The organism is Aminobacter sp. DSM 101952 (assembly GCF_001424795.1).
In the GTDB taxonomy this organism is placed as follows: Bacteria; Pseudomonadota; Alphaproteobacteria; order Rhizobiales; family Rhizobiaceae; genus Aminobacter; species Aminobacter aganoensis.
Map to the genome: position 1 here is coordinate 1 of NZ_LMCL01000009.1, position 55960 is coordinate 55960.

At 63.7% G+C, this 55960-nt stretch carries 56 protein-coding genes, 1 tRNA gene and 1 pseudogene (1 of these 58 cut by a window edge); 25 read left to right on the forward strand and 33 right to left on the reverse strand.

The window, feature by feature from the left end; translation table 11 throughout:
• The 4 genes from ASC75_RS09055 to ASC75_RS09070 form a co-directional block, all read left to right on the forward strand.
• The coding region (locus tag ASC75_RS09055; protein WP_280137939.1) for a UDP binding domain-containing protein at window positions 1-310 on the forward strand (310 nt) is incomplete at its 5' end.
• Window positions 307-1386 (forward strand): glycosyltransferase, encoded by a 1080-nt coding sequence (locus ASC75_RS09060; protein ID WP_055973439.1) that lies wholly within the window; start codon window positions 307-309, stop codon window positions 1384-1386. The genes ASC75_RS09055 and ASC75_RS09060, both read left to right, overlap by 4 nt.
• Window positions 1387-1425: 39 nt before the next feature.
• Window positions 1426-2607 carry a glycosyltransferase gene (locus ASC75_RS09065; protein ID WP_055973441.1) on the forward strand — a complete coding sequence of 394 codons (1182 nt, stop codon included), beginning with the start codon at window positions 1426-1428 and terminating at the stop codon, window positions 2605-2607.
• Complete coding sequence (locus ASC75_RS09070) at window positions 2604-4064, forward strand: lipopolysaccharide biosynthesis protein (protein ID WP_055973444.1); 1461 nt, start codon at window positions 2604-2606, stop codon at window positions 4062-4064. Before ASC75_RS09065 ends, ASC75_RS09070 begins: the two co-directional genes overlap by 4 nt.
• Here ASC75_RS09070 and ASC75_RS09075 read toward each other — a convergent pair.
• Window positions 3966-5351 (reverse strand): polysaccharide pyruvyl transferase family protein, encoded by a 1386-nt coding sequence (locus tag ASC75_RS09075; RefSeq protein WP_082496486.1) that lies wholly within the window; start codon window positions 5349-5351, stop codon window positions 3966-3968. The two genes, ASC75_RS09070 and ASC75_RS09075, sit on opposite strands and share 99 nt — an antisense overlap.
• Before the next feature lie 167 nt (window positions 5352-5518).
• Between ASC75_RS09075 and ASC75_RS09080 the strand changes: the two genes are divergently transcribed.
• From ASC75_RS09080 to ASC75_RS09105, 6 genes are all read left to right on the forward strand, one after another.
• Window positions 5519-6682, forward strand: a complete 1164-nt coding sequence (locus ASC75_RS09080; protein WP_055973447.1) for a hypothetical protein — start codon at window positions 5519-5521, stop codon at window positions 6680-6682.
• A gap of 29 nt (window positions 6683-6711) precedes the next feature.
• A complete protein-coding gene (locus ASC75_RS09085; protein ID WP_055973450.1) occupies window positions 6712-7698 on the forward strand; it encodes a glycosyltransferase family 2 protein in 987 nt (328 codons plus the stop codon).
• On the forward strand, window positions 7695-8624 hold the full coding sequence (locus ASC75_RS09090) for a glycosyltransferase family 2 protein (protein WP_055973453.1): 930 nt from the start codon (window positions 7695-7697) through the stop codon (window positions 8622-8624). Before ASC75_RS09085 ends, ASC75_RS09090 begins: the two co-directional genes overlap by 4 nt.
• Window positions 8614-9564 carry a glycosyltransferase family 2 protein gene (locus tag ASC75_RS09095; protein WP_055973456.1) on the forward strand — a complete coding sequence of 317 codons (951 nt, stop codon included), beginning with the start codon at window positions 8614-8616 and terminating at the stop codon, window positions 9562-9564. The genes ASC75_RS09090 and ASC75_RS09095 overlap by 11 nt, the downstream gene beginning before the upstream one ends.
• Before the next feature lie 63 nt (window positions 9565-9627).
• Window positions 9628-10521 (forward strand): UTP--glucose-1-phosphate uridylyltransferase, encoded by an 894-nt coding sequence (locus ASC75_RS09100; RefSeq protein ID WP_055973458.1) that lies wholly within the window; start codon window positions 9628-9630, stop codon window positions 10519-10521.
• 152 nt (window positions 10522-10673) lie between these two features.
• Window positions 10674-13067 (forward strand): polysaccharide biosynthesis tyrosine autokinase, encoded by a 2394-nt coding sequence (locus tag ASC75_RS09105; protein WP_055973461.1) that lies wholly within the window; start codon window positions 10674-10676, stop codon window positions 13065-13067.
• Between the two features lie 46 nt (window positions 13068-13113).
• Here the strand turns inward: ASC75_RS09105 and ASC75_RS09110 are convergent, their stop codons facing one another.
• Both ASC75_RS09110 and ASC75_RS26715 read right to left on the reverse strand, forming a co-directional pair.
• Entirely contained in the window at window positions 13114-13878 is a 765-nt protein-coding gene (locus tag ASC75_RS09110) for a metallophosphoesterase family protein (protein ID WP_244487797.1), read from the reverse strand.
• 366 nt (window positions 13879-14244) lie between these two features.
• Window positions 14245-14439, reverse strand: a pseudogene (locus ASC75_RS26715) (site-specific integrase); the annotation flags it as partial.
• Window positions 14440-14860: 421 nt separating this feature from the next.
• Between ASC75_RS26715 and ASC75_RS09115 the strand changes: the two are divergent.
• Both ASC75_RS09115 and ASC75_RS09120 read left to right on the forward strand, forming a co-directional pair.
• Window positions 14861-15205 (forward strand): hypothetical protein, encoded by a 345-nt coding sequence (locus tag ASC75_RS09115; protein ID WP_156381169.1) that lies wholly within the window; start codon window positions 14861-14863, stop codon window positions 15203-15205.
• A 304-nt stretch (window positions 15206-15509) separates the two neighbouring features.
• Complete coding sequence (locus ASC75_RS09120; RefSeq protein WP_055973466.1) at window positions 15510-15812, forward strand: hypothetical protein; 303 nt, start codon at window positions 15510-15512, stop codon at window positions 15810-15812.
• Window positions 15813-16145: 333 nt separating this feature from the next.
• Here ASC75_RS09120 and ASC75_RS09125 read toward each other — a convergent pair whose 3' ends face one another.
• Window positions 16146-17306 carry a glycosyltransferase 61 family protein gene (locus tag ASC75_RS09125; protein ID WP_082496488.1) on the reverse strand — a complete coding sequence of 387 codons (1161 nt, stop codon included), beginning with the start codon at window positions 17304-17306 and terminating at the stop codon, window positions 16146-16148.
• Between ASC75_RS09125 and ASC75_RS09130 the strand changes: the two genes are divergently transcribed.
• Window positions 17305-18021 carry a class I SAM-dependent methyltransferase gene (locus ASC75_RS09130; RefSeq protein ID WP_055973473.1) on the forward strand — a complete coding sequence of 239 codons (717 nt, stop codon included), beginning with the start codon at window positions 17305-17307 and terminating at the stop codon, window positions 18019-18021. The genes ASC75_RS09125 and ASC75_RS09130 overlap by 2 nt on opposite strands.
• A 275-nt stretch (window positions 18022-18296) precedes the next feature.
• Window positions 18297-19388, forward strand: a complete 1092-nt coding sequence (locus ASC75_RS09135; RefSeq protein WP_055973475.1) for an acyltransferase — start codon at window positions 18297-18299, stop codon at window positions 19386-19388.
• Window positions 19389-19579: 191 nt separating this feature from the next.
• Here ASC75_RS09135 and ASC75_RS09140 read toward each other — a convergent pair whose 3' ends face one another.
• The 3 genes from ASC75_RS09140 to ASC75_RS09150 all read right to left on the reverse strand — a co-directional run bounded on the left by ASC75_RS09140 (window position 19580) and on the right by ASC75_RS09150 (window position 21699).
• On the reverse strand, window positions 19580-20212 hold the full coding sequence (locus tag ASC75_RS09140; protein WP_055973478.1) for a hypothetical protein: 633 nt from the start codon (window positions 20210-20212) through the stop codon (window positions 19580-19582).
• Between the two features lie 1031 nt (window positions 20213-21243).
• Complete coding sequence (locus ASC75_RS25375; protein WP_156381170.1) at window positions 21244-21474, reverse strand: hypothetical protein; 231 nt, start codon at window positions 21472-21474, stop codon at window positions 21244-21246.
• A 148-nt stretch (window positions 21475-21622) separates the two neighbouring features.
• A tRNA-Met gene (locus tag ASC75_RS09150) sits at window positions 21623-21699 on the reverse strand.
• Between the two features lie 242 nt (window positions 21700-21941).
• Here ASC75_RS09150 and ASC75_RS09155 point away from each other — a divergent pair.
• The gene (locus ASC75_RS09155) at window positions 21942-22895 is read left to right on the forward strand and encodes a Gfo/Idh/MocA family oxidoreductase (RefSeq protein ID WP_055973482.1); all 954 of its coding nucleotides are present in this window, start codon (window positions 21942-21944) and stop codon (window positions 22893-22895) included.
• Between the two features lie 104 nt (window positions 22896-22999).
• Here ASC75_RS09155 and ASC75_RS09160 read toward each other — a convergent pair whose 3' ends face one another.
• From ASC75_RS09160 to mnmA, 4 genes are all read right to left on the reverse strand, one after another.
• Window positions 23000-23272: a hypothetical protein gene (locus tag ASC75_RS09160; RefSeq protein WP_055973485.1), complete on the reverse strand. Its 273-nt coding sequence runs from the start codon at window positions 23270-23272 to the stop codon at window positions 23000-23002.
• On the reverse strand, window positions 23269-23514 hold the full coding sequence (locus tag ASC75_RS09165; RefSeq protein WP_156381171.1) for a hypothetical protein: 246 nt from the start codon (window positions 23512-23514) through the stop codon (window positions 23269-23271). Before ASC75_RS09165 ends, ASC75_RS09160 begins: the two co-directional genes overlap by 4 nt.
• Before the next feature lie 92 nt (window positions 23515-23606).
• Complete coding sequence (locus ASC75_RS09170) at window positions 23607-23975, reverse strand: DUF1232 domain-containing protein (protein ID WP_055973494.1); 369 nt, start codon at window positions 23973-23975, stop codon at window positions 23607-23609.
• A 12-nt stretch (window positions 23976-23987) separates the two neighbouring features.
• Window positions 23988-25178 carry a tRNA 2-thiouridine(34) synthase MnmA gene (mnmA, locus tag ASC75_RS09175; RefSeq protein ID WP_055973496.1) on the reverse strand — a complete coding sequence of 397 codons (1191 nt, stop codon included), beginning with the start codon at window positions 25176-25178 and terminating at the stop codon, window positions 23988-23990.
• A gap of 269 nt (window positions 25179-25447) precedes the next feature.
• On the opposite strand from mnmA, the gene ASC75_RS09180 reads away from it, so the two are divergent.
• A complete protein-coding gene (locus ASC75_RS09180) occupies window positions 25448-25723 on the forward strand; it encodes a DUF1153 domain-containing protein (RefSeq protein ID WP_013529904.1) in 276 nt (91 codons plus the stop codon).
• 91 nt (window positions 25724-25814) lie between these two features.
• Here the strand turns inward: ASC75_RS09180 and ASC75_RS09185 are convergent, their stop codons facing one another.
• Window positions 25815-26270 (reverse strand): paraquat-inducible protein A, encoded by a 456-nt coding sequence (locus ASC75_RS09185; RefSeq protein ID WP_055973498.1) that lies wholly within the window; start codon window positions 26268-26270, stop codon window positions 25815-25817.
• A 91-nt stretch (window positions 26271-26361) separates the two neighbouring features.
• Window positions 26362-27288, reverse strand: a complete 927-nt coding sequence (locus ASC75_RS09190; RefSeq protein WP_055973502.1) for an NADP-dependent oxidoreductase — start codon at window positions 27286-27288, stop codon at window positions 26362-26364.
• Between the two features lie 156 nt (window positions 27289-27444).
• On the opposite strand from ASC75_RS09190, the gene ASC75_RS09195 reads away from it, so the two are divergent.
• A complete protein-coding gene (locus tag ASC75_RS09195) occupies window positions 27445-27780 on the forward strand; it encodes a helix-turn-helix domain-containing protein (RefSeq protein ID WP_244487798.1) in 336 nt (111 codons plus the stop codon).
• A 48-nt stretch (window positions 27781-27828) separates the two neighbouring features.
• Here the strand turns inward: ASC75_RS09195 and ASC75_RS09200 are convergent, their stop codons facing one another.
• Window positions 27829-28206: a flagellar export protein FliJ gene (locus ASC75_RS09200; protein WP_055973508.1), complete on the reverse strand. Its 378-nt coding sequence runs from the start codon at window positions 28204-28206 to the stop codon at window positions 27829-27831.
• A 451-nt stretch (window positions 28207-28657) separates the two neighbouring features.
• Between ASC75_RS09200 and ctrA the strand changes: the two genes are divergently transcribed.
• Complete coding sequence (gene ctrA / locus ASC75_RS09205) at window positions 28658-29353, forward strand: cell cycle two-component system response regulator CtrA (RefSeq protein WP_018429116.1); 696 nt, start codon at window positions 28658-28660, stop codon at window positions 29351-29353.
• 84 nt (window positions 29354-29437) lie between these two features.
• On the opposite strand, the gene ASC75_RS09210 is transcribed toward ctrA, so the two are convergent.
• Both ASC75_RS09210 and ASC75_RS09215 read right to left on the reverse strand, forming a co-directional pair.
• Window positions 29438-29806 carry a response regulator gene (locus ASC75_RS09210; RefSeq protein WP_055973611.1) on the reverse strand — a complete coding sequence of 123 codons (369 nt, stop codon included), beginning with the start codon at window positions 29804-29806 and terminating at the stop codon, window positions 29438-29440.
• A 228-nt stretch (window positions 29807-30034) separates the two neighbouring features.
• The gene (locus tag ASC75_RS09215; RefSeq protein ID WP_055973614.1) at window positions 30035-30664 is read right to left on the reverse strand and encodes a histidine phosphotransferase family protein; all 630 of its coding nucleotides are present in this window, start codon (window positions 30662-30664) and stop codon (window positions 30035-30037) included.
• A 382-nt stretch (window positions 30665-31046) separates the two neighbouring features.
• Between ASC75_RS09215 and ASC75_RS09220 the strand changes: the two genes are divergently transcribed.
• Both ASC75_RS09220 and ASC75_RS09225 read left to right on the forward strand, forming a co-directional pair.
• The gene (locus ASC75_RS09220; protein WP_244487800.1) at window positions 31047-31580 is read left to right on the forward strand and encodes an EipA family protein; all 534 of its coding nucleotides are present in this window, start codon (window positions 31047-31049) and stop codon (window positions 31578-31580) included.
• A 105-nt stretch (window positions 31581-31685) separates the two neighbouring features.
• Window positions 31686-32813 (forward strand): hypothetical protein, encoded by a 1128-nt coding sequence (locus ASC75_RS09225; protein WP_055973514.1) that lies wholly within the window; start codon window positions 31686-31688, stop codon window positions 32811-32813.
• A 2-nt stretch (window positions 32814-32815) separates the two neighbouring features.
• Here ASC75_RS09225 and ASC75_RS09230 read toward each other — a convergent pair whose 3' ends face one another.
• The 5 genes from ASC75_RS09230 to ASC75_RS09250 form a co-directional block, all read right to left on the reverse strand.
• Window positions 32816-33619: an RNA methyltransferase gene (locus ASC75_RS09230; protein ID WP_055973618.1), complete on the reverse strand. Its 804-nt coding sequence runs from the start codon at window positions 33617-33619 to the stop codon at window positions 32816-32818.
• Between the two features lie 58 nt (window positions 33620-33677).
• On the reverse strand, window positions 33678-33974 hold the full coding sequence (locus tag ASC75_RS09235; protein ID WP_055973517.1) for a metalloregulator ArsR/SmtB family transcription factor: 297 nt from the start codon (window positions 33972-33974) through the stop codon (window positions 33678-33680).
• Between the two features lie 130 nt (window positions 33975-34104).
• Complete coding sequence (locus ASC75_RS09240) at window positions 34105-34869, reverse strand: DUF2470 domain-containing protein (protein WP_055973520.1); 765 nt, start codon at window positions 34867-34869, stop codon at window positions 34105-34107.
• Window positions 34870-35013: 144 nt separating this feature from the next.
• A complete protein-coding gene (locus ASC75_RS09245; RefSeq protein ID WP_055973523.1) occupies window positions 35014-35775 on the reverse strand; it encodes a 3-hydroxyacyl-CoA dehydrogenase in 762 nt (253 codons plus the stop codon).
• Between the two features lie 96 nt (window positions 35776-35871).
• Window positions 35872-36408, reverse strand: coding sequence for an N-acetyltransferase (locus ASC75_RS09250; protein ID WP_055973526.1), 537 nt, complete (start codon window positions 36406-36408; stop codon window positions 35872-35874).
• A 274-nt stretch (window positions 36409-36682) separates the two neighbouring features.
• Between ASC75_RS09250 and ASC75_RS09255 the strand changes: the two genes are divergently transcribed.
• Window positions 36683-37672, forward strand: a complete 990-nt coding sequence (locus ASC75_RS09255; RefSeq protein ID WP_055973529.1) for a glutathione S-transferase family protein — start codon at window positions 36683-36685, stop codon at window positions 37670-37672.
• Window positions 37673-37696: 24 nt separating this feature from the next.
• Here the strand turns inward: ASC75_RS09255 and ASC75_RS09260 are convergent, their stop codons facing one another.
• A complete protein-coding gene (locus ASC75_RS09260) occupies window positions 37697-38197 on the reverse strand; it encodes an NUDIX domain-containing protein (protein ID WP_055973621.1) in 501 nt (166 codons plus the stop codon).
• 53 nt (window positions 38198-38250) lie between these two features.
• Here ASC75_RS09260 and ASC75_RS09265 point away from each other — a divergent pair, with 53 nt between their 5' ends.
• The gene (locus ASC75_RS09265) at window positions 38251-39186 is read left to right on the forward strand and encodes a metallophosphoesterase (RefSeq protein ID WP_055973531.1); all 936 of its coding nucleotides are present in this window, start codon (window positions 38251-38253) and stop codon (window positions 39184-39186) included.
• Here the strand turns inward: ASC75_RS09265 and ASC75_RS09270 are convergent.
• The 6 genes from ASC75_RS09270 to ASC75_RS09295 form a co-directional block, all read right to left on the reverse strand.
• On the reverse strand, window positions 39176-39784 hold the full coding sequence (locus tag ASC75_RS09270; protein WP_055973535.1) for a hypothetical protein: 609 nt from the start codon (window positions 39782-39784) through the stop codon (window positions 39176-39178). The two genes, ASC75_RS09265 and ASC75_RS09270, sit on opposite strands and share 11 nt — an antisense overlap.
• Before the next feature lie 152 nt (window positions 39785-39936).
• Complete coding sequence (locus tag ASC75_RS09275) at window positions 39937-40734, reverse strand: alpha/beta fold hydrolase (RefSeq protein ID WP_055973539.1); 798 nt, start codon at window positions 40732-40734, stop codon at window positions 39937-39939.
• A 128-nt stretch (window positions 40735-40862) separates the two neighbouring features.
• The gene (locus ASC75_RS09280) at window positions 40863-42620 is read right to left on the reverse strand and encodes a hypothetical protein (RefSeq protein WP_055973542.1); all 1758 of its coding nucleotides are present in this window, start codon (window positions 42618-42620) and stop codon (window positions 40863-40865) included.
• A 135-nt stretch (window positions 42621-42755) separates the two neighbouring features.
• Window positions 42756-44423: a 2-isopropylmalate synthase gene (leuA, locus tag ASC75_RS09285; protein WP_055973544.1), complete on the reverse strand. Its 1668-nt coding sequence runs from the start codon at window positions 44421-44423 to the stop codon at window positions 42756-42758.
• A gap of 380 nt (window positions 44424-44803) precedes the next feature.
• A complete protein-coding gene (locus ASC75_RS09290; protein WP_244487799.1) occupies window positions 44804-45106 on the reverse strand; it encodes a hypothetical protein in 303 nt (100 codons plus the stop codon).
• Window positions 45107-45218: 112 nt separating this feature from the next.
• Entirely contained in the window at window positions 45219-46301 is a 1083-nt protein-coding gene (locus ASC75_RS09295; protein ID WP_055973550.1) for an AbrB family transcriptional regulator, read from the reverse strand.
• A 167-nt stretch (window positions 46302-46468) separates the two neighbouring features.
• Here ASC75_RS09295 and ASC75_RS09300 point away from each other — a divergent pair, with 167 nt between their 5' ends.
• From ASC75_RS09300 to ASC75_RS09310, 3 genes are all read left to right on the forward strand, one after another.
• The gene (locus tag ASC75_RS09300) at window positions 46469-47461 is read left to right on the forward strand and encodes a tripartite tricarboxylate transporter substrate binding protein (RefSeq protein ID WP_156381174.1); all 993 of its coding nucleotides are present in this window, start codon (window positions 46469-46471) and stop codon (window positions 47459-47461) included.
• Between the two features lie 435 nt (window positions 47462-47896).
• A complete protein-coding gene (locus ASC75_RS09305) occupies window positions 47897-49045 on the forward strand; it encodes a multicopper oxidase domain-containing protein (protein ID WP_055973560.1) in 1149 nt (382 codons plus the stop codon).
• The gene (locus ASC75_RS09310) at window positions 49042-50247 is read left to right on the forward strand and encodes a metal transporter (RefSeq protein ID WP_055973563.1); all 1206 of its coding nucleotides are present in this window, start codon (window positions 49042-49044) and stop codon (window positions 50245-50247) included. Before ASC75_RS09305 ends, ASC75_RS09310 begins: the two co-directional genes overlap by 4 nt.
• Window positions 50248-50275: 28 nt before the next feature.
• Here ASC75_RS09310 and ASC75_RS09315 read toward each other — a convergent pair whose 3' ends face one another.
• From ASC75_RS09315 to ASC75_RS09335, 5 genes are all read right to left on the reverse strand, one after another.
• Window positions 50276-51232: a cation diffusion facilitator family transporter gene (locus ASC75_RS09315; RefSeq protein ID WP_055973566.1), complete on the reverse strand. Its 957-nt coding sequence runs from the start codon at window positions 51230-51232 to the stop codon at window positions 50276-50278.
• Between the two features lie 27 nt (window positions 51233-51259).
• Complete coding sequence (locus ASC75_RS09320) at window positions 51260-53449, reverse strand: anthranilate synthase (RefSeq protein ID WP_055973570.1); 2190 nt, start codon at window positions 53447-53449, stop codon at window positions 51260-51262.
• Between the two features lie 242 nt (window positions 53450-53691).
• Window positions 53692-54699, reverse strand: a complete 1008-nt coding sequence (locus ASC75_RS09325; protein ID WP_055973624.1) for an iron ABC transporter permease — start codon at window positions 54697-54699, stop codon at window positions 53692-53694.
• A gap of 54 nt (window positions 54700-54753) precedes the next feature.
• On the reverse strand, window positions 54754-55698 hold the full coding sequence (locus tag ASC75_RS09330; RefSeq protein ID WP_055973572.1) for an ABC transporter substrate-binding protein: 945 nt from the start codon (window positions 55696-55698) through the stop codon (window positions 54754-54756).
• A 19-nt stretch (window positions 55699-55717) separates the two neighbouring features.
• Window positions 55718-55960: the 3' end of an ABC transporter ATP-binding protein gene (locus ASC75_RS09335; RefSeq protein ID WP_055973575.1), read on the reverse strand. 573 nt of this gene lie beyond the right edge of the window; the window shows 243 of its 816 coding nt (coding positions 574-816); its start codon lies off the right edge, out of view; it ends in the stop codon at window positions 55718-55720.

The window sequence follows — 55960 nt, forward strand, 5'->3', positions numbered from 1 at the left end:
CCAGGCCTACGATCCCGAGGCGATGAACGAGGCGCAGACGATCTTCGGCCAGCGCGACGACCTGATGCTGTGCGGCACCAAGGAGGCGGCGCTGCGCGGGGCGGATGCGCTTCTGATCGCCACCGAGTGGAAGAACTTCCGGGCGCCGTCCTTCGAGCTGATCAGGGAGCAGCTGTCGACGCCGGTCGTCTTCGACGGCCGCAACCTCTACGACCCGGCCGTCGTCGCCCGCCACGGCCTCAATTATGTCTCCATCGGCCGAAAGGCGGGTGGGCAGGACGACCGAGTGACAAAGGAGTTGGCTGCATGAAGGTTCTGTTTGCCGGCGGCAACGGCTACACGCCCGAATTCAGCGGCGGCGTGCAATCGAGCACGCATCATCTGGTCGAGCAGCTGCGCGCGCATGGTCATGAGGCTTCCGTGCTCGCCGCCCTGTTCGGCGACGGCATGTTCGGCTTCAAGGCGCGCGCCAAGATGAAGCTGACGCGGCAACGCGCCGTCATCGACACTTTTCCCGGCTATCCGGTGGTCCGCGCGTGGTTCCCATGGGAAGCCGCCGGCTTTGCCGTGCAGAAGCTCAGGCCCGACGTCGCGGTGGTCCAGTGCCACAAGTCGGTGCCGATCGGGAAGGCGCTGGAGGCCCAGGGCGTGCCGCTGGTCGTCTATCTCAGGAATGTCGAATTCCATGAACTCGCCGGCGACCTCAGCGAACTTCAGTCGGCCCGATACATCGCCAATTCGGAATTTACCGCCCGCGCCTACGGCCAAAGGTTTGGCATCGAATCGACGGTGATCCCGCCGACCATCGATCCAGCGCTCTACGCCACGCCGACGACGGGCGAGTTCGTGACGCTGATCAACCCATACGAGGAAAAGGGGTTCGAGCTGGCTGTGCGGATCGCCGGGCGCTGCCCCGACATCCCGTTCCTGTTTGTCGAAAGCTGGAAACTGGCCGACGACCACCGTGCCCGCATCGAGGAGACCATCGCGCCGCTCGGCAATGTCAGGCTCGAAAGCCGCACCAGCAACATGAAGACGGTCTATGGCCGCACCAAGATCCTGCTTGCGCCGAGCAAATGGGAAGAGGCCTGGGGCCGCGTCGCCTCCGAGGCGCATTGCAGCGGTATCCCTGTCGTCGGCTCGCGCCGCGGCGGTCTGCCCGAAGCGATCGGCAAGGGCGGCGTGGTTGTCGACTACGATGCGCCGCTGGACGACTGGGTCGGCGCCGTGCGCCGGCTGTGGCAGGACAGGGTCGAGTACAACCGCCTGTCGGCGGCTGCGCGCGAGTTTTCCGAGCGTCCGCAGCTCGATCCCGACGCCCAGTTCGCCACCTTCATGGGCGTGCTCGAGCGCGCGGCGGCGCAACGCCTGCACAAGGCGGCCTGACTTGGCGTTTGTCCGGCCGGGTTCGTGGAGAGCGCATCGATGAAGGTCTGTTTCGTCGTCGACAGGTTTCCCTCGCTGTCCGAGACCTTCGTTCTCGACCAGATCGAGGGTTGCCTCGAGCGAGGCATCGAGGTCGGCGTCGTCTGCAACGAGACGACGTTCGGCAAGGAGCGCAACATCGACGATCCGCGCTGGCGCAACCTGCCCGGCGGTGTCGAGCAATGGTGGGGCGCGCTCGGACCCTTGCGCCCGGCGCTGCGCAAATGGTCGGGCAAGCTCTGGGACAAGGCGTCGACGGCGCTCGACATCGCCTTTGCCCGCAAGCTCGAGAAGTACGATGTCATCGTCGCGCATTTCGGCAACAACGGCCTGCGCGTCGCGAGATCGATGAAACGGCGGCGGATCGCAGCGCCGCTGGTGACGATTTTCCATGGCCATGACGTCGGCGCGCCGATGCATGACGGCACGCTGTCGCGCTACGAGGTCGTGTTCCGGCACGGTGCGCTGCAGTTGCCGGTCAATGGCTTCTTCCGCAAGGCGCTGATCGAGGCGGGCGCGGCAGCCGACACCGTCGCCGTGCACCACATGGGCGTCGATACCGACACGATCGGCTTCCAGGCGGTCGCACGCGAGGAGGCCGCGCTGTCGCTGATTTCGGTCTGCCGGCTGACCGAGAAGAAGGGCATCGAGTTTGCCCTGCGCGCGCTCGGCGAGGTACAGGCCAAGCGGCCCGACATCGAGTGGACCTACACGGTGATCGGCGGCGGCGAACTGCTCGACGCCATGAAGCAACTGGCGGCGAAGCTTGGCATATCGCAGCGCGTCGCCTTCCTGGGACCGCGTCCGCACAGCGAGGTCAAGCAGCGCCTGAGCGAGGCGCATGTCTTCCTGCTGCCCAGCGTCAAGGCCAGCGACGGCGATGTCGAAGGCATCCCGGTGGCGCTGATGGAAGCGATGGCGGCGGGCCTCACGGTGGTCAGCACCTATCACTCCGGCATTCCCGAATTGATCGAGGACGGCAGGACCGGCCTTTTGGCGCCCGAAAGGGACGTTGAAGCGCTGGCGCAGAAGCTGGCTTGGATCGCCGATAACCCGCAGGCATGCGCGCAATTGGCCGTGGCCGCACGGCGCAAGATCGAAGACGACTTCGATTCGGTTCGTCTCAACGACGCCTTTGCCGACACGCTGTTCCGCCTCGCCGCCACCAGGGCCGCGGCATGAGCGCCGACACCGGGCAACTAGGGCGCATCGCCCTGCGCGGCGGGGCGCTGACGGCTGCGGCGCAGGCGATCAAGATCGGCATCCAGTTCGTTTCGGTGGTGATCCTCGCGCGGATGCTGGCGCCGGAGGATTTCGGCCTCGTCGCCTCGGTCGGGCCTATCATCGCCTTTGTCGGCCTGTTCCAGAACCTCGGCTTGCAGCAGGCCGTCATCCAGCGACCCGAAATCAGCCAGCCGCAGCTCAACCAGGTGTTCTGGATCAGCGCGCTGGCCGGCCTGATCTGCACGATGGTGATCGCTGCGCTGTCGCCGGCGGTTTCGGCCTTCTACGGCGACGCCAGGATGACCGGCATCACGCTGGCCGCCGCCATGCCGCTGCTGCTCGGCAGCCTGGCCGCGCTGCCGCTGGCGCTGATGAACCGCAACCTGCAATTCGGGCAGCTTGCGATCAACGACGTGGCGACCGCGCTTGCCGGCCTGGGTGCGGCGATCGCCGCCGCCTATGCCGGGCTCGGCTACTGGTCGCTGGTGATCGGGCCGGCGGCGGGCGCGGTGGTGACGCTGTTCGGCGCATGGCTGGCGACGCGCTGGAAACCGGGCAGGCCGAACGTCAGGGTGGAGCGCGAAATCCTGCATTTCGGCGCCAACCTCACCGGCTTCAACCTCGTCAACTTCTTCTCGCGCAACCTCGACAACATCCTGATCGGCAAGTTCTCCGGCCCGATCGAACTCGGCTATTACGACCGCGCCTACAAGCTGCTCCTGTTTCCGCTGCAGAACATCAACCAGCCGCTGTCGCGGCTGATGGTGCCGCTGCTCAGCCGCATCCAGGACGACGAGCCGCGCTTTCGCGCGCTGTACCTGCGCACCAACTGGCTGCTCGCCTTCGTCACCGTTCCCGGCATTGCGGCATTAACCATCGCTGCCGAGCCGGTGGTGTCCATCCTGTTCGGCGAACGCTGGCTCGGCGTGGCGCCGATCTTCGCCTGGCTCGGCATAGCCGGGCTGATGCAGCCGGTGTCGAGCACGACGGGCTGGATCTTCATGTGCCAGGGCAAGACGAGCACGATGTTCCGCTGGGGCGTCTATTCGGCGCTGACGACGGTGCTGGCCTTCGCCGTCGGGCTGAAATGGGGCGCGGTCGGCGTTGCCGCCGCCTATGCGATCAGCGGCTACGTGCTGCGCCTGCCGGTTCTGGCGGTGCTGATCGGCCGTACCGGCCCGGTCTCGGCGCTCGACTTCCTGATGGTCCAGGGCCTGCTGATCGTCGCGGCGGCCGTCGCCTGGCTCGGCCACGGCTACCTGCCGGCTGCGCTCATCGCGCAGTCGAACATCGTGGCGGCCCTGACCGCGGCGGCCCTAAGCTACGCGGTGGCGCTTGGCTTCATGGTCGCCGTGCCCCAGTCCCGTCGCGCCCTTGTCGAAACCTGGAAGACCGTCGCCCGCAACATTCGTTGAGGTGTCGGCCAGAAGCGGCCTGATGAGGTCGGCGGCCGACATGGCCGAGACATGTTCTTCCAGCACCGCCGCAATCGTCGTTGCCCGCAGTCGGTCGAGATTGCCGGCGAAGGCGGCGAGCTTGGCGTTCGCTTCCTCGGGTGTCACGGTGTCGATGTCGAGCAGCAGGTCGGCGAGGCCGACGCGCTTGGCAAGCTCGCGGGTCTTGAACTCGTAGGCGATCGGCAGCACAGGGGTGCCGACGCAGAGTGACATGATCATCATGTGCATGCGGGTGGCGACGACGAAGTCGAAACCCTTGATCAGCTCCATCAGCTGTTCGGGCGTGTGGAAGCCGGCATCGACGCTGACCCGGGCGGCCACATCGGCATCGAGCTCGGCGACGATGGCGCGCGCGGTCTTTGAATCGTCGTGCGCGTATTCCGGCACGCCCTGGCAGGTCGAGACGAAGGTCACCTGCTTGCCGTGGTCGCGCACCAGCGCCGTGGCGATGTCACGGATCGAATCCATGTAGCGGCGCATGCCGTCGGCGCCGTCGTTGACGTAGTTCCAGTGCCGCACCGAAATGCCGACGCGGCCGGTCGGCCGGGGTGGCGTGCCGGCCGAGAGCAGGGCCTGGATGCGCGCGGTGTCGGCCAGCGCAAAGACCGAATCGGCGACGACATGGCACTTGCCGGGGTCGTCGACCATGCCGGCGAGGTGGCCACGCGAGCGCTCGTCGCGCAGCAGCATCAGCGGGCTACGGTCGAAGACCGGCTTCAGTTCGCGGCGGTTGTAGTCCTTGTCGAACGGCCCGAGCGACTGGGTGAAGAAGACCGGGCCCTTGCCGAAGGTCGCATCGATGCGAAACTGGTTGAGGCGCCGCTCGAGATTGTAGTTCTCGACCAGATAGGTGCCGCCTGTCGTGACGACGAGATCAGCCTTACGGTACATGTCGAGGCTGCGGCGGTCCTCGGCCCCGAACATCGCGTCGTCCAGCGCCCGGCTCTTGCCGTAGTGGCGCAGGGCGCTGAGCGCGAGACGGTTGTAGATCGGCTTGGCCAGGTTCTTCAGCCGGTTGTCGTCATAGGGATACTTGAAGATGGATTCCGAGAGCAGCTTGCGAATCTCGATGTCCGGATAGGCTTGTCTGGGGTAGAGCCGCGACGCCACTTCGGGCTGGCTGTCGAAGACCTGGAAGCGCAACTCGCCGGCATAGGCCGTCTTGAGGATGTGCCTGATCGCCAGCAGGATCGCCGCATCGCCGGTGTTCAGGCAGACGGTATTTTCGACGATGACTGTCTTCACGGGCCTTGGCCTCCTCGGATTTGTCGTGTCGGGAAATCAAGTACAAGGCTAACCCGGCCATTTTGCGGCGCAACAATAATTGAGGTCGGGTCAGTCAATAATTGTTGCGGCGCAGCAATGGGTGCACTAGCCTCGTCAGCGGTGGGCCAAACTGCGAGCGTGAATTCATGCTGCATGTTCTGTACCTGGTGCATGATGTTTCCGATCCGGCCGTGCGCCGAAGGATCATCATGCTCAAGGCCGGTGGCGCGCGCGTTACGCTCGCTGGTTTCCGCCGGACGCAAGAACTCGAAGACGTCGAGGGCGTAACGCCGATCGACCTTGGAATCACGCGCGACGGCCGCTTTGCACAGCGGCTGGGCGCGGTCGCGTTTGCCGCGACGAGCATTGCCGCGTCGCTGAAATCGGTCGCCGCGCCAGACATGATCGTTGCCCGCAATCTCGAAATGCTGGCGCTGGCTCAGCGTGCCCGCAGCGCATTTTCGTCATCCGTGCCGATCGTCTACGAGTGTCTCGACATCCACCGCCTGGTGCTGCGCGAGGATATCTTCGGCAAGGCCCTGCGCGGCGCAGAGCGCCTGCTCGGGCGCAATGTCAGCCTGCTTCTGACCAGCTCCCCGGCCTTCGTCAGCCACTATTTCGAGCGCTTCGGCCAGATCGACGCCCCGATCGAACTGCTCGAGAACAAGCTGCTCGAACTGGAGCCGCGGATCGACACGGCGCCGTCACCGGTACCGCAGCTGCCGTGGAAGATCGGCTGGTTCGGGGCGCTGCGCTGCCGCAAGTCGCTCGAATTGCTGGCCGATTTCACGCGCAGCGCCGAAGGCCGATTCGAACTCGTCATGCGCGGTCGCCCGGCGCTATCGGAGTTCCCGGATTTCCACGGTTTCGTCCAATCGGAGCCCCATTTGGCGTTTAAGGGTGCCTACCGAAACCCCGAGGACATGGCCGACATCTACGCGCAAGTGCATTTCTCATGGGCGATCGACTTCTTCGAGGAAGGCCAGAACTCGACATGGCTGCTGCCCAACAGGCTCTATGAAGGCTGCCGCTTCGGCACGGTGCCGATCGCCATGGCCGGCACGGAAACTGCCAGCTTCCTCGAACGCCAGAAGATCGGGCTGGTGTTGTCCGAGCCGTCGGTCGCCGCACTGACGGAAACCCTCTCGGACATGACGAACGAGCGTTACGCCGCCCTGCATGGGGCGGTGCTTGCCCGCGATCCCGCGACGTGGGTGTGCAGCCGCTCCGATTGCCGCGCCCTGGTGGCAAGGCTCGAACGCGTCGCCGCCCAAAACCGGGACGGCACGATCGGCGCCATCGCCGCCTGACACCCAACCTATCCAAGACAAGCAGCTTCATGACCGAGATTTCATCCGCCATCATCGTCATTCCGTGCCTGAACGAGGAGCGCCATATCGGCGGCCTGCTGGGCAAGCTTCGCCCGGCGGCACGGCGGCTCGGCGCCCGCATCATCGTCGCCGACGGCGGCAGCAACGATGCCACCCGCGCCATCGTTGCCGACATCGCGGCACGGGACGACACTGTCGTGCTGATCGACAATCCCGCGCGCATCCAGAGCGCTGCGATCAACCTTGCCGTCGAACGCTTCGGCGATGGCGCCGACTACCTGATCCGCATCGACGCCCATGGCGGCTATCCCGACGACTATTGCGACAGGCTGCTTGAAGAGGCGTGGGAAACGGGTGCGGATTCCGTCGTGGTCTCGATGCTGACCGAAGGCAACGGCGCCGTCCAGCAGGCGGCGGCGGCGGCGCAGAACTCGAAGCTGGGCACCGGCGGCTCGAAGCACAGGCATGGCTCTTCTGGGGAATGGGTCGACCACGGCCATCACGCGCTGATGCATATCGCCGCGTTCCGCGATATCGGCGGCTATGACGAGAGCTTCAGCCACAACGAGGACGCCGAGCTCGACCATCGCCTGCGTCAGGCCGGCTACCGCATCTGGATGAGCGGGCAGACGCGGATGACCTATTTTCCGCGCGCTTCGCTTGGCGGGCTGTTCCGGCAGTATCTCGGCTACGGCCGGGGGCGGGCGAAAAACCTGCTGAAGCACCGGGTCATCCCTAAGATCCGCCAGATGGTGCCACTGATGGTGGCGCCGACGACGGGTCTTGCCGTGCTGTCGTTCGTGCACTGGATCTTCGCCGTGCCGTTCCTCGCCTGGGCTGCGATCTGCCTTGGCTACGGCCTTGCCCTGGCCTTGCGCGCCGGCAGGCCGGGCCTCGCGCTCGCCGGCGTGTCGGCGATGGTCATGCATTTTGCCTGGTCGCTCGGCTTCTGGCTCCAGCTTGCCGGCATGCCAGCAGGAGGGCGAGCCGCGTGACCGATACGCCAAGCATCGACATCTGCGTCTGCACGTTCCGGCGCAAGGAACTGGCCGACACGCTGCGTTCACTGGCGGCGATGGAGCTGCCGGAAGGCTTTCGCATCGGCATCGTCGTCGCCGACAATGACGAGGTGCCGAGTGCACAGCCGCTGGTCCTTGCGCTTGCCGAGGAACTGCCGCTGCCGGTCCGCTACGTGCATTGCCCGGCGCGCAACATCTCGCTTGCCCGCAACGCCTGCCTCGATGCCAGTTCGGCCGATCTTGTCGCCTTCATCGACGATGACGAGAAGGCGACCGGTGGGTGGCTGAAACGCCTGGTCGAAACCGCTCAAGCGAGCGGCGCCGACGTGGTGCTGGGCCCGGTCAAGGCACGCTACGGGGCAGGGGCGCCGGGCTGGATGCAGGTCGGCGACTTCCACTCGACCTATCCCGTCTTCGTCCAGGGCGAAATTCGTACCGGCTACACCTGCAATGCCTTGCTTCGCATGGCTTCGCCCAGAATCGCCGGCCGCCGCTTCAGTCTGGCGCGCGGGCAGTCCGGCGGCGAGGACACCGAGTTCTTCGACCAGGTGTTCGGCGCCGGCGGCCGCATCGCCTATGCCTCCGAGGCCTGGGTGGAGGAGCCTGTGCCTTCGACACGCGCGTCGTTCGCCTGGCTCACCAGGCGGCGCTTCCGCGTCGGGCAGACGCATGGCCGGTTGCTCGGCTCGAAGCGGCCCGGCGCCGGGCGGGTCGGCGAGTTGGCCAAGGCCTCGGCCAAGGCTGGCTATTGCTTTGCAGCAGCCGGGCTGGCCGCGTTCCAGCCTGTCAGCCGCAACCGCAGCCTGCTGCGCGGCGTGATGCATGTCGGCGTTCTCAGCGGCCTGGTCGGAGCCCGCGAACTGCGTCTCTACGGCAATGAAGGAGGCCAGGATGCAGCCTGACGTCAGCTTCGTCATCGCCGCCTACAATGCCGAGGCGACGCTCGGCCGCGCCATCGACAGCGCATTGGCGCAGCGTGAGGCCAGCGTCGAGGTGATCGTCGTCGACGACGGTTCGTCCGACGCAACGCTTGAGCTTGCATGCACCCATGCCGACGCCCGCGTCCGGGTGCTGGCGCTGGAGACGAATCGCGGCCCGGGCGGGGCGCGCAATGCCGGTCTCGATGCGGCGCGCGGCCGCTGGGTCGCGGTTCTCGATTCGGACGATGCCGTGCTGCCCGGCAGGCTTGCGGCGATGATTGCGCGCGCCGAGCAGAGCTCCACCGAGATGGCCGTCGACAATATCGCGGTGATTCGAGAAGATGGCACGCCGCCGGAAGTGATGTTTCCCGAGCGTTATCTCGAAGATCTGGCGAATCTCACCTTGGCCGACTTCATCGGCGGCAATGTCGTCTTCGAATCCACGTTCAATTTTGGTTACATGAAGCCGATATTCTTGCGTGAATATCTTGAGCGCCATCGTCTGCGCTACGACGAAAATCTGCGCATCGGCGAGGACTACATCCTGCTCGCCAGCGCGCTCGCCAATGGCGGGCGCTGCGCCGTCGAACCGGCCGTAGGCTATGCCTATCACGTCCGCAAGGGCTCGATTTCCAGGGTTCTGGAGCTTCACCACATCGAAGCGATGCAGCGCGCCGACGCCGCCTTCGAGGCATCCAACACGCTCGACACCGAGGCTCGAAAAGCGTTCACGCGACGGACGCGCAGCCTCTCGCAGGCTGCCTCATTCCTGTCACTGGTTGAGCACATCAAGCAGCGGTCGCCGCTCAAGGCGATCAGAACCGCACTGGGGGACCCGGCGGCGGTTCGCCATCTGCGAATGCCGATCGCAGTCCGGCTGCGCCGGGTTGCCCGGCAGTTCGCATACCGGCCCGGCAAATGATGCGATCGCCGGGACGGCCAAGACCAAGACGAGGAGACTGACATGATCGAGAGGATTGGCACGATGAAGAAAGTCAGGAAAGCGGTGATCCCGGTGGCGGGTCTCGGCACGCGGTTCCTTCCGGCGACCAAGTCCATGCCCAAGGAAATGCTGCCCGTGGTCGACAGGCCCGTGGTGCAGTACGCCGTCGACGAGGCACTGGAGGCCGGCATCGAGCACATCGTCTTCGTCACCGGCCGCAACAAGGCGGTCATCGAGGACTATTTCGACCTGCATCCCGAACTGGTGGGCACGCTCGAGCAGGCCGGCAAGGTCGACCAGATCAAGTCGCTGGAAAGCCTGCTGCCCGTGCCGGGTGCCACCAGCTTCACCCGCCAGCAGGCGCCGCACGGGCTCGGCCATGCCGTCTGGTGCGCCCGTGACATCATCGGCGACGAACCCTTCGCGCTGCTGCTGCCCGACATGGTGTCGTTCGGCAAGCGCGGTTGCCTGGCCGAAATCATGGAACTGCACGCCGAGACCAGCGGCAACGTCATTGCCGTCGAGCAGTGCGATCCGAGCGAGACCAACAAATACGGCATCGTCGGCAAGGGTCCCGACGTCGGCTCGGGCTTCGAGGTTACGGCGATGGTCGAGAAGCCGGCGCCGGCCAGCGCGCCGTCGAACTTCTACATCAACGGCCGCTACATCCTGCAACCGGAGATCTTCAACCTGCTGGGCACCCAGAAGCGCGGCGCCGGCGGCGAGATCCAGCTGACCGACGCCATGGTGCGGCTTGCCGCAAGCCAGGCCTTCTTCGCCCGGCCGTTCAATGGCCGGATGTTCGACTGCGGCTCCAAGGAAGGCTTCATCCAGGCCAATGTCGCCTTTGCGCTGAAGCGGGCCGACATCCGCGATTCCGTGCTCGACGCCATCCGCGACATGGTCGCAGAGCACGATCACGTCGCCGCGGCCTGAAGCCATGAACTGTCGAAGGCGGATGAAACGGTTCGCCTTCGACAACGTTTGAATGATGCGTGCCCCGACAGGCACAGCAGTTGCGTAGCTGAAGTCGGCTTCGCCAGAACCCAGCGAGCAGCGGGCGCTGCTCAGCAAGAACTGGAACGCAGATGAACTACGCCAGCTTCCCCTTCAACAACCGCATCCCCGCGTCTCGCGAGGGGCCGCGTGAAGGCAGCGACTTCATCGATCTCGAACGCCTGCTGGCCATGGCCAAGCGCCAGGCCAAGGTGGTCGGCGTCGGCGCGGTGGTCGGCCTGCTGCTCGGGCTCGTCTACCTCCAGACGACGCCGCCGACCTTTACCGCCTCGACCCGCGTCCTGATCGACGAGGGCATGAACAAGATGGTCGACGAGGTTTCGGCGACGCCGGTCAACATGCAGACCGATGCGGCGATCCTTTCCCAGATCGAGATCATCAAGTCGGCACGCCTGGCCGCGGTGGTCGTCGACAAGGAAAAGCTCGACCAGAACCCGAGTTTCATGCAGCCGCCGAAGTCGCTGCTGTCGACCCTGGTCGGCTATGCCCGCGGCTTCCTGCAGATATTCCGCTCCGCCCCTGACGTCGCGGGCGGCACCGAACTCACCGAGGCGCAGCGCAAGGCGATGGCGGCAGCGGCGCGCAAGGAGCAGGCGGTGGCGATGCTCCAGGCAAACATCATCGCCGAGCGCTCCGGCCGCAGCTACGTCATTTCCATGGGCTACAGCGCGCACGATCCGCAACTGGCGGCTGCGATCACCAGGGCCTATGCCGACGCCTTCGTCGCCGACCAGCTCGACGCGAGTTTCGACGCCACCGAAAAGGCCGCCGTCTGGCTCCAGGGCCGGCTGGAAGAGCTGCGCTCGAGTTCGCAGAAGGCGGCGCTCGAGGTCGAGAAATTCCGCGCCGAGAACGGCCTGGCGGCAGCGCGCGGCGAAACCATCGCCGAACAGCAGCTGTCCGACCTCAACGCCCAGCTGATCCTGGCCCAGGCCGACACCGCCAAGGCGCGGGCGCGCTACGAGCAGTACCGCACCATCGTCGAAAGCGGGCCGGAAGCGGCCGTCGGCAATTCGACCCTGTCGGCCGAGGTGGCCGGAAACCCGCTGATCTCCGACCTCAAGAAGCGCCATTCGGGCGTCACCAAACGCGAACAGGAGATTTCGGCCGGCTTCGGTCCCAATCATCCGCAGGCCGTGGCCTTGAGGAAAGAGCAGACGGACCTCGCCAACCAGATTTTCCGCGAGCTGAGCCAGCTTTCCGAGACCTACCGCAACGAATTCGAGGTGGCGCAGTCGCGCGAGACGGCGCTGCGCAACAGCGTCTCGGAGGCGACCGGCCAGAATTCCAGCGCCAACCAGGCGCAGGTGCGGCTGCGCGAGTTGCAGCAGCAGGCGACCGCGCTCAGCACGCTCTACCAGACGTTCCTGTCGCGCTACGAGGAGGCGTCGCAGCAGCGTTCGTTCCCCATTGCCAAGGTCAGGGTGATTTCGGAAGCGACGATGCCGCGCGGCCCGTCGAGCCCGCGCACCTCGATGGTGTTCGGGCTGGCGCTGGTGCTCGGCGTCGTCATCGGCGCGGCCTTCGGTGCGCTCAACGAGTTCAACGAACGCTTCTTCCGTACCGCCGAGGACGTGCGCGAGCGGCTTGGCGTCAAGTTCCTCGGCTACCTGCCACTGCTCGGTTCGAATGACGACAAGAAGGAGGCGCCGAAGACCGAGACAGGCAAGATGGGCACGCCGCCGCCCCAGCCGCCGACGCGCGCCGCCGAGGCAGCCAAGCGCCGGGCCAAGATGCGCATCGCCGTCGACGCCCCGGCCTCGATGTTCGCGGAGACGCTGCGCAGCACCAAGATCGCCGGCGACGTCGTGCTGCAGGACACGGGCTGCAAGGTGATCGGCGTCATCTCGATGCTTCCGGGCGAGGGCAAGTCGACGGTGGCCGCCAATCTCGCCGGCCTGATCGCCAGCAATGGTGCCAAGACGCTGCTGATCGACGCCGATTTGCGCAATCCGGGCCTGAGCCGCAGCCTCGGCATTGATGCCGAGCAAGGCCTGGTCGAGGCGGTGGTCAACGACCAGGGCTGGCAGTCGGTGATCAAGGTCGACCGCCAGACCAAGATGGCGATCGTTCCGGCAGTGGTCCGGGGCCGTTTCTCGCACACCAGCGAATTGCTGTCCTCGGCGGGCATGCGGCGCTTCATCGATGATGCCAAGGCGACCTTCGACTACATCATCGTCGACCTGCCGCCGCTCGGCCCGGTGGTCGACGCCAAGGCGTTCGCGCCGCTTGCCGACGGCTTCGTGCTGGTGGCCGAATGGGGTGCGACGCCGCGTCCGCTGGTCCGCTCGGCGCTCAATGCGGAGCCCCAGATCGCCAGCAAGATCCTTGGCCTGGTGCTCAACAAGGTCGATCTGAAGAAGCTGCCGCGTTACGGCGCCTATGGCGGCTCGGAACAGTTCCTGGAGAGATATTCCAGCTACTATGTCGACAAGAGCGAGCCCAAGGTGAAGGTCGCCGGCTGACGGCCGGAGCCGTCATGAGCAGGACGGGCTGCCCTTTAGGGGCATGTCAGGAAAACAGCAGCCGGCCACCCTTGTCGGCGATCCGCACCGCGGTCAGCCGGCCGGTCTTGAAGGCACCGGTGTCGATGTCGAGCCGGCGGCCTTCGATGCGCGGGAAGTCGACAGGGGTATGGCCGTGCACCGTCCAGCGATCGAGCCGGCGTGACGCCTCGAAGAACTCCTCGCGGATGTAGAGAAGGTCGTCGTCCTTCTGGTCGAGAAGCGGCACACCCGGCCGGATGCCGGCATGCACGAACAGGAAACGTTCCGAATAGGCCATGATCGGCAGCGAGCGCATGAACTGCATGTGGTCGCGCGGAATGTTGGCGCGGATGTACTCGTCGAGCTTGCCGCTGCTGCCATAGAGTTCGGCCAGATGCTCGGCGTCGATGTCGTAGGAAAACAGGGCGCTGCGGGCACCGGTGGCGAGCCAGCGCTCGAGCGACAGCCTGCCGTCGAGATAGTCGAGCGCCTGGGCCTCGTGGTTGCCGATCAGGCAGATGCGATCGAAGCCGGCCGGCGGCGGGGCGATCAGGTGGTCGAGCACCCGCGCCGAATCGGGTCCGCGGTCAATGTAGTCGCCGAGCATGACGATGAGTTTCCGCCCGGGCAGCGTCGCCGCGTCGGCAACGATCTTTGCCTCGAGCGAACGCAGCTCCCTGAAGCAGCCATGCACGTCGCCGACGGCGTAGACGACCGTGTCGGACAGGTCGAGTTCGACCCGCTCGCGCCCCTGCGGCCTGTTCTGCTGTCGGAAATTCAGGAAACCCACCAGTATCTTGCCTCACATGCGCGGCCGCGCCGCCGCCGAACCATCCCGGCACATTCGAAACGAGCGGCATTATAGCGGGATGTACCACGGACAGGCATGCCCCGCCGCCGACACCTGCAAAAATCGGCTGGTCATGGTAAAGAGCGCGGAGATGAATGGCCGTGGTGGCGCGAGACGATGGTCGTTAATGTTGCCGAACGATCGCGGCCATTGCGCCTCGCGGAGGCCGAGAGGCGCCACTTCAGAGGCATCATTCCGGAGGAAGGAAGTGGTAGCGGGAGAGGGCTTGCCTCACAGGATGATCATGCTTGGGCGGCCTATTGTTTTTATTAAGTAATTTGACGATGTGTCGCGTCTATGTCGCGTTCATCCCAGAAGCGCTTTCTCTGCTACCGCCATTTCGTCGGCGTCGTCACCGCGTGGGAACAGGTAGCCGTACGTATCCATGGTCATGACGATGGAACTATGCCCAAGGCGTTCCTGGACGACTTTCGCCGGCAATCCGAGGCCACCATCTTGCGGCCGATCGATCGACCATGACGCGTAGAAGTGCCGAAGCGCGCTCGCGGCCTTAATGGCTTTGCCCTGGTCGTCTTCCCGCCAGCGTGGCGACCGGGTTCGTGACCGTCACCTAGGAGGATGCGATGAAGGACAGCGTTCCATCGTCGGGCACACATCGCCCGAGCAAGCAGGCAATCCGGGATTGGGGAGAGACCGTGGAACGCGATCTACGTCGCGAACTTGTCGCCAGCCTCTTCCAGATGGCGAGCAAGGGTCTCGGTCACTTCTTCGCTCGTCGTTCCGGACGCGTCGGTTCGGATGCCATCGGCAACGACGGCCCGGCCATCAATGCGGCGCTTACACTCGGTGGCGTGGGTATCACCCTCCAGTTCATGAAAAGGTCTATGCCACAAGTGAAACCATCAGCGTCTTCAGGGAGGGCCAGACGCCGCGCGGCGTTCAGGCCGGCGCGACTTTCTCCGTGGCCCCTACAACGACGGAAGGCACCGCTCTGAAATGGATCGGGGCCGCAGCGGGCACGCTGTGCTACTTCGGCTGCCCGCCAGGCGGCACGGCAGATATGAGCGGCGGCGGCATTTACGCGGTCCAGTTTGACGGAAATCTGCTTGCAAGCAAAAGCCTGCACCTCCGAAGCTGCTCGTTCTCGATCTTCCAGCATGTTCGTTGCTGCAACGTGTGCGACAATATCACTGCCTATTGCATGATCATGGACAGCGAGGCCCGCCCAGGCGTCAACTCGATGTACCGCTGCAATTCCACAACCTGGCTATCTCAACGGGTTCTGCCGCAGCTTATGGCCTTGTGATCACCGGAGCGGTCGACGAGACATCTGGTCGCCACCCCGCATTGTGCACCTTCAGTGGCCTGCACATCACCCACGATGACGGGGATGCTCTCTATATCTCCAGTGCTGACGATCTTCTGTTTGCAGATCTCGGCGTTCCAAGGGTCGCAGTAGGGCTCGGCAAATCCGTCAATCTGGTACCGGGCGCCAATCGCGCTGTTGTTGGACTGACGTTCAACCAGGTCGGGACAAATGACGCGCCTGAGTTCCGCGCCGATGCTTCTGCAGCCTCATCCGTGGCGTCGCAATCTACGGCCTTCAGGGTGTGGACGCTGCGCCGACAATCACCCGCGTTGGCGGGGCGGAGATCGACAGGATCGACTACCTCGGGGAGGTCTATACTACCGGGCAGGAGTCACGTGGCGCCTATTCGCAGGTGCCGGGGCTGTTTCTCAACAATACGGCACGAAGCTCGCCCAACTGTTTGGATTGGTACGAGGAGGGATCATTCACGCCGACGTTCTCTTTTGCCAGCGGCACAACCGGCATGACGCTGGGCGCTCAGACGGGCAACTTCACGCGCATCGGCAACATGGTGATGTTCCGCCTGAGCGGGATCTACCGCTAAGGGGAGTTCGACGGGCAATCTGTCGATCACTGGATTGCCGTACACATCCGCGCAGATTGGAGCTCTCCAACTGAACAATCTTACGTCTGGTGTTGGCGATACGATGTTGACGGCTTCCATGGGGGCGGCGGGTGGCACTGGCCTTCAGATCTACAAGTTGTCGGCCGGTGCAGTAACAGCCCTGACCCACGCCGACATTACCAACACTTCAGTGATCCCCGTCATGGGGTTCTACTTTGTCTGATTTTGAGCGTCTGTTTCCAGGCGTTCTAGTCTAGTGACCGCGAAATAGAAAACGACAGGAACTGGGATGACCTACATCGACGAATAGCTCTAAAGTGTCGTCAGCACGCTACGGACTGCGTCCAGGTCGGTGGTAGACTTGATCGCAGCTAACTCGGAGGGAGCATTCGGCAGACATGGTCCTCCTGACATCTCAGAAGGGCTAAGGATCACCGTGTAGTTGTGGTCGCACGCCGCTGTGAGGTTCAACAGCCAACGTTCTGCATACCCAGTGTCACCCCAATACCCGACCCAGTGTTCGGGCATGAGGTCGATTATCTGTGCGCACGGTGGTGAAAAGACCATGTTGGCAAAGGCCGATCCGTGATTGCCAGCAATCACCTTCGCTTGGGAGAACAGGTCGATCTGCTCGCGGAAGCTCAGATAGGCAGGGCTTACGAGTTCGAAACCATGAGCTTGAAATTCGGAGACCACCTCCACTTCATTCCGCGCTGTGCGTGGCGAGTATGCACCTTCACGAGTTAGGTAGATCCTGCGAGATGGCGTAGCATTCCGTTTCGCATCTGTGAACTCCCGTAGGCAGGAGATGATATCTTGGCGCGGCTTGAAAGAGTTCACTCCAGTTAACATGTTGGACAACGACATGTCCCTGACGAGCACTTTCCCTTCGGTCACAATCAGTTGCTCAGGCGGGAAGCCCAATTCGACCAAGACTTCCTGAACCCTCCGGGGCAGAAACTTGGGTACAATGATCTTCAGGCCCTCGGATCGAACCATCTGGCGGGACAGCGCCAGCGCACAAAGGCCATCGAGGAGAAAGTGCCCATACGCACCGCACGACCGATGGAAGACATGAATTGCCCGCTCTTTGATTTCCGTCTGTGCAGCCTTGCGAACTTGTTGGGCAAGGTTTGGCTGTCTAGTGTCCACGTAATAGCTTGCAATATGCGAAGCTGACGATTCCAGTTCGCCGCCAGGGAGCACCACCAGCCCCGTGTTGGTATCGAGGACGCTGTCGAAGAGCCTCTTTGTCACAATGTCGGGCGCGACATAGCCGCGGTCTTCGAGTAGCATGCGCTTCAGGGTTCCAAGCCGATCCGAACTCAGATTTGAGGCCAGCCGCACGATCCTGTCCGAGGTTACGCTTGTCCCAGGTTGGATGCTTTGCGTGGCAGGTTGCGGAATTGTTTCGGTTTGGTGAGCCTCTATTCGAGGATTATTGCGGACAGCTCTAAGCAGATTGGCAAGCATGGACGGCTTTCGCAAGACATCAGACCCCGTAGAAATCGCGCAACTCGCGACGAAATCGAAATCCCCACTAGCCGAACTTTACTTCACGAAGGCTGGTGGCATATCCCTAAAGTGGCATCATTATCTGGATATCTACCACAGGTATTTTACCTCCTATCGGAACAAGCCCTTGCGGTTCCTGGAGATCGGCATATTCGACGGTGGATCGTTCAACGTCTGGCGCCCATACTTTGGTGAACAGGCCACCATCTACGGCATTGATATCGAGCCGACATCGGCTGCCAAGGTAGAAGCACTTGGGCTGAATTGCCATGGCCGAATCGGCAGCCAAGCTGATCCTGATTTCTTGCGCGCGGTGGTCGCCGAGATGGGCGGCGTAGACATTGTGATCGACGATGGAAGCCACGTTGCCGAGCATCAGCTGACTTCGTTTCGTACGCTGTTCCCGTTACTTTCTGATGGAGGGCTCTACGTTTGCGAAGATCTGCATACCTCTTACTGGGAAGGTGATTGGCAGGGAGGCTACAAACGTCCAGGCACATTCATTGAAGTCACCAAAGACATCATCGACAGCTTGCACGCGTGGTATGCGCCCATCAAGAACGATCTGTCGGACATGCAATTGCATCGCAGCGTTCCCGCAATCCACATCCATGACAGCATGGTGGTAGTCGAAAAAGCCGCTGTTGAGCCACCGGTCATGATCATTCGCTAGTGCCCTGGCGGCAAATGCAACCAGCTTTGCTTCGGGTGTTGGTGATACCGCGCTGATGGCCCTCACAAGCGGCACTACGGATCGGTCTTTACAAAATGGTTGCCGGGGTCGCGACGGCATTGAGCAACGCCGACTTTACCAACACCACAACTTTGGTCATTTCCGGGACCTATCAAACGTCTGACGCCGCTGCGTAGTAGAAGCGTCAGGATTTCACATGGTTCTGTATTGTCTTCTTCGACATTTCTCGCCTATGCGACGGCAGCGGAGGGGCTATGCATTCCAGTCAGAATTCGCGCATTCGCGCGCTCGACGCCTTGCGTGGCATCGCCTCCGCATCCGTCGTTCTTCAGCACACATATGACATTCACTCGTTCCCAGCCCCGCAATGGATCAGATGGCTGGTGGGTGAGAGCTTCGGTGTGCCGCTCTTCTTTGCGGTTAGCGCCTTCTGTCTGTACTACGCGATGGAGCGGCATGATTCTCAATCGCAGTCGGCCATCGTCTTTTATTTAAGACGGTTTTTCCGCATCGCGCCGCTGTTTTATGCCCTGCTGCTGCTCTATGTGGCATTCCTCTACTGGCGATTTGGCCTGAATGCTCCGCAGACCTCTCTCCTGCTCAGTATGCTGTTTGTGTTCAATTTCTTTGAGGGCGAGCAGGCCGGTATTGTCTGGGCAAGTTGGACAATCGGCGTCGAGATGGCCTTTTACGCGGTGTTTCCACTTATCTTTGCCATCGTAAAGACTCCCTGGCGGGCGAGTGCGATGTTCGTCGGCTTCATCGTGTTGTCCGAGGCCGTGCTCGTATTGCTTCCAAGCTTCGTGGCCGACCCAGCGGCATACTGGAAGCTCTCTGTTTTCCGGCACCTGCCGATCTTCGGCGCAGGGATTGTCGCCTACCAGGTCGGAGTGCTGTTCTATCACCGGCGTAATGCCCTGTGGATTGGGGCGTCGTGCCTGCTGGCTGCGCTAGCCTTCATCATATTGTGGCGTTGGGGCGTGCTGGGTCGTTGGGAGCATCACGGCAAGGCTGCCGCCGCGGGATTGGCGGTATTGGGTTGCTACCTCTGTCCCCTACGGGCGATTGTCAACCGCCTGACAGTGGCGCTTGGGACGATCAGCTACTCTCTCTACCTGGTGCATGCGCCGATCATCTACTATTCACGGTGGGTATATGATGCGGTCTATGCCCTGTCTCTGCCGGCGGCTCTCACTTTTGTCCTCTGCGCGGTCATTTCATTCGCTTTTTCTGTCCCCCTGGCCTGTGCGTTCTACTTGCTCGTAGAGCGGCCCGGAAACCGGCTGGGCCGGTTTGCCGCGTCGTCGCTGAGTTCATGGCGCCAGCGATACGTGCCCGCCAATTGACGACTCCGCGCTGACGCCATCGATGTCCCGATCTGAATTTTGCGCACATAGCATGGTCCATCGGATAGAGGACGTCGACAACCAGCAGACCAAGGACCTGCATCCGCGCGACGATGATCACGGCGAGGTAGATCCAGTCTTCCAGCTGAATTTGGGCAGCACCTCAACCGCCTCCTCAATGCAGCAGCGGCTTAGGGGCGCTTGAAGTCGTTTACCATCTCGGGGCGCGAAACTCTTTTGAACGCGCTCCGAAATCTACTTGCCCTGATGTTCGGGAAAATCGGCGCGAGCTTAGCAAACAGATATTCTTTGTCCTTCGTGATACGGGGGAAGCTGACAAAGGTTGTGGGGATATCATTGCGCACGAGGGCGTCAACGACTGCTGCAAACTTATGAGCCAGCACATCCGCTTGATCTGTCCCGCGATCCGTTCCCCACAAACCGCCGGCTACAGCGATCCCATCGGCCGTTCCTGTGGTCTGTGTCTGCACAAGCTTACGGCTGGCGGCAGCGCTTGAAATGTCGCGCACCGGCACAATGACATGCCTGAATTCGAACCCGGCAGCCAACAGGTCATCCATGTGATCGCATAGGAACGGGCTCTTGACGATCGTAGGGCCGGTTGGATCGAAGATATCCCACTCCAGGCCAGCCCTAGCGGTTGCGAAGTAACTCGAACCATCGTCCTCATGAAAGCCTGTATCGAGTCCCAATTCTGTAAGAAGCTGCATCAGGAAGGTGGTTCCTGCCCGACCTGTTCCGGTAATGTATACACGCCCAGTTTCCGCAGGGCCAAAAAGCCCGCGCAATTTCTTCAGCAACATTTTCGCAGCTCCCACGATCGCAGGCAGAAAAGCCACAAACTGCCAGTGGGGACAAGGCATAGGTGGAACTCTTTGACCTGGCCGCTCAGGACGAGCCCAATCTCTTTGGCACCGTTTCCGCAGCCAACCGATACGGCCTTGCCGATAGGTGAAGCGAACTCGGCTAGCCGACGGTGGAAACCGGCATGTGCTCCATCGATAGGCTGTCCGCAGACCCGTTGATTGATGTGGCGGATTACGGTGGGCGACTGCCACCAGCGAGCCCTATTGGCGACACGCGGTGCATTGTCCCAAAACTTTGCTGCGCGGGCCGTGGCCTTATCCATGGTTGTCACTCCCCTTGGCAACTCGGTAAAACATAGGGTCTGGAAGTACAACCTTCAGCCTACAAGGCTGGGACGCTGACACCCACAATGGTGCATCAACAGGACGGTTCGCGTTTCTACGCGGCCTTGCGTGCGCTCATCCGGCGTGTTCGGTACCTTTTTCGCAAGGCCAGGTCGACGGCACCGAGCGCATTCTCGACGAGGCGCAGCGCCGTGGCACGTCGTTGAGGCATCTGGCCTACATCTTGCCGACCGCCTACCACGAGACGGCGCACACCATGCAGCCGATCCGCGAGAGGGGCGGCGAGGGCCAAGCGACGGCGACGTTTAAGATTTCGACGGCCCGGAAATCGCCGATGCCGGACGGAAGACCCAGTATCCTTTTGTGTTTTGGCAATTCTTCAAAGATGAACTTAGGAATTGTCAATAAATTTCTTGACATAATGTTGTGTTATGCTGTGGGTAAGTTCGGAATGTTTTGAAGAATTTTATGCTAACGAACGTATTATTGCTCTGGCTATCAGGCATTTTTCGGGAAGAGTACAGATACACGGATTGTGGTGATCTGAACTTGGCGAAGGGTTCGGGAGTGGCAGCTTCGCCTTCAAGGCGAACGATGCTCGTGTCGGGTTGGCATACAAGTTTTAAGCCATGATATTTCCAACCCCGGCACTTACACGGGCGCTTGGTGCACGGTATGGCGAACTAAAGGTGGATTGGAAGCAAGGCCAACTCATATCCGACCGACGCTTGAGCTTCACGCTTCAGATGCACCACGGTGCCAGGTTGGCCGGTGCAGTTCTCCGAGAAGATGTGCTGCCGCCGCTTTTCCGACATGCGGCGACGTAGAGTTTTCGCGGTCATCGCGTCACCCTTTGTGTCGCGTTCCATGTCGCGTCGGCTGGCCGTGCGCCAGTGGAAACGCTTGGAAACCAAGGGAACTCTCAGTGCAATATGGTGCAACATGGAAGCGACCGAATGGGTGGCCTTCCAAGTTTCTAAATCTTTGATTTTCTTATAAAAAAAGTGGTAGCGGGAGAGCGTTGCAGCTTTAACGACGCAGAAAACAGCCGTGTCGTTAAAGTGGTAGCGGGAGAGGGACTTGAACCCCCGACCCCAGGATTATGATTCCCGTGCTCTAACCAACTGAGCTACCCCGCCTGGGCCGGCGAAAGTCCAACTTTTCCACCCACGGATGGGGCAGGCGTCGAAGCGTTCGCCAAGGTCGGGCGGATATAAGGTTGGCAGGGCGAACCTGTCAAGCATGGATGACGCCTTCATTCGGGAAATTCGCAAGCTGCCGTTTGGTCATGCCTTGGGCCGTTATGGCGCAGGCGGCGGGGTTGAGTTAGAGCGGCCCGGACATTATGTCTGCCGACATAAATCCCCCTGGAAAGAGCCTGATGAATCCGCGTATTGCAGTCCTTGGATGCGGCTATTGGGGCGGTAATCACATCCGCACCCTGAAGTCGCTCGGTGCCCTTCATGCCGTCTCCGACGTCGATCCGGCCCGGGCCGAACGTTTCGCCGCCGAACATGGCTGCCTGGCGCTGACGCCGGACGAGCTGTTTGCGCGCGCGGACGTCGACGCTATCGTCATGGCGCTGCCGCCGCAATTCCACGCCGATTTCGCGATTCGGGCGGTCGAAGCCGGCAAGGACGTGCTGGTCGAAAAGCCGATCGCCCTGACCGTGCCCGACGCCGAGCGCGCGGTGCAGGCGGCGCGCGACAATGGCCGCGTGTTCATGACCGGCCATGTGCTGCGCTTCCACCCGGCCTTCGAAGGGCTCAAGGCGCTGGTCGACAAGGGCGAACTCGGCGAGGTCGGCTACATCCATTCGCATCGCCTCGGCCTCGGCAAGTTCCATGCTGAGAACGACGCGCTGTGGGATCTGGCGCCGCACGATCTGTCGATGATCCTGGCGATCACCGGCACGGCACCGATCGAGGTGCGCGGCGAGGGTGCCGCCGTGCTCAATCACCTCAGCGATTTCGCCCACCTGCACATGCGCTTCCCCAACGGCCTGCGCGGCCATCTGTTCGCCTCGCGGCTCAATCCCTATCGCGAGCGCCGGCTGACCGTCGTCGGCACCAAGGGCATGGCGGTGTTCGACGATAGCGAGCCGCTGGAGCGCAAGCTTGCGCTGTATCGTCATGCGGTGTGGCAGGATGAGGGGCAGTGGACGTCGACGATGAACGAGCCGACCTATATCGCGCTCGAAAACGCGATGCCGCTGACGCGCGAGCTCGAGCACTTCATCCATTGCATCCAGACGCGCGAGGAGCCGCGCACCGGCGCCGACGAGGCGCTGGGCGTACTCAGGATCCTGACGGCGGGCACGGTTACGCACGACTGAGCAGCGCGACCAGCGAGGTGCCGCCCGCGTTCCGTCCCGCCTTCAATAGGCAGGGACGGTGAAGGCAGGAAATCGCAGGGAGTCGCCGCGGCACTCGTGCCACGTCATTTGGCATTGGCCTGTGCCTTCGTCCCCAGGCACCAGTTCCTTTCGTTGAGGGCCAAGCCGTAGACGGATCGCGACAGGCAGGCGGCGGCCACCTTGACGTCACCGCCGTTGGCGCTGCGGCAAAGCGCGTTGCTGGCCTGCCACAGCTCAATCAGTTCCGGAACGGCTTCGGTGGCGTCCGGAAAACGCCATCCGGATGATTGTGCGATTGCGCCGGCCGGAACGAGGGATAATGCGAGGCCGAAAAGACGGAACAGCAGGCGGGTCATTGCAGCCTCTTCTTGTTCTGCTTCCTGATCACCAGGATTGAAAAGACGGCCAGCGCCAGGATGTAGAAGGCCACGCCAAGCGATGGCATCACGTACACCAGGGCTACCAATTCACAGGTTCCGTCCTGGCAGGTGCCGAACCAGCCGGCATGGGCAACTCCGAGTCCGATGGCCAAAGCAAGCCCGAGACTCATCGCCAGTGTCACTGCCAGCGCTGCAACGCGCCGCAAGGAAACAAGCACATTACCTCCTGGATGGCCGATCTCGGCCCAGGCCGGATCATACGGCCGAAAAAGGCGAGAGGGTGACGGCGCCACGTCGCGGGGGCGACCCGTCAGCCGAGCAGCCACCAGCCGGCAAGGGCGAGGGCCGCCAGCCACACCAGGACGACGAAGGCGAGACCGGCCAGGCTGCGCGGCCTGGCATTGATCTCGGTTGCCTGTGCACGGAAGCGGGCCATCAGTTCGGCCGGGATCATGCGGATTACCAGCCAGATGCCCAACGGTACGATCAGCAGGTCGTCGAGATAGCCGAGGACGGGCACGAAATCGGGAATGAGATCGATGGGGCTCAGCGCATAGGCAGCGACGCAGGCGGCGGCCACGCGGGCAAACCATGGCGTCAGCGGGCTGCGGGCGGCGAGATAGAGCGCCACGACGTCGCGCTTGAGAAGCCGCGCCCAGCGCTTGGCCGCTTCGAGCATGGGATGTCGCGCTTATTCCGCGGCGATGGAGCCGGGCGTCGCGGCCAGCCGCGACAGCATGGCTTCGGCATCCGCATGGCGCTCCGAGCGCTCGATGAAGCCGCCGCCGAAGACGCGCGCCTCGTTGCCTTCGTCGGAATAGAGCACGCAGGCCTGGCCCGGCGCGATGCCCGACTCGCCGTCGACGAGCTCGACCCAGGTGGCGCCGTCTTTATGGTGCAGCACGACAGGGCGCGGCGGGCGCGACGAGCGCACCTTGGCATAAAGTTCCAGGCCTCCAGCCGGCACCGCCGACAGGGCGCCGTCTCCGAGCCAGTTCATGCCGCGCAGGAAGATCTTGTGCGTCTCCAGCGCCTCGCGCGGGCCAACGACGACACGCGCGCGCTCGGCATCGATATGGACGACGTAGAGCGGCTCGCCCGAGGCGATGCCGATGCCGCGGCGCTGGCCGATGGTGTAGCGCAGGATGCCCTCATGGCGGCCAAGCACCCGGCCGTCGATATGGACGATGTCGCCGGGATTGGCGGCCGAGGGCCTGAGTTTGGCGATGATGTCGGAATATTTGCCCTGTGGCACGAAGCAGATGTCCTGGCTGTCCTGCTTGGCGGCTACCGTCAGGCCCATGCGCTCGGCCGCGGCGCGAACGTCGGGCTTCGACATGCCGCCGAGGGGAAAGCGCAGATAGTCGATCTGCTCCTGGGTGGTGGCAAACAGGAAATAGCTCTGGTCGCGGTCGGCATCGACGGGGCGGTAGAGGGAGCGATGGGCGCCGTTCTGCTTGGAGCGGATGTAGTGGCCGGTGGCGAGCGCATCGGCGCCCAGCTCGCGCGCGGTGGCCAGCAGATCGGCGAACTTGACGGTCTGGTTGCACGACACGCAAGGGATCGGCGTCTCGCCGGCGACATAGCTTTCGGCGAAGGGATCGATGACGGCTTTGCGGAAGCGCTCCTCGTAGTCGAGCACGTAATGTGGGATGCCGAGCGTCTCGGAGACGCGGCGGGCGTCGGCGATGTCCTGGCCGGCGCAGCACGAGCCGGCGCGATGGGTGGCCGCGCCATGGTCGTAGAGTTGCAGCGTGACGCCGACGACGTCGTAGCCTTCCTGTTTGAGCAGGCCTGCCACGACGGAAGAGTCGACACCGCCCGACATGGCTACAACCACGCGGGTGTCTTCGGGGCGTCCGGGCAGGTCCAGGCTGTTCATCGGGATTGCGTTCCGCTGTCTTTAGGTCGGCTGCATGCCAATGGCTGCAATATAGGTCAAGCCTCGCCGCAGTGCCACCCGCACCGGGCCGATGCGCCTTTTTCCGGCGCGCAATCAGGCAACTGGGCAGATGGTTAAATTGCGGACGGAGAGTCTAACGATCCGTTCACGTTCGTTACTTAGCTCTTAGTAGACGCTTAGGCAATTTTTAAAGCTGTGGCGCTAGTGTGGCAGGTGATTGGGTCTTTGAGTTTTTAGTAGAGAGTACGATGACCGATCTGGTTAGACCGCGTGTCAAATATGTTATCGGGCCGGACGGCAGCCCGCTTACGATTGCCGATCTGCCCCCGACCAACACGCGCCGGTGGGTCATCCGCCGCAAAGCGGAAGTGGTCGCAGCGGTCAGGGGAGGGTTGCTCAGTCTCGACGAAGCGTGCCAACGCTACAAGTTGACGACCGAGGAGTTTCTGTCCTGGCAGGCTTCCATTGACGAATACGGCCTTGCCGGCCTGCGCACCACGCGCATCCAGCAATACCGTCATTGACACCGGCCGTAACGGCCAACCAACAAGAAAGGGTGCGGCTTGCCGCACCCTTTTTCGTTTGAGCAAGGGTTTCCCCGGCATCCGACGCCAGTCACCGGGCTGCCTCCTGCGTCGGCCGATGCTTGATGGCGGCGGAAGCGGTTGCCGTCAGGACCACCGATGCCGCGAAGAACCACAGGCCGGGCTTGGTAAAGGCGGTGGCGAGGCCCGATGTCTTTGCCGCAAAGATCACCAGCGCCACCAGGATCACGTCGAGCATCGACCAGTTGGACAGGGCGCGAAACCAGGCGGGAACGCCGGTGCCCGGATGCCCATAGGCAGCGTTGTGCAACAGGCCGAGCTTAAGGGCCGGAAAGGCCACTGAAAACAGCGCAACGATCGTGGCCAGCAGCCAATCGCCGCCGCGCCAAAGGGCCGAGATCATGCCGATCAGCGAAGGTTCTTCGGAGAAGAAATAGAGCCGATCGACGTGGATCAGCGGCAGAACGAGGCCGAACGCGAAGCAGGCGGACGCTGCAAACAGGATCAGGGGCAAGAGCGAGCGCATCGCCAAGCTATAGCGAAAGCTTGAATGATAGAGAAGCCGGGCGACGATGCGCCGCCCGGCCTCTCCATTTCCAGAGCCGTAGACGTTACTCTCAGGCCGTCAGCACGACCTTGCCAATCGGCTTGTCGGCCAGGAAGCTGTGGGCGGCTGCCGCCTCGGCCAGCGGGAAGCTCCTGGCTACATGCACCTTGAGCTTGCCGGCCTCGACCAGCTTTGCCAGTTCCTCGAGGCCGGCACGATCGGGACGCACCGAAATGCGCTCGATCCTGATGCCGCGGGTTTCAGCTTCGGCCGCGGCCTTGTCGGTCGCGCCCAAGAGCACCACCAGCGTGCCGCCGTTCTTCAGAACCTTCAGCGACTTCTCGGGATGGTCGCCGCCGAGCGCCTCGAAGACCATGTCCACCGGGCCTGCCTTTGCGATGAAATCGTTGCTGGTGTAGTCGATCACCTCGTCGGCGCCGAGCGAGCGGACGAAATCGACCTTGCCGGGGCTGGCGGTGGCAATGACATAGGCGCCGCGCGCCTTGGCGATCTGCACGGCGAGGTGGCCGACGCCACCGGCTCCCGCCTGGATCAGGACGCGGTCGCCGGCCTTGAGGCGGCCGAAAGTCACCAGCCCCTGCCACGCGGTCAGCCCGGCCAGCGGCAATGCGCCTGCATCCAGATGGTCCAGCGTCTCGGGCTTGCGGGCTAGCTCCGACGCCGGTGCCGTCACCAGTTCGGCATAGGCTGCCGCTTCGGCCGGGAAACGCGGCATGCCGAAGACCTCATCGCCGGGGGCAAGGTCGGTGACGCCCGAACCGACGGCCTCAACGGTGCCGGAGACGTCCCAGCCGACGGTGAAGGCGGGTTCGCCGAGCAGCGGGTAGTAGCCGCCGCGCACGGCGGCATCGACCGGGTTCACGCCGGCCGCCCTGGTGCGGATCAGCACCTCGCCGGGCTTCGGCTGCGGGGCGGGGACGTTGGCCAACTCGAGGACTTCGGGGCCGCCGACGGTGGTCTGGGTAATGGCACGCATGGGATGGTCCTCCTTGGGATGAATGCATGTGCCACTATCATTTGGATAGTATTTATCGATTGTCTAGAATGTACCTCCATGATATATAGGTACCCTATGGATAGTGAATGCGCACCCGACACCCCATTCGGCTATGACGCCTTCCGGCGCCATTGCATGTCGCACACCGTGCTCGAAATGCTGGCGAGCAAGTGGGTCTACCTGGTCGTCGGGGCGTTGAAGCCGGGCAGGCGGCGCTATGGCGAGCTCCAGCGCAAGGTCGAGGGCATCACGCCCAAGATGCTGACGCAGACGCTGCGCGTGCTGGAGCGCGACGGCCTGGTGCGGCGCGAGATCTTCCCGGTCATTCCGCCAAGGGTCGAGTATGAGCTGACCGACCTCGGCCGGAACCTGGCGGACCTGCTCAATCAGATCAGGGTGTGGTCGGAGCAGCACGCGCCCGATATCCGCGACGCGCGGGCAAGGTCGCTCGAAGGCGAGCTTGCCGGGTAGGGCAGGCCGGGTGCTGTCAGGGCAGCTTCTGCGAGGATGTGCGGCTTGTCAGCCGATCATCGCGCTGCGGCCGCCGGTTTCGGCCTCGCGGGTGGTGCGATCGCGCGATTCCAGCATTTCCGCCTTGGACAGCTCCGCTTCAGCTTCGGAGAGTAAGGATTCGGCAGCGGCGCGCTGTTGCGCCAGGTCATGCTGGGAGTTCTTCAGGTTGTCACGTCGTTGCCGCGCCGCCTTGGCGAAGGTCGGATAGGCGAAATGGTTGAGATCGGTGATCCCCGCCTTCTTTTCCTCGGCGACGATCTGCATCTCGAGTTCGTTCGCCATGCGATCGAACTCGGCGATCATCGAATCAAGCTGCATCAGCTGGCGGCGCTTTTCGTTCACCTGAAACTGCTTGAGCCTGACCAGGTTCTCACGTGATTTCATGACCCGATACTCCCGAACAACGAAAAACGCACTTGCACTCGCCTATTTCGGCCCCGAAGGACCCTGCCGCACCCGAACCGGTTCTCGACACCCGGTTATGGAAAACAAACTTTTAAAGTTTTTCTCCGCCGGTAACCATTCGTTTACGGGCATCGTTAATCATACCCATCGAGACTTAAGGCCCGGTAAAGATTCTGGTTTTCGCCGCGAATGTGATCGGTCCTTCTCCGGAGTCGCTTAGTCAGCCTTGTTAATGCGTCGCGTTAAGATGTTGACCGCGTGATTCATGTTTGGATTCAAGAGGGTGTATGCGCCGGTTAAAATTTCTGATATGGTCTTCCATACGAAATTAGGTTTTGTTAACCATTCGATGGCAGCCTCCGATTCAGTAGCACTGGGCCGGTATGGACGAGACCGCGAAGATGTTCCGGCAGCAGAAAAGGGGATTTGAATGCGCGTTCTGCTGATAGAAGACGACAGTGCAACCGCACAGAGCATCGAATTGATGCTCAAATCGGAGAGCTTCAACGTCTATACGACCGATCTCGGCGAAGAAGGCGTCGATCTCGGCAAGTTGTATGACTACGACATCATCCTTCTCGACCTGAACCTGCCCGACATGTCGGGCTACGAGGTTCTGCGCACATTGCGCCTGTCCAAGGTCAAGACGCCGATCCTGATCCTCTCCGGCATGGCCGGTATCGAGGACAAGGTGCGTGGCCTGGGCTTCGGTGCCGACGACTACATGACCAAGCCGTTCCACAAGGACGAACTGGTTGCGCGCATCCACGCCATCGTCCGCCGCTCGAAGGGCCATGCCCAGTCGGTCATCATGACCGGCGACCTGATCGTCAATCTCGACGCCAAGACGGTCGAGGTCGGTGGCCAGCGCGTGCACCTGACCGGCAAGGAATACCAGATGCTGGAGCTGCTCTCGCTACGCAAGGGCACGACGCTGACCAAGGAAATGTTCCTCAACCACCTCTATGGCGGCATGGACGAGCCCGAGCTGAAGATCATCGACGTCTTCATCTGCAAGCTGCGCAAGAAACTCGACGCCGCATCCGGCGGCCAGAACTTCATCGAAACCGTCTGGGGTCGCGGCTATGTTCTGCGCGAACCGGAAGAGCTTCGCGAAATCGCCTGATTTCTTATCTGCCTTCAGTCAAAACCCGGCCTTCGTGCCGGGTTTTTCTTTGCCTCAAATCGGGCCTCGAATCGGGGCAGCGAATCAGGCGGCGACGTCGAAGGCGCGGAAACGGTCCAGCAGTTGCGGCCTGGTGAACGGCTTCAGGAGGTAACCCTGCGCGCCGGCACGCTTGGCGCGCATGATGGCGCCGATGTCGACTTCGGTCAGGCAGACCGCGATCTGCGGCTTGACCGGACTGTTCAGGGCGCGGACGCGGCGGATGAAGTCGGCGGCTGCCATGTCCTCGAGCGCACCGTCGACGACGATGATGTCGGGCATGTCGTAGGCACACACGTCGAGCCCTTCGGCGCCGGTCGACGCCTCGACCACGGCCATGTCGGGGCCGTTGAGGATACGTTTGGCGACTTTGCGGATGACGCTGGAGTCATCGACGAACAGGCAGCGCTTCATGGCCCGGTCCTTCTTGCGGCAGCCGGACGCGCCTGGCGCGCCGGGGTGATGCACTCACCCTAGCGCGACCTCGTAAAGAAGCCGAAAACCCGAATGGTAAAATTCGTGGAAACGTCGCCGGTCGTCGAGGCCGGCGACAGTGCAGGCCGGGTGCCACGAAGTCCCATGCCCCCGGCAAGCGCAGGCGGCCAGAATTACCTTGCGAATATTGGCGCGCGGCGCGCCCTTTTACTCGGCAGTCAGCAGAATTTCTTCCGGTGTGGCGTGGATCGAGATCGTCATGCCGGCCTCGCGTGCGAGCAGCAGCGTGTAATAGGGCTGAACCGAATGGGCGTCGATCGGCTCTTCCGGCTTCTGGCCGGAATGCAGTTCGAGGAACTTCGGCGGCACGCGCAGCATCGGGCCGCTGGCCGACAGGGTGAATTTCGGCGCGGTCTCGACGTTTTCGAGCGTGACGCCGAGCTTGCCGCCGCGCGGGATGGCGGCATGAGCAACCAGGAGCAGGTTGAGCAGCAGCTTGACCTTGTTCTTGGGCAAAAGCGCGCGTCCGCCCGACCAGGCCAGTTCCGGCTTCTCGTTCTTGAGAAAGGCGGTGGCGACCGCCTCGGCGTCGCCGGTGTCGATCAGCATGCCGGCCGAACCGGCCGCACCGAAGGCGATGCGGGCGAACTGCAACCGCGCCGAGGCGTTGCGCGCGCTGGTGCGGATGAGGCGCATGGCGTCCTCGTCGGCGCCGCCCTCGTCGAGCAGTTCGAGACCGTTGTTGATGGCGCCAACCGGCGAAATGATGTCGTGGCAGACCCGGCTGCACAGCAGCGCTGCGAGATCGGGGGCGGAAAGCATCATCAAATCGGCCATGAACGGCATCCCTCGGCAGCAGCCTATGCTCAAAATGAGACCAGGACCCACCAATGCGAATCAGGGCTGGTCGACGGTACTCTTGGTTACACAGCGCGTGTTACGGCGGCAAGAATCAGCACAGTGGACTTGATTAAAATGCCTACATTTTGGCGCAAATCCGGCCTTTCCACAGGGTTTTGCGCCTTTGATCCGCCATCTTCATCAGGCAGTTTAATGGTTGAAAAAGGATTACGGCATAGTTTGCCGGAGTTGGACGAGCCAGCCGCCGATCAAGAGCAGCAGCAGTCCGGGGCGTCGGAGAAAGTGTGCTCCCTGACGGAGATTTGGAAGCATGATTTCCCGATTCTATGGCCGGACGTTCGCCCGGCTTGTTGCCGCGATGTTCGTCCTTGTCGGCGTTCTGGCATTTTCGACATCTGCGTCTCGCGCGCAGCAATACACGGCGCAGGAGATCCTCGATTCCGGACACCGGTTCTTCGGCTCGACGTCGGGCGGTCTCGCTAGCGTCGTCGAGAAGGTTTTCGCGTCCTATGGCCTGCCGAACGGCTATGTGCTCGGCGAAGAGGGTTCCGGCGCCTTCGTCGGCGGCCTGACCTATGGCGAGGGCACGCTCTACACCAAGAATGCCGGCGACCATAAGGTGTTCTGGCAGGGGCCCTCGCTCGGCTGGGATTTCGGCGGCCAGGGTTCGCGTACGATGATCCTGGTCTACAACCTGGATGACATCAATAACCTCTACGACCGCTATGGCGGCGTCGCCGGTTCGGCCTACATCGTTGCCGGTGTCGGCTTCAACGTGCTCAAGCGCGGCAACATCCTGCTGGTGCCGGTGCGCACGGGCGTCGGGGCGCGGCTGGGGGTTAATCTCGGCTACCTGAAGTTGACGCAGCAGCCGACGTGGAATCCCTTCTGATTGTGTGAAGAACAGGCTGGTCGGGTGCCATAGCATTTGCAGCGGAGCTGGATTCCTGCCATGTGAACATGGCAAAGTCGGCCTGTCCGTAACGGGTAAAGTGTCTTGGTCCAGTCGATCCTGTTTTTCGTTCTTGGCTTCCTGACCGCCGGGTTTCTCGTGCTGCTGGTCGCGCCGTCGGTATGGCGGCGCGCCGTTTCGGTCACGCGGCAAAGGGTCCAGGCGAAGCTGCCCATGACGCTGGACGAGATCCGCGCCGACAAGGACAGCCTCCGCGCCGAACATGCCATGGCCCTGCGCAAGGTCGAGGTCCAGCTCAAGGCATCCCAGGAAAAGGTGCTGGCGCAAGCCATCGAGCTCAGCCGCAACCGCGAGGCGAAGAAGCTGGTCGCCGACGGCCATGCCGAGAAGGACCGGGTGGTCAGCGAGCTGGAGGCCAAGCGCGGCGATCTGCATGAAGAGATTGGCAAGCGCGACGAGCAGGTCAAGGCGCTTGCCGAGCAGCTCGCCGAAGCCGAGCGTCTCCTGGAGAAGCGGTCCCAGGAGATCGAGGAGATGGGCAGGCTCTATGACGAGGCCAGCCTTTCCTCCAGCAATCGCCAGATCGAGCTGGTCAGCCGCGAGAGCGAGATGGGCAAGCTGTCTGACGACATGTCGTCGCTGCGCAATCAGCGGAAAGACACGGACCGGCGGCTGGGCGAACTCGAGGCCGACAATAAGGCCGTGCGCGAGGCGCTGATGGCCGAGACCAAGCGGGCGGGCGAACTCGACAAGAAGCTGCAGCAGATGGTGACGTCGCTGAGCGACCGCGACGACAAGATCGAGCGGCGCGAGGGCGAACTTGCCCGGATACGCGCCCAACTGAAAAGCGCGCCGGCGGCGCAGGAGGCCGGCACCATGAGCAACGGAACCGTCCAGTCGGCCGAGCGCGAACGTCTCGAAGGCCGGCTGACCACGCTCATGCGTGAAAACAAGCGGCTGAAGGGCGAGCTTTCCCGGGCAGGACGCTCTGCCCCGGTGGCTGGCGAGGATTCGCTGCTGCGCGAGCAGATGCACGAACTCGCGGCCGAGGTCGTGGCACTCACGGCGCGACTCGAGGGGCCGGAATCGCCCATCGCCCAGGCGCTCGCAAAGGCGGGAGGAACCCCGGCTCCGAGCAATGACGACAGGCCGGCGATCATCAGCCTTGCCGACCGGGTCAGGGCGCTGCAGAAGTCTCCGCCCGCCGAATAGGCCTATCCGGTTGCGTCGGTGAAATAATGCAGCGCGATCGCCGAGGCGGCCGCGACGTTGAGGCTGTCGAAGCCCGGCGCCATCCTGATCCTGGCCGTGGTCAGCCGCTTGAGCAGCGGCTCGGGCAGGCCTTCCCCTTCCGTCCCGAGATAGAGCGCCAGCCGGCCGGGCCGCGGCATGTCGCGGATGTCGGCCTCGCCGGCCGGCGACAGCGCCAATTGCCCGAAGCCATGTCGCGACAGCGCATCGGCGAGTTCACTTGCCGTTCCACCGACGGCAAAGGGCACCTTCAATGCGGCGCCCACCGAGACCCTGATCGCCTTGCGGTAGAGCGGATCGCAGCAGGTTTCGTCGAGCAGTACCGCATCTGCGCCGAAGGCCGCGGCATTGCGGAAGATCGAGCCGATGTTGTCGTGGTTGGAGATGCCGACCGGCACGGCGACCAGCGCGCGTTCGGGCAGGGCGGCCAGCATGTCGTCGACCGAAGGCGCCACGCCCTTGCTGCCGATGGCGAGGATGCCGCGATGCATGTGGAAGCCGGCAATGGCGTCGATGACGGCAGCGGAGGCGACGTAGACGGGCATGCCGTCGGGCGCAAGGGCCAGTGTCTCGGTCATGCCGGCGAGCCGGTTTTCGAGGACCAGGACCGATTCTGCCTGGAACCTGCCGGCGGCAAACAGCACGTTGAGGACGACCTTGCCTTCGGCGACGAAGCGTCCTTCGCGGCCGACCAGATCGCGCTCGCGGATGCTGAGATAGGGCGCGACACGAAGATCGGCCGGGTCTTCGATACGGATGATGTTCATGGCTTGCTCCATAGCGGAGGGCAGGCCGCTATGGGAGCCGAAAAGGCATGGATGCCCGTCAGGCGTCGTCGAAAATGCCTTCCAGCGTGCCGAGCAGCTTGCGCACGGCTTCCGACTTGCAGGTGTAGTAGATCATCTGCCGGTCGCGACGTGTCTCGACCAGTTCCTCGTTGCGCAGCCGCGCAAGGTGCTGCGAGAGAGCCGACTGGCTCAGCGACACCTTCTCAGCGATGGCCCCGACCGACATTTCCGTGTCGAGCAGGTGGCTCATGATCATCAGCCGCTTTTCATTGCCCATAAGCGTCAGCAATGAGGCAGCGGCTTCAGCGTTTGCCGTCAGTTTCTTCGGTTTCATGCGTACCCCGTGCATCTTCAATGCTTTCCGGTGTCATGGGGGCAACAACACCGAATTACCACGATAGATCCTCAATGGAATCGATGGAAGATCTAACAAATTCAGCAGAAATCAGCTTTCCTCTAAAAAATCAAGACTTTGCTTCGCGACCTACTCTTGCCATTTCGACAAGGCTACGCCTGAGATCGGCCGCTTCGACAAGCATTTCCGGGAAAAGTACCCGTCCGGTCTCGTCACCGGCAGCAAGATCCATCCCCTCCGGATCGAAACCGCTCAGTGTCCAGGAGCCCTCGGCGAGCCTGCCGAAATGGCTTGCGCAGATGGCGATCGCCTCGCGGTGGTCGGAATTCATGTGGTCGAGCGCCGACTGTTCGGCGCCGGCGATGGTCTCCACCGCGGGGCCTTTCAGCAACAGGTCGTCGCGGCTGAGCAGGTAGGCCTTGCCGAAGCCGCCATTGAGGTTGGCGCGCTCAAGCTCGAGCCGGAAGACGGCGAAGTCGCCAAGCCCGACATAGAGCCTGGCCTTCGGATTGCGGTTGACGTAGCGGCGTTCGGCGCGGGCCTGCTCCGGCGTGCCACGCTCCAGGCGAACCGCCCGGCAGAACAGCGTGATGCGCGGATAGGCGAGCGGGTCGCCCTTGCCGATCTCGCCGACGAGAAGCGAGCAGCGCGGATCGGCGACGATGGCCCTGGTGTGGGCGGAAAGGCCCGAGATCAGGATCAGCGGCGTGCCGTCGACATCGGTCGCGGTGCCGACGCGGCTTGCCAGCGGAGCGCCGGTTTCCGGCTCGATGACGGCGAGGGCGCCATGCCGCGCGGTGCGCATCAGCGAACGCGCCAGCGCGATCGCCTCTGCGTCGGTTTCGCGGATGACATCCTTCTTGCGCTCTTCCACGCCTGCACCGTCAAATGTGAATAATTCAATCTACTTATCTTTATCCTTGCAGGTTTGGCAAGACGTAGCTTGTGCAAGACGAAAACAGCCCCGGAGCTTGCGCATCCGGGGCTGTCGAACAAACAACATGCAGGCTTCGGCTGTTTACTTGGGCGCCATGCGGATCGCGCCGTCGAGGCGGATGGTTTCGCCGTTGAGCATCTGGTTCTCGACGATGTGCAGGGCAAGTGCGGCATATTCCGACGGCTCGCCGAGGCGCGGCGGGAACGGCACGGCGGCGCCAAGGGAATCCTGCACCTCCTGCGGCATCGCTGCCATCATCGGCGTCTTGAAGATGCCGGGCGCGATGGTGGCGACGCGGATGCCCGAGCGGGCGAGGTCGCGGGCGATCGGCAACGTCATGCCGACGACGCCGCCCTTGGAGGCGGAGTAGGCGGCCTGGCCCATCTGGCCGTCATAGGCGGCGACCGATGCCGTGCTGATGATGACGCCGCGCTCGCCGCCCTGCAGCGGCTCCAGCTTGGCCGCACCGTCGGCGAACAGGCGGATCATGTTGAACGAGCCGATGAGGTTGACCTCGATCACCTGGCGGAAGACGCTCAGGGGATGAGGGCCGTCCTTGCCGACCGTCTTCACGCCGACGGCGATGCCGGCGCAGTTGACGAGGATGCGCGGGGTTCCGAGCTTGGCGGCGACTTCGGCGAAGGCCGCGACGGCGCTCTCTTCATTGCTGACGTCGCAGCGCACCGCCACGCCGCCGATGTCGGCGGCAACCTTTTCGGCGCGTTCGAGGCTGAGGTCGAAGATCGCAACCTTGGCGCCCTTGGCCGCAAGTGCGCGTGCGGTTGCCTCGCCAAGGCCGGAGCCGGCGCCGGTGACCACTGCGATCTGCCCGTTTGGATTCATGTCAGCCTGTCCTCTTCTTGCTGTGAACGCATGGTCTAGCGCATCGATCCGAAAACCGAAATCGCTTTCGGATCGCGCAGGGAAAGGCTGTCGCGTTCAGGCAGGCTCGGCCACGCGCTGGGGCGTCTTGGCCAGATCGGCGTGGCAGACTTCGCCTGACAGCAGGGCGACGGCGCCGGGAACGATCTCGTGGGCAAGCAAACGGTTGAGATCGACCGGCCGAGGCATCTCGATCTGCCCGCGCGGGATGCGGGCAAAGCCGAGCGGCCCGTAATAGGGCTCGTCGCCGACCAGGATGACTGCCGGCTCGGTCGCCTTGGCGGCTGCTGCCAGCGCCATGGCGACCAGCTTGCGGCCGATGCCGAGGTTCTTGAAGTCGGGTCGCACGGCGAGTGGTCCCAGCATCTGGGCGCGGCCGTCGCCGGCGGCGATCGGCGTCATCCGGACCGAGGCAACGACCTGGCCGGCATGCATGGCGACAAAGGACAGCGAGCGATCGTGCGGGCCGCCTTCGCGGATCTTGTAGGCAGCGCGGGTGAAGCGGCCTGGACCGAAGGCCTCGGCATTGATGTCGTCGATTTCGAGGTCGTGCGCGGGGGTTTCCGGCAGATAGGTGACGTCGGCGAGGGTCATGTTCGTTGCAGTCCGGTGTCCTGGGATGAGGTGCCGCGAGCCAAGCCGCAGCGTTCGCAAGTCAGCGCTTTAGGCGCGTGCGCTCATTCGTCGTCGGTCAATCCGGATACTTGCAAAGCAATGTGACATCGAAATGCCCGCTATCATCATTTTGCGCGGTCGTCCATCACGGATTTTGCGACTGTGGCCCTAACGTTGAACGATCCGTTCAGGATGCGGCACTTCGGATTGCCGGTGTCATGCCCTACATGCTGGCAAACGAAAGGATTTCACGATGGGATTGCTGGTCGAAGGTAAATGGCAGGACCGCTGGTACGACACCAAGTCGACGGGCGGCAAGTTCGTGCGCTCGCATGCGCAGTGGCGCGACTGGATCACCGCTGACGGCAAGCCTGCGGAAGGCCGGACGCGCGGTTTCAGGGCCGAGCCGGGCCGCTACCACCTCTATGTCTCGCTCGCCTGTCCGTGGGCGCACAGGACGTTGATCTTCCGCGCCCTGAAGAAGCTCGAGGACATCATCTCGGTCTCGGTGGTTCATCACCACATGGGCGAGAACGGCTGGACCTTCCGCACCGACGACGGCGCCACCGGCGACACGCTCTACGGTCTCGACTTCCTGCACCAGGTCTACACCAAGGCCGACCCGACCTATTCGGGCCGCGTCACCGTGCCGGTGCTGTGGGACAAGAAGGACAAGACGATCGTCTCCAACGAGTCGTCCGAGATCATCCGCATGCTGAACTCGGCCTTCGACGAATGGGGCGATGCCTCGGTAGACCTCTATCCGGAAGCGTTGCGTGCCGAGATCGATGCGGTGAACGAACTGGTCTATCCCTCGATCAACAACGGCGTCTACCGGGTCGGCTTCGCCACCACCCAGGCTGCCTATGAAGAGGCCTTCGGCGAGCTGTTTGCGGCGCTCGACACCCTGGAAGACCGTCTGTCACGCCAGCGCTACCTCGTCGGCAACACGCCGACCGAGGCCGACTGGCGGCTGTTCACGACGCTGGTTCGCTTCGACCCGGTCTATGTCGGCCACTTCAAGACCAATCTCAGGCGGATTGCCGACTATCCCAACCTGTCGAACTACCTGCGCGAGCTTTACCAGGTGCCAGGCGTTGCCGAGACGGTGAACCTGCATCACATCAAGGCGCACTATTACGGCAGCCATGCCGGCATCAATCCGACCGGCATCGTGCCCGTCGGGCCGGAGGTCGATTTCTTGGCGCCGCACAACCGCGGCAAGCTGGCCAAGGCCGCCTAGTCAACTGGCCATCGATCCTCGCCCTTACCAATAGGGCGAGGGCGGCTCGCCGCCGAAGATTTCGGCGATGCGCCGACGTGTCGCCGGCGTGGTGTTTTCCGGCAATGCGTCGAGCCGGAAGAAACCGGCCTCGGCGATCTCGTGGTCGGGCAGCTTGGGCCCGTCCTGCCTGAAGGCTTCGATCAGGTAGAGCCCGACATGGTCGCGCCGGGTTGCCTGCCTGTTGAGATGGATCGATTTCAGCACGGGTGGCGCGGTGAGGGTGATGTTGCCTTCTTCCTCCAGTTCCCGTGTCAGCGATTCGACGAACGTCTCGCCGATCTCGACGCCGCCGCCGGGCAATTGCCAGCCGGGCACGTAGGTGTGGCGGATGAGGAAGATGCTGTTGGCGGCCCTGTCATGAACCAGGCCGCGCACACCCAGCGTCATCGGCCTTCGCAGCAAAAAATAGAGATGGAACAGCCTGCCGCGCAGCCGCGCCCACGGGCTCTGGCGCAGCGCACCGGAGCTGACGTCATTCCCCATCAGGCGTGCCGCCATGGGTGGAAAGCCGGAGCAGCGTCACCTAAAAGGGAAGGATGTTCAGGCTTGCGCATATCTCAGACGTCCATCTTGGTCCGCTTCCGGATGTAACCTATCGCGACCTCGCCTCCAAGCGCATGGTCGGTTACGTCAACTGGCAGCGGAACCGTAGCCGCCATCATCATGACGGTATCGTCGATACGATCGTCGCCGACCTCAAGGCGCAGGCGCCCGACCATCTCGCGGTCACCGGCGATCTCGTCAATTTGGCGCTCGACGGCGAGATCCAGCTGGCGCGGCTGTGGCTCGAAACCCTTGGCGCACCGGCCGACGTCTCGGTCGTGCCGGGCAATCACGACGCCTATGTGCCTGGCGCGTTCGACAAGGCCTGCCACGCCTGGGCACCCTGGATGGATGGCGACGGCTCCCACGGTCCTGTCGGTCGCCATACCTTCCCCTATCTGCGCGTGCGCAAGAATGTGGCGCTCATCGGCGTATCGACGGCGCGCGCAACCGCACCCTTCATGGCCAGTGGCTTCTTCCGCGAAGGCCAGGCGGCACGGCTTGCGAGAATCCTGGAGGAGACGGGCAAGCGCGGGCTGTTTCGGGTGGTGATGATCCATCATCCGCCGGTGCGCGGGGCCGTCGGCCAGCACAAGCGGCTGTTCGGCATCGGCAAGTTCCAGAGCCTGGTCAGGCGCTACGGCACCGAGCTGGTGCTGCACGGCCATTCGCATTTGCCGACGTTGCACTGGATTTCCGGGCCGTCGGGCCAGGTGCCGGTTGTCGGCATCGCCGCTGCCGGGCAGGCGCCGGGCGGCCACAAGCCCGCGGCACAGTTCAATCTCGTCGACATCTCCGGGGAGTCGGGCGACTGGAGCGTCCGGCTGACGCGGCGCGGCCTGTCGGGACCGGCGATGCCGCCCGCGGAAATCGGGACGGTCGACCTGATGGCGATGGCCGGGCGGGCGAAGGCAACGGTCAGAAGCTGACGCCGGTGGCGGCGAGGCGCAGCCAGTAGAGCGCGGCCATCACGCCGATGCCGGCGGCGGCACCGGCGACAAGCAGGCCGAAGCCGGACAGGAAGCTCGGCCAGATCGGCCGGCCGAAAGGCCGCAACGGCGGCTCCGCTTCGGCGACGGGCTCCCTGGCAAAGCTCGGCAGCGCCAGTTCGGCGCCGCCATCCATCATCTGCTGCCGCTCGACGATCCGCTCGGCGATGTAGCGGGTGACCTGGTCGGCGACGCGCTTGGTGTCGGTCGTTTCAGCCAGAACGACGCGCCCCACGCGCGTGTCGCGCACGAACCGGAACGTGCGGCGATCGCGACCGAGGGCGACATGGCTCACCGCATCGATCCACAGTCGCGGCTGCAGGCCCGACGAGATGGCGAAGTCGAAATTGTCGATGTCCTTCGGCACGTCGGCGAAGACCTGCTCCAGCTCGGCAGCCAGCAGTTCCAGCCGCATGCGGTGCGCCTCGCGCAGGTCGACGACGACGTCGGTTCGGTCCGCCGTCGCGTTCTTGACGTCGCGAATGGCGTCCGACAGCACGCGTGCCGGCTTCATCGCGGTCACGTTGTCGTCGCTCATCGCCTCGCGCCTCTGGTGTCGGTTAAGCAAGAGTTAACATAATCACGATCGCGGCGGAATTGTATCGCGCCGAAATCTCCTGGCTGCCGGGTGACGCAGTCAAAACGGTGTCCGTACAGTCCGTTAGCGGCAACGGCGCAGAATTCGATTCATCAGGCCTGATCGGCGAAGACGGGTTGGCGACGCTGGCGGCGGCGGCTCATGCGGCGCACGATGTCGGCAACGAGGACCGGCGTTTCCTCTGGCAGCATGTGGCCGATTTCCAGCACGTGATGGACGAGGAAACCGGGCGGGAGATCGTCGGCATGGCTGTAGGGCAGCACGGCGTCGTCGGTGCCCCAGACCACCATCACCGGCATGGCCAGCGAGGCAAGGTTCTCCCGCGGGATGACGCCCTGCCTGCCGTCGGCGGTCATGGCCTCGGCAAAGGCGATCAGCTTTTCGGTCTGGCCGGGGCGGGCTCGCATTTCGGTCAGGTTACGAACGGCGGCATCCGGAACCGTGCTGTCCGGGCTCGACATCTCGGCGAGACAGGCGCGGATTTCGTCGGCGCAGGCGGCGGCCGCATAGCGCCGGAGCAGGGGAGCGTTGATCTCGGGGCCATAGCCGCCGGGCGCCAGCAGTGTCAGCGATGAAACACGTGAGGGGTCGAGCAAGGCGGCGAGCGTTGCCACGGCACCGCCCATCGAGTGGCCGACGAAGTGGGCGCGGGATATGCCACGCGCCGCAAGATCGGCAAGAACGGCCTTTGCCGCCACCTTGGCCGAGCCGGCGTTGGGATAGTCGAGCGAATGGCCGTGGCCGGGAAGGTCGTAGGCAATTGTCGTGAACGTGTCGCCCAAAATGCCCACGACATCGCTCCAGATGTCGCAGCAGCCGCCAAAGCCGTGAAGCAAAATCACTACGTTTGTGCCGTTCCCCCGAACGGACGCATGGATGAAATAATTCATCTTCTCTGAAATAACCCGAAGCCGGAAATTGACTGCAACTGTAAGTTCAAATTGTAGAATTTAAAATGTGCCTGGACGCTTGTAGCGCGCCCAATATGCAGAAAAACAGTCCAAAAAGAAACCGAAGCTCAGGTTTGATTGCCCAATCCGGCCGCGCGCAGGGCCTTGGTCAGCGATTTTATCAGCTCTGCCGGATATTTGCCCTTGTTGAAGGCGGTGGCCGGATCGGTGGCGAAGGCGGGGTAGGTTGCAGAAATTTCCTTCACCAGCGATGCGGTCAGCTTCTCGTCGCCGGCGAAATGCGCGGCGATGAGGCGGGCGCCGAGATAGTGCGGCTTCTTGTTGGCGGTCAGCGAATTGGCGGCGCGTGCCGCGGCGTAGCGGTTGCCGAGCATGAATTCGCCGAGGAACAGGCCATAGTCCCACCAGCCGGGACGGGCGCTGGTGCTTTCCACCGCGCGCTTCATGATCGGCACGCCGTCGCTGTAGCTTCCCGACAGGACCAGCGCATAACCGTAGGCCGCCGCCATGGTCAGGTCGTAGGTATTGAGTTCGTAGGCCTTGCGCATCCAGCGGATGGATTCCGTGCGGTCGCCGAGGCGCGATTGCAGATAGCCGTAGGCACGGTGCGCATAGGGGCTGGTGGCGCCGGTCTGCACGGCGATATGGGCCTGCGCATAGGCGCCGTCGGCGGTGGCATCCGGGGGATAGTCGTAGTTGTCGGTCACGGCTTCGAGTTGCAGCGACGCGAGTTCGGCATAGACGATGGGGGACTTGGCGCCGCGCCGGGACAAGTCCTCCATGCATTGATAGGCGGTGCGGTGCCTCGCGGCAGTCTGGTCCATGTAGAAGTCGTCGCTCTGGAGAAGGCAGGCCACCAGCCCGCGCTGCAGCGCGTTCTGCTCGATATAGCCATAGATCATGCCGGACACGGGAATGGCCGAGGTGACGATCTCGGCCATGCGGTCGTCGATCGCATCCGGCTGGACTTCCTGGGGCGACAACACGCGCGACAAGAGGATGCGGCCGCTGGCCATGTGCTGCAGTTCGATCAGCACCGATCCCGGCGAGGGGCCCGCATTGACGGTGAAGTCGAAATCGGTCGCATCGGCCCGCCTGGTTCGCTCCGAACGGTCGCGAGCGATGAGATCGATGGTGTCGAAGCCCGACAGCGCCGTCCGCAACACGGTCGCCACCCGAGCGGCGTCGCCGCCCTCCGGGCCGAGGTGGATATGAACCGCTGGCAACTGGTCGACTGTATCGGTGACGCTGGCGGTGGCATCGCGGAAGTCGCTCATGCTGGCGGAATTGGTGCCGGACGGGCCGCCGATGTTGCGGAAGACGAGAATGCCGAGCATGACGATGACCAGTGCCATCGCCGCCCAGAAGTAGCGGAGCTGTCGCTTGACGCTGGTGCCTTGCAGCACGGGGTCGAGCTGGTCCTCGGCATGCTGCGGCGCCGATCCCGGCTCGGCGGCGGCGGGCACCACGGTTGCGTTTTCGCCCTCGATTCCGCCGGAGGCGGGCAGGTCGGGCAGGCTCTCGGCAACCGCTTCGTAGGCCGGCACGTAGCTGCCGCGGGGAATGGTGATGCGGATCGGGTCGGCTGCGCCCTCGACGGCATAATATTGGGCCAGAAGTTCGCGCAGGCGCCCGGCCTGGACGCGGACCACGGCATCGGTTGCCGAATCGAACTCGGCATCCTTGCCGAAGACATCGACGGCGATGGCAAAGCCCTTCAGCCGCTCGGCTTCGCCGGCGAGGTCGCGCTCCACGAGATAGCGCAGCAGTTTGCGTGCCCGGTCGGACCGGCCGAAGGTCTCGCTGGCAACAAGCCGCTCAAGCGCTTCGCGCACTGCGGGGGCGGCAGGCGTGGAGGCAACCAAGTATCGACCCTTTTCGAACCGGTACGAATGATCGGATCATAGTCGGCTGGCGGTGGCGCACAAGCACGCAGCGCGCCGATGCACAAACGCCTCGCCCGTTATCCACGGGCGAGGCGTGTCCGAATGGCGTTAACCCTAACGCGTCAGGATGCGATTGGCCGCCGAAACCACCGCTTCGAGGGAAGCCGCCACGATGTTGGTGTTGATTCCGGCGCCGAACAGGCGTCCGCCGGGATACTCGACTTCCATGTAGCAGATGGCCGACGCGTTGGAGCCGCGCTGGATCGAATGCTCGGAATAGTCGAGCACCGAAAGGTCGATGCCGATATGGCGGGACAGGGCATCGACGAAGCCGTCGATCGGGCCATTGCCGGTTCCCGAGATCACCACGTCCTTGCCGTTGTCGGTGATAGTCGCCTCGACGACGCGGCGGCCCTTCATCACCGGATCGGGGAAGGTCTGGTGATCGACGAATTTCAGCCGCGCGGCCGGCTGGTCGACATAGACCTCGAGGAAGCGTTCATGGATGCGCTTGACCGAGACTTCCTTGCCCTCGGCGTCGGTGATCGCCTGGATGTCCTGGCTGAACTCGACCTGCAGGCTGCGCGGCAGGTTGAGGCCGTAGTCGGCCTGCAGCACATAGGCGATGCCGCCCTTGCCCGACTGCGAGTTGATGCGGATGATCGCCTCGTAGCTGCGGCCGACGTCCTGCGGGTCGATCGGCAGGTATGGAACCTCCCACAGCGGCTTGTTGGCGACCTTGATCGCCTTCATGCCCTTGTTGATGGCGTCCTGGTGCGAGCCGGAGAAGGCGGTGTAGACCAGTTCGCCGACATAGGGGTGGCGCTCCGGAATGACCATCTGGTTCGAATATTCGTAGACCTGCTTGATCCGCTCGATGTCCGAGCAGTCGAGCTCGGGGTCGACCCCTTGCGTGAACATGTTGAGCGCCAGCGTCACGACGTCGACATTGCCGGTGCGCTCGCCATTGCCGAACAGCGTGCCTTCGACACGGTCGGCGCCCGCCATCAGGCCGAGCTCGGTGGCGGCGATGCCGGTGCCGCGATCATTGTGCGGGTGCAGCGAGATGATCAGGTTTTCGCGATTGTCGAGGTTGCGGCACATCCATTCGATCTGGTCGGCATAGACGTTGGGCGTCGCCATCTCGACCGTTGAAGGCAGGTTGATGATCAGCTTGTTGTCGGCCGTCGGCTTGATGATCTCGGTGACCGCGTTGCAGATTTCCAGCGCGACTTCGAGTTCGGTGCCGGTGAAGCTTTCCGGCGAATACTGGAAGCGATAGCCGCCACCGGCCTTGGCAGCCATGTCGGTGATCATCTTGGCGGCGTCGGTGGCGATCTGCTTGATGCCGGCGACGTCCTTGCCGAACACGACGCGGCGCTGCAACTCGCTGGTCGAGTTGTAGAAATGCACGATCGGCTTGTGGGCGCCCTGCAGCGCCTCGAAAGTGCGCGTGATCAATTCGGGGCGGCACTGGACGAGAACCTGCAGCGACACGTCGTCGGCGACGTTGCCCTCTTCGATGCACCAGCGGGCAAAATCGAAGTCGGTCTGCGACGCCGAGGGAAAGCCGATCTCGATTTCCTTGAAGCCCATGTCGAGCAACAGCTGGAACATGCGCGCCTTGCGGTCGTGGCCCATCGGGTCGACGAGCGACTGGTTGCCGTCGCGCAGGTCGACCGAGCACCAGATCGGTGCCTTGTCGATGGTCGTGGATGGCCAGGTCCGGTTGGGCAGGTCGATCTTGTGATAGGCTTGGTACTTGGTTGCGGCGGTCGGCATGCCGGCGCTTCGGCCGGAAGCTGGGGTGGTCTTGCTCATTGTCGGTCTCGTTCTCTTGGCCGCCATGCACGACATAGCGCGCATGCTTCAGCGGTCTTAAATCAGAATTCTGGATCTGTTGTGAAGAGCAAAGGAGCAGATGCCTCGGCGGCAATTCGACCGCCGGACGCTCCCTTAGCGAGCCCGGCGATCGCCGATAAGGCCGAGAAGCAGAAGAGCCGAGGAAAGCGCGCGCAGCGTCGCGCCCGCAAAAGCGGCCGGACGGGAGATTTCGATGATCTTGCGCGAAGTCATGGCCGCTCTCTTACAGGAGGCGCAGCGGGCGCGCAAGGGCGGCGCCCGCGACAGGGAGGATGCAGCCGCCCAACTCCCGCCGTGCGTCAGGCCTTGTGCAGGCGCAGCGGGCTCACCCGTTCGCGGGCGATGATGCCTTTCGCCTCGAGGTCGAGTTGCACCGCCTTTGTCCACCAGCCTGCCTTGGCGCCGCCGGGATAGAGGTCCTCGGGCAGGTGGCCGCGCACGCCCTCCTGCATCTGCGCCACCGTAAGCCCCGGCGACTTCGAGGGCAGCACCTTGAGGATCGCCAGTTTCATCGCACGATACATGGCGGCATCGGCCGGTCTGGCCTGGCCCGGATGGTTGATGTTTTCCAGTTCTACCCTTGCCGATCCATTGGGTGCCATGGCCATTCTCCCTTCCCTTGGTCTGGTTGTTCGTGACCAAAGGACGAGAGAAGGCCGTTCGATCCTACAGTGGCGATCGGTTTTGTCGTCTTGCGAGCGGTCGCGTGCCGCCTCAGTCCCTGATCGCCTTCGCCACCAGCCTTGCCAGTGCCGGGCCGAACAGCAGAACGAGCAGGAAGCGCAGCATCTGCAGCGTCAGCACGAATGACAGGTCGACGTTGTCGGAGGCCGCGGCGATGATGGCGATGGAATCCATGCCGCCGGGGCTCGTCGCCAGATAGGCGGTCAGCGGATCGACGCCGAGGATCGTGTGCAGCGCGAAGGCGAGGACACCGCAAAACGCCATCAGCGCTGCGATCGAGCCAATCACCTGGGGCAGGGCGCGCGCGGCGTGGCGCAGGATGGGCCGGGTGAAGTTCAGCCCGATCGACCAGCCGATCAGGGTGTAGCCGATGGCCAGCAGCCATTCCGGCAGCTGCAGGTCGATGCCAAGACCGAGATGGACGATGGCGCCGATGACCATCGCGCCGACGAAGTAGGGCGAGGGGATGCGCAGGAGATAGCCGAGCACGCCGCCGACGATGGCGACGCCGACCATCGTCGCGAAGGCCGGCCAGACGATGACCGGAAACCATTCGATCGCCGGTGCCTGGACGCCCGAGGTGTCGACCCAGAGCCGGGCGACGACCGCAGCGGCGATCGAGACCATGATGACGCGCAGATATTGCATGAAGGCGACGAGCCGCGCGTCGGCGCCGAAGGCATCCGCCATCAGCACCATGGCGGTCGCGGCCCCCGGTGCCGAACCCCAGACCGCAGTGGTGCCGGGCAGCACCTTGAGCCGCGAGATGAACCAGCCAAGGAAGCTGCTGGCGGCAACCGTGGCGATTGCCGCGCCCAGGAACAGCGGCCATTCGGCGGCGAATGTGATGAAGATTCCGGTCGAGATCGAGCTGGCGACGAGGCAGCCGATCAGCGCTTGCGCCGAGACGAAAAGCGGCTTGGGCACGCGGACGGTGGCGCCGTTGCTGCCGAGGAAAATGGCGACCAGCATCGGCCCGACCAGCAGGGCGGCAGGCAGATGCGCCAGCTCGAGCAGGCCGGCAACAAGGACCGAGCAGGCCAGCAGCAGCAGCCATTGCAGCCAGGGCTTCGTTTGGGAGAGCGGGGCGGCAGGCTGCGGGTCTGGCTTCATGCCGCCCTCTTAGACCCATTCGACAACGAATGTCAGGTCCAGTGCCGGCCAATCGTCGGCAATGCCGGATCTGCCCCCAACGTCGCATTGACAGCGTATGCAAAGTTCATACGCTCCACGGTCCATGCGGCGGCAGGAGGTGCTGCTGCACAGATGGGAGATGCGCACTGATGACTTCCAATTTCACGCGTCGCGCGGCGCTGGCCCTCGGGCTTTCCGCCGCCTCGTTGCTTGCCATGGCCCCGGGCGCCGGCGCCCAGCAGTTCCCCGACCGCACGGTCACCCTTGTCATTCCTTTCGCCGCTGGCGGGTCGACCGACGTCGTCGGGCGCATCATCGCGCAAAAGATGTCGGATGATCTCGGCCAGCAGGTGGTCGTCGAAAACGTCGCCGGTGCCGGCGGCAACATCGGCGCCGACCGCGTCGCCCGCGCCGAACCCGATGGCTACACCATCCTGATGGGCACGGTTGCGACGCACGCGCTCAACCCGCTTATCCTCAAGACCAAGCCGTATGACCCGGAGAAGGACTTCACCCCGGTATCGCTGCTGGTCGTCGTGCCGAACGTCCTGGTCGTCAATCCGCAGCTGCCGGTCAAGAACGTGCAGGAACTGATTGCGCTCTTGAAGGCCGAACCCGACAAATACGCCTATGCCTCGTCGGGCAATGGCACGCCGCTGCATCTGTCGGGCGAACTGTTCAAGGCCATGGCCGGCGTCAGCATCCAGCACATTCCCTACAAGGGCGCGGGGCCGGCGCTGAACGATGTCGTCGGTAACCAGGTGCCGATCATGTTCGACAATCTGCCGTCGTCGTCCTCGCACATCAAGGGCGGCACGCTGCGCGCCCTCGGCGTGACGACGGCCGAGCGCGCGCCGTCCTTCCCCGACGTGCCGACCATCGCCGAGTCAGGCGTGCCGGGCTACGAGACCTACACCTGGAATGCACTGTTTGCGCCGGCCGGCACGCCGAAGGAGGTCGTCGATCGCCTCAACGCGTCGGCCAACAAGGCAATGACCGATCCGGAGGTCATCGAAAAGATGAACGGTTTCAGCGCCAAGATCGTCGGCTCGACGCCGGATGAACTGGCAGCCCACGTCAAGGCCGAGCTCGCAAAGTGGGGACCGGTGGTCAAGGACGCAAACATCCAGATCGACTGAGAAACACGGCTGGCTTACGGGCGGCGCATCACGTGATGCGCCGCCCGGTTTGTTATAGCGCATGCGAGCATCCGGACTGGGCAGCCGCAACGGTGCTGTCGCGACGTGGCTTGATCGCCACTTCCCGTCGCGCCCACGATCGAATAGTGCAGCTTCGACAATGGCTTGCGTTGCCAGGCTGCGATCCTGATTCAATGCCGTTGCTGGCGCCGTCGGGGCAGGTATCGATTGCACTGAACTGCAATAAATTCCCCGATCTCGCCTGCGTCCAATCGTTGGTCCGCTGTGCGGGCGATCGCAGTATCCCCGTCATCTCTCCGGATCGTCACGTCGAAACCGGCGGCTGCATCGCTCGCGCGCCGGTCAGATTCAACTTGTGCATGGACAATTGCGAGAGCATGATGCAAATCATTCGCATTTGCAAAATGACACGGGATGGCTGACGTGCCGACACTATTGGGAGAACGGCTCAGCCGAAGGCTGGTGCTGGCGGGCGGTATCTGCACGGCTGGCGCCACGGCGGTGGGCGTCAGCGCGGCGGTGGGGCAGGCGGCGCATGGCGGGCACGATGCTGCGGCAGCGCCCGGCGCCGGCGATGCCTATCAAGCGGCGTCGTCTTCAGGACATGGCGGTGCGCATGGCGCGATGCTCACCGTTGGCGAGGTCGACAGCGCCCGCAACGGCTTCGACCCGGCCAAGATGCTCACCGACTGGGATGTCGGCACGACGTCGGTGCTGCCGGATGGAGGTACGCTCAGGACCTTCGAGGTCGTCGCCGAAGACAAGGACATCGAGATTGCGCCGGGGGTGATGTTCCCGGCCTGGACCTACAATGGCCGCGTTCCCGGCCCGGCCTTGCGCGCCACCGAAGGCGAGCGCCTGCGCATCGTCTTCAAGAACTACGGCTCGCATCCGCACTCGATGCATTTCCATGGCATTCATGCCGCGCGGATGGATGGCGTGCCAGGGGCCGGCCTGGTCAATCCCGGCGAGGAATTCGTCTACGAATTCGATGCCAAGCCGTTCGGTTGCCACCTCTACCATTGCCACGCACTGCCGCTGAAACGGCACATCCACAAGGGCATGTACGGCGCCTTCGTCATCGATCCCGATCCCGCCCGCCACCCCGACCAGGCCGATGTCGCCCGTTCGCGGCTCTACGGCACGCCGGAGAATGCGCAGTGGCAGGAGTTCGTCATGGTGATGAACGCCTTCGACACCAATTTCGATGGCGAGAACGAGTTCTACGCCGTCAACACGGTGGCGCATACCTACATGAACTCCCCGATCAGGATCGCCAAGACGAGGCCGGTGCGGATCTACCTGATCAATGTCGTCGAGTTCGACCCGATCAACTCGTTTCACCTGCATGCCAATTTCTTCGACTATTTCGACCAGGGCACGACGCTGACCCCGACATTGAAGACCGTCGACCTGATCACCCAGTGCCAGGCCCAGCGCGGCATCCTCGAATTCAGTTTTGCCGAGCATGAGGCCGGCCTCTACATGTTCCACCCGCATCAGTCGGAGTTCACCGAACTGGGCTGGGTCGGCATGTTCGACGTCGTGGAGGACGTGGCATGAGGGACGCGCCGATCTCCGAGACGGAAGCCGAACTGCCCGGAACGCCAACTGCGCGCCGTGCGCTGTGGTGGATCATCCTGCCGCTGCTTGCCTTCGCCGCAGCCATTGCCGTGCTGGTTTCCACCAATCCCCTGGCGCGCTTCAACAACGGCACGCCGCCTGTCGAAGACATCGCCTTCGAACGCGTCATCCTCGGCAGCGACGGCATTCGCGTCCTGGTCCGAGCCGGCGGCTCGGAGCCGATGACGATTGCCCAGGTCCAGGTCGACGCTGCCTACTGGCAGTTCACCCAGGATCCGCCGGGGCCGCTGGAGCGCGGTTCGTCTGCCTGGATCGCGGTGCCGTTCCCGTGGGTGCTCGGCGAGGCGCACGCGGTCAATCTGGTGACCGGCACCGGCGCCACATTCGCCCATGAAATTCCCGTGGCGGTCGCGACACCGGTCGCCGACAGCACCAGCCTTTTGTCGCAGGCGACTCTCGGCATCTTCGTCGGCATCGTGCCGGTGGCGGTCGGGCTGATGTTCTATCCGGCGCTGCGCGGGGTCGGCCGCAACGGCATGAGCTTCCTCCTGGCGCTGACCGTCGGCCTGCTGGCCTTCCTGATGGTCGATGCCATCGGCGATGCCTTCGAGCTTGCCGCCGAATCCGCCGCGATATTCCAGGGCAACGCCATGGTGGTGCTGGCCGCCGCCGCCAGCTTCCTGATCCTGATGGGCATCGGCCGCCGCAACGGCACGCCGCAGGGCCTGGCGCTCGCCACCTACATCGCCATCGGCATCGGCCTGCACAATTTCGGCGAGGGGCTCGCGATCGGCGCCGCGTTCGCGGCAGGCGCCGCCGGCCTCGGCACGTTCCTGGTGCTTGGATTCACCATCCACAATGTCACCGAAGGCATCGGCATCGCGGCACCCATCCTGCGCGAGCGCATCGCCCTGTGGACCTTCACCGGCCTGACCCTGCTTGCCGGCGGACCGGCGGTGCTGGGCCTTTGGATCGGCAGCCTGGCGTTCGCGCCGCAATGGTCGGCACTGGCGCTTGCCATCGGTGCCGGTGCGATCCTCCAGGTGATCGTCGAGGTGACAGCGCTGATCCGCCGCCGCGAAGGCGCGGAAGGCAGCGGGCTTTTCGGTCCGGCAGTCATGGCCGGGCTCGCTGTCGGCGCCGGCTTCATGTATCTCACCGCAATGCTGGTGAAGATCTAGGAACCTGCGGGCTCGGGACGCCTGGCGTTCAGGCGAAAGGAACGGCGACCGTGCCCTTGGGCAGCTTGGCCTCGTCGTCGGGCTCGACATGGATGATGACGCGCACCGAGGGGATGTCGTCGCGCAGCGCGTCCTCGATGCGGTCGCAGATGACGTGGCTTTCGCCCACCGTCATGTCGGCGTCGACGACCAGGTGGAACTCGATGAAGGTGGCGCGGCCGGCGATGCGGGTCTTGAGGTCGTGGACCTCGATAGCGCCCTTGGAGTTGGCCGAGATGATGTCGCGGATGCGCATGTGCTCGTCGAGTTCGACGGCGCGGTCCATCAGCCCGTCCATGGACGAGCTGATGACATGCCAGCCCTGCCACAGGATGTTCAGCGCGACGATCACGGCAAGTGCCGGATCGAGGATCTTCCAGCCGGTGACGACGGCGGCGACGAGGCCGATCAGCACGCCGGCGGAGGTCACCACGTCGGTCATGATGTGATGACCGTCGGCGACCATGGCGGGCGAGCGCTCGGCACGGCCGACGCGGATCAGCGCGCCCGCCCAGATGGCGTTGATCACGGCGGCTATGCCGTTGATGCCGAGACCCAGCCATGGCCGCTCGGCGTCCATCGGCACGCCCCAGCTGCGCCAGACCTCGAACAGGATCAGCAAGGCGGCGACGACGATCAGAACGCCCTCGAGCACGGCCGAGAAATACTCGGCCTTGTGGTGGCCATGCTGGTGGCCCATGTCGGCCGGCTTGTGGCTGATCTTGATGGCCCAGAAGGCGGCCATCGCGGCAACGACGTTGACGATCGATTCGAGCGCGTCCGAATAGAGCGCGACCGAGCCCGTCAGCCACCAGGCGACAAATTTCAGGCCCATCACCCCGGCGCCGATGATGATCGACCAGAAGGCAAGCTTGGCGACACGCTGCTTGGACGACGCCTGTCCGCTGCGTGTTGCCGACAAGCCGTGCGTTTCGGTTTCAGTCATGATCTCTGCTGTGGTTAGGGCGGCCGGTCAGGCCGCCTTGTCCTTGGCCTTGCGCGGCATGTGCGCGACGACGTTCTCGATCATCCGCATGCCGGCGTCGTGGCCGAGCGTCATGATCGATTCGGGGTGGAACTGAACGGCGGCGATCGGCTCCTTCTTGTGCTCGAACGCCATGATGACGCCGTCCTCGGTTTCTGCCGTGACGACGAAGTCGTCGGGCAGGCGAACAGGATCGGCAAAGATCGAGTGGTAGCGGCCGACGGTCACTTCCTTGGGCAGGCCGGAAAAGACGATGCCGGGCTTGGAAACGCGGATACGCGACGGCTTGCCGTGCATCGGCACCGCCAGCTGGCGCAACTCGCCGCCATAGGCCTCGGCCAGCGCCTGCAGGCCCAGGCACACACCGAAGATCGGCAGGTCGCGGTCGCGCGATTTCCTGATCGTCGCCGCCGTGTCGAAATCCTTGGGCATGCCGGGGCCGGGAGAGAGCACGACGAGGTCGGGCTTGATGCGGTCGAAGATCTCCTCGGGCACCGGCGAGCGCACGGTGGACACGTCGGCGCCGGTCTGGCGGAAGTAATTGGCCAAGGTGTGGACGAAGGAGTCCTCGTGGTCGACGAGCAGGATCTTGACCCCTTCGCCGACACGCGCGGTGGTGCGCTCGGTGCCTGCGGAGTTGCCGGTCTTGGCGTCGCGGATGGCGGAAAGCATGGCTGAGGCCTTCAGTTCGGTTTCGGCTTCTTCTTCCTCGGGAATGGAATCGTAGAGCAATGTGGCGCCTGCGCGCACCTCGGCGATGCCGTCCTTGATGCGGATGGTGCGCAGCGTCAGGCCGGTGTTCAGGTCGCCGTTGAAATGCACCATGCCGATCGCCCCGCCATACCAGGCGCGCGGGCTCTTCTCGTTCTGCTCGATGAAACGCATCGCCCAGAGCTTCGGCGCACCCGTCACCGTCACCGCCCAGGCGTGGGAGAGGAAGGCGTCGAAGGCGTCCATGCCCTCGTGCAGGCGACCCTCGATATGGTCGACGGTGTGGATCAGCCGCGAATACATCTCGATCTGGCGGCGGCCGATGACGCGCACCGAGCCCGGCTCGCAGACGCGTGACTTGTCGTTGCGGTCGACGTCGGAGCACATGGTGAGCTCGGATTCGTCCTTCTTCGAGTTGAGCAGCTTGAGGATCTGCTCGCTGTCGGAGATAGCGTCCTCGCCGCGCTTGATGGTGCCCGAGATCGGGCAGGTCTCGACGCGGCGGCCGTTGACGCGCACGAACATCTCCGGTGACGCGCCGATCAGGTATTCGCCTTCGCCGAGATTGATGAAGAACGAGTAGGGCGAGGGGTTGATGGTCTTCAGCCGGCGGGAAATCTCCGAAGGGGCGGTTTCGCAGCGCTCGTAGAACATCTGGCCGGGAACGACCTCGAACAGGTCGCCGCGCTTGAAGCTGTCCATCGCCCGGCGCACCAGCTGGGCATATTCGCCCGGCTCGTGGTCGCCGCGCGGCGGGATGCGGTCGGAGGTCCTGAACGGCTCGGCAACGCTGTCGCGGGCAATGCCTTCGGTCGAAAAACCCTTGCCGGAATAGTCGTAGCGGTCGTGCCAGGCCTTGGCCGAATAGTGATCGACGACCAGGATCTCGTCGGGCAGGAACAGGACCAGGTCGCGCTGGCTTTCCTTGCGCTCGAGCTTGTGCTGGACCGGGTCGAACTGGAAGGCAAGGTCGTAGCCGAAGGCGCCGTAAAGGCCGAGATTGCTGTCCTCGTCCGACTTGAACAGCGCGGTGATGGCACGCAGCACGGTGAACACCGAAGGCACGCGCGAGCGCTCCTCCTCGGTGAAAACCCGGCCGGGGGTGGCGATGTCGAGCCTGATCAGGTGCTTGCCGGCCTCGGCGATGGTCAGCTCCTCGAGCGGTGCCAGCGCGGCGTGGATGACCGGCAGCAGCACCTCGCCGCGCGCATTGAGCGCCTCGATCTTCATCGAGCGCCCGCGTGCCGAGATGACCACCGGCGGGTCGATGATCGCGGTGTCCCAGCGGGTGTAGCGGCCGGGGTACTCGTAGTTGGAGGAAAACACCGCGCCGCGGCGGCTGTTCAGCCCGTCGAGATAGGTCTCGATCGCTCCGGCATAGGCGGTTTCGTGGCGTTGCCTGGTGATGGACACCCCACCAGCGGTCACGTAGCGCTCGGCACCGTTATCAAGCAGTTCCAACGTCATTCCCGTCTCCATCCGTTGCCGTGGGAGCGTTCCGGAGCCTGGTTCGAAAAAACAAATGGCCGCCCGGAAATCCCGTTGCGGCCATCACAATTTTCACGCGCACGCGCTTCAAGAGGCCGCTGTCAGCTGGCCCGCCACCAAATGTTCTGGAGCGAAGTCGTGTTCATGGCAAATCCATAGCTAGGAAAAACCGGGGGTGCAACTGGATTTGCGTCGTCTTGCATTGCATTACCAACTGACGCTCAATTTGTTGTCCGGCGGCGCATCAGCACCACGAAAGCCACGCCGCCGATCAGTCCGGTGACGATGCCGAGCGGCATGTCCTGCGGCGGCATCACCGTGCGGGCGGCCATGTCGGCGGCGATCAGGAAGATCGCGCCCACCAGCGCCGACAGCGGCAGGACGCGGCGATAGTCGCCGCCGACGAAGAAGCGCACGATGTGCGGGATCATCAGGCCGACGAAGGCGATGACGCCGGAATAGGCGACGGCGCAGCCGGTCAGCAGCGCGCAGACGACGAAGACCTTGAGCCGGAAGGCGCGCGCCGGGATGCCGAGGGCCGTCGCGCTCTCGTCGCCCAGCGTCATGGCATTGAGGTTGCGGGTCTGCGTCATCAGCCACGCGCCGCCGAGTACGAGGGCGATGAGCGGGTAGGGCAGGTGGCTCCACTGCGCCAGGCCGAGCCCGCCAAGCATCCAGAAGATGGCGACATGGGCGGCCCTGGGATCGCCGATGAAGATCGACAGGTTGGCGGCGGCCGAGATGATGAAGCTGACGGCCACGCCGGCGAGGATCAGCTGCCCGGCGGACTGGACCCGTGCCAGATTGGCGATGGCAAGCACCAGGGCGGTTGCCGCCATTGCCCCGGCAAAGGCGAAGACCGGCACGGTGGCCGTGCCGAACACCATGCCGACATGGATCAGCGCCATGATGGCGCCGAAGGCCGCGCCTGACGAAATGCCGAGCAGATGCGGATCGGCGAGCGGGTTGCGCGTCACCGACTGCAGCGCTGCGCCGACCAGCGCCAATGAGGCGCCGACGACCGCACCCAGGATGACGCGCGGGGCGCGGACGTCCCAGACGATGTTTTCGCGGCCGCTCGACCACACCGCCTCGACGCTTCCCGGAACCAGCTTGTTGGCGATGACGCCCCACACGGTCTCCAGCGGGATCGCCACCGGCCCGACGCCGACGGCCACGATCATGGCTATGACAAGCAGCACGGCCAGCCCGGGGATCAGGGCCGGCATGGCGTGGATCAGGACGTGCCGTGGTCCTGCGACGAGGTGGCGGTGCGACACGGGTCAGTCGGCCCGCATCGCGGCGGCGAGTCGCTTGATGGCGGCGATGTTGCGCGGCCCCGGCGTCGCCTCGTTGTATTCGAGCACGAAGAAGCGGTTGTTCTTCACTGCGTCGATGTCCTTGAAGGCCGGATTGGAGCGCATGAACTCGATCTTCTGCCCGGCGGTCACCTCGCCGTAGTTGACGATCACCACCATCTCCGGGTTTCGCTCGATGACCGGCTCCCAGCCGATCTCGACCCAGCTCGACTCGACGTCGTCGGCGATGTTCCTGCCGCCGGCAGCCTCGATGATCGCGGTCGGCATGGCGTAGCGGCCGGCAGTGAACGGCTTCTGCTCGCCGGAATCGTAGAGGAACACGCTGACCGGCTTGTCGAGCTTGGGCAGCGATGCCTGGAAGTCGGCGAGTTCCTTCTCGTAGCCCGATACCAATGCTTCGGCCTTCTCGCGCACGCCGAAGATGGCGCCGAGATTGTTGAGGTCGGCATACATGTCCTGAAGCGAGGACTTGTCCTTCTTCATGATGTGGATGCAGCTCTCGGTCAGCTCGTAGACAGCGACGTTGAAGGGCGCGAGCGTCTCCGGGGTGACGTCGCCGCCGACCTTCATGCCGTAGTTCCAGCCGGCGAAGAACAGGTCGGTGTCGACGCCGAGCAGCACTTCCTTGGTGACGTATTTGGGCGCGAGTTCGGGCAGTTCGCCGACGCCCTTGCGCAGCTCCTCGCTCAGCGTCTTCCAGCCGGAGATGCCGGAATAGCCGGCCATGTGGTCGCCGAGGCCGAGTGCCAGCATCATCTCGGTCAGATTGACGTCGTGCGAGACGGCGCGCTTGGGCGCGGCCTCGAAGGTCACGTCGCGGTTGCAGCTCTTGACGGTGACGGGGAAGCCACTGGCCATGGCTGAGGCGCAGGTGGCGAGCAGGGCGGCGGCGATGATGGGCAGGCGCATTTGGGCTCCTTGGGTTCTGTCAGCGTTCGAGATGGAATGAAAAGCGCGGGCGACCGGTGACGGGATGGTCGTCGAGGGTCGCGCCGACGGAAAAGCTCTGGCGGATGCGCTCGGGCGTCAGGATGTCGGCCGGTGCACCGCAGGCGACAGCGCGACCGGCGTCCATCACCAGCACCCGGTCGGCATGGGCCGAGGCGAGCGCGAGGTCGTGGAGCGAGACGATGACGGTGCAGCCGAGATTGCCAAGCAGTTCCAGGACCTC

Bases quoted from the DNA above. Each gene is read 5' to 3' on its own strand.
- ASC75_RS09060 (WP_055973439.1), top strand. From the start codon at position 307: ATGAAGGTTCTGTTTGCCGGCGGCAACGGCTACACGCCCGAATTCAGC.
- ASC75_RS09065 (WP_055973441.1), top strand. From the start codon at position 1,426: ATGAAGGTCTGTTTCGTCGTCGACAGGTTTCCCTCGCTGTCCGAGACC.
- ASC75_RS09070 (WP_055973444.1), top strand. From the start codon at position 2,604: ATGAGCGCCGACACCGGGCAACTAGGGCGCATCGCCCTGCGCGGCGGG.
- ASC75_RS09080 (WP_055973447.1), top strand. From the start codon at position 5,519: ATGCTGCATGTTCTGTACCTGGTGCATGATGTTTCCGATCCGGCCGTG.
- ASC75_RS09085 (WP_055973450.1), top strand. From the start codon at position 6,712: ATGACCGAGATTTCATCCGCCATCATCGTCATTCCGTGCCTGAACGAG.
- ASC75_RS09095 (WP_055973456.1), top strand. From the start codon at position 8,614: ATGCAGCCTGACGTCAGCTTCGTCATCGCCGCCTACAATGCCGAGGCG.
- ASC75_RS09100 (WP_055973458.1), top strand. From the start codon at position 9,628: ATGAAGAAAGTCAGGAAAGCGGTGATCCCGGTGGCGGGTCTCGGCACG.
- ASC75_RS09105 (WP_055973461.1), top strand. From the start codon at position 10,674: ATGAACTACGCCAGCTTCCCCTTCAACAACCGCATCCCCGCGTCTCGC.
- ASC75_RS09130 (WP_055973473.1), top strand. From the start codon at position 17,305: ATGGACGGCTTTCGCAAGACATCAGACCCCGTAGAAATCGCGCAACTC.
- ASC75_RS09125 (WP_082496488.1), bottom strand. From the start codon at position 17,306: ATGCTTGCCAATCTGCTTAGAGCTGTCCGCAATAATCCTCGAATAGAG.
- ASC75_RS09135 (WP_055973475.1), top strand. From the start codon at position 18,297: ATGCATTCCAGTCAGAATTCGCGCATTCGCGCGCTCGACGCCTTGCGT.
- ASC75_RS09140 (WP_055973478.1), bottom strand. From the start codon at position 20,212: ATGTTGCTGAAGAAATTGCGCGGGCTTTTTGGCCCTGCGGAAACTGGG.
- ASC75_RS09155 (WP_055973482.1), top strand. From the start codon at position 21,942: ATGAATCCGCGTATTGCAGTCCTTGGATGCGGCTATTGGGGCGGTAAT.
- ASC75_RS09160 (WP_055973485.1), bottom strand. From the start codon at position 23,272: ATGACCCGCCTGCTGTTCCGTCTTTTCGGCCTCGCATTATCCCTCGTT.
- ASC75_RS09170 (WP_055973494.1), bottom strand. From the start codon at position 23,975: ATGCTCGAAGCGGCCAAGCGCTGGGCGCGGCTTCTCAAGCGCGACGTC.
- mnmA (WP_055973496.1), bottom strand. From the start codon at position 25,178: ATGAACAGCCTGGACCTGCCCGGACGCCCCGAAGACACCCGCGTGGTT.
- ASC75_RS09180 (WP_013529904.1), top strand. From the start codon at position 25,448: ATGACCGATCTGGTTAGACCGCGTGTCAAATATGTTATCGGGCCGGAC.
- ASC75_RS09185 (WP_055973498.1), bottom strand. From the start codon at position 26,270: ATGCGCTCGCTCTTGCCCCTGATCCTGTTTGCAGCGTCCGCCTGCTTC.
- ASC75_RS09190 (WP_055973502.1), bottom strand. From the start codon at position 27,288: ATGCGTGCCATTACCCAGACCACCGTCGGCGGCCCCGAAGTCCTCGAG.
- ASC75_RS09195 (WP_244487798.1), top strand. From the start codon at position 27,445: ATGTCGCACACCGTGCTCGAAATGCTGGCGAGCAAGTGGGTCTACCTG.
- ASC75_RS09200 (WP_055973508.1), bottom strand. From the start codon at position 28,206: ATGAAATCACGTGAGAACCTGGTCAGGCTCAAGCAGTTTCAGGTGAAC.
- ctrA (WP_018429116.1), top strand. From the start codon at position 28,658: ATGCGCGTTCTGCTGATAGAAGACGACAGTGCAACCGCACAGAGCATC.
- ASC75_RS09210 (WP_055973611.1), bottom strand. From the start codon at position 29,806: ATGAAGCGCTGCCTGTTCGTCGATGACTCCAGCGTCATCCGCAAAGTC.
- ASC75_RS09215 (WP_055973614.1), bottom strand. From the start codon at position 30,664: ATGGCCGATTTGATGATGCTTTCCGCCCCCGATCTCGCAGCGCTGCTG.
- ASC75_RS09220 (WP_244487800.1), top strand. From the start codon at position 31,047: ATGTTCGTCCTTGTCGGCGTTCTGGCATTTTCGACATCTGCGTCTCGC.
- ASC75_RS09230 (WP_055973618.1), bottom strand. From the start codon at position 33,619: ATGAACATCATCCGTATCGAAGACCCGGCCGATCTTCGTGTCGCGCCC.
- ASC75_RS09235 (WP_055973517.1), bottom strand. From the start codon at position 33,974: ATGAAACCGAAGAAACTGACGGCAAACGCTGAAGCCGCTGCCTCATTG.
- ASC75_RS09245 (WP_055973523.1), bottom strand. From the start codon at position 35,775: ATGAATCCAAACGGGCAGATCGCAGTGGTCACCGGCGCCGGCTCCGGC.
- ASC75_RS09250 (WP_055973526.1), bottom strand. From the start codon at position 36,408: ATGACCCTCGCCGACGTCACCTATCTGCCGGAAACCCCCGCGCACGAC.
- ASC75_RS09255 (WP_055973529.1), top strand. From the start codon at position 36,683: ATGGGATTGCTGGTCGAAGGTAAATGGCAGGACCGCTGGTACGACACC.
- ASC75_RS09260 (WP_055973621.1), bottom strand. From the start codon at position 38,197: ATGGGGAATGACGTCAGCTCCGGTGCGCTGCGCCAGAGCCCGTGGGCG.
- ASC75_RS09265 (WP_055973531.1), top strand. From the start codon at position 38,251: ATGTTCAGGCTTGCGCATATCTCAGACGTCCATCTTGGTCCGCTTCCG.
- ASC75_RS09270 (WP_055973535.1), bottom strand. From the start codon at position 39,784: ATGAGCGACGACAACGTGACCGCGATGAAGCCGGCACGCGTGCTGTCG.
- ASC75_RS09275 (WP_055973539.1), bottom strand. From the start codon at position 40,734: ATGAATTATTTCATCCATGCGTCCGTTCGGGGGAACGGCACAAACGTA.
- leuA (WP_055973544.1), bottom strand. From the start codon at position 44,423: ATGCCGACCGCCGCAACCAAGTACCAAGCCTATCACAAGATCGACCTG.
- ASC75_RS09290 (WP_244487799.1), bottom strand. From the start codon at position 45,106: ATGGCACCCAATGGATCGGCAAGGGTAGAACTGGAAAACATCAACCAT.
- ASC75_RS09295 (WP_055973550.1), bottom strand. From the start codon at position 46,301: ATGAAGCCAGACCCGCAGCCTGCCGCCCCGCTCTCCCAAACGAAGCCC.
- ASC75_RS09305 (WP_055973560.1), top strand. From the start codon at position 47,897: ATGGCTGACGTGCCGACACTATTGGGAGAACGGCTCAGCCGAAGGCTG.
- ASC75_RS09310 (WP_055973563.1), top strand. From the start codon at position 49,042: ATGAGGGACGCGCCGATCTCCGAGACGGAAGCCGAACTGCCCGGAACG.
- ASC75_RS09315 (WP_055973566.1), bottom strand. From the start codon at position 51,232: ATGACTGAAACCGAAACGCACGGCTTGTCGGCAACACGCAGCGGACAG.
- ASC75_RS09320 (WP_055973570.1), bottom strand. From the start codon at position 53,449: ATGACGTTGGAACTGCTTGATAACGGTGCCGAGCGCTACGTGACCGCT.
- ASC75_RS09325 (WP_055973624.1), bottom strand. From the start codon at position 54,699: ATGCCGGCCCTGATCCCCGGGCTGGCCGTGCTGCTTGTCATAGCCATG.
- ASC75_RS09330 (WP_055973572.1), bottom strand. From the start codon at position 55,698: ATGCGCCTGCCCATCATCGCCGCCGCCCTGCTCGCCACCTGCGCCTCA.